The 45160-nt window shown below is 31.9% G+C and carries 44 protein-coding genes, 1 tRNA gene and 2 pseudogenes (1 of these 47 running past the window's edge); 36 read left to right on the forward strand and 11 right to left on the reverse strand.

What is annotated here, in order from left to right:
* Positions 1-91 carry the final stretch of a DUF2911 domain-containing protein gene (locus Z054_RS0104865; RefSeq protein WP_024768963.1) on the forward strand. The gene continues 443 nt to the left of window position 1, outside the view, so only the last 91 of its 534 coding nucleotides appear in the window; its start codon lies off the left edge, out of view; the stop codon is at positions 89-91.
* A gap of 1951 nt (positions 92-2042) precedes the next feature.
* On the opposite strand, the gene Z054_RS0104870 is transcribed toward Z054_RS0104865, so the two are convergent.
* Both Z054_RS0104870 and Z054_RS0104875 read right to left on the reverse strand, forming a co-directional pair.
* Entirely contained in the window at positions 2043-2672 is a 630-nt protein-coding gene (locus Z054_RS0104870) for a 7-carboxy-7-deazaguanine synthase QueE (protein WP_024768964.1), read from the reverse strand.
* A gap of 139 nt (positions 2673-2811) precedes the next feature.
* Positions 2812-3270 carry a RidA family protein gene (locus Z054_RS0104875; RefSeq protein ID WP_024768965.1) on the reverse strand — a complete coding sequence of 153 codons (459 nt, stop codon included), beginning with the start codon at positions 3268-3270 and terminating at the stop codon, positions 2812-2814.
* A gap of 111 nt (positions 3271-3381) precedes the next feature.
* On the opposite strand from Z054_RS0104875, the gene Z054_RS0104880 reads away from it, so the two are divergent.
* The 11 genes from Z054_RS0104880 (at position 3382) to Z054_RS0104935 (ending at position 13893) form a co-directional block, all read left to right on the forward strand.
* Positions 3382-4917 (forward strand): helicase HerA-like domain-containing protein, encoded by a 1536-nt coding sequence (locus tag Z054_RS0104880; protein WP_024768966.1) that lies wholly within the window; start codon positions 3382-3384, stop codon positions 4915-4917.
* A gap of 40 nt (positions 4918-4957) precedes the next feature.
* Positions 4958-5527 carry a hypothetical protein gene (locus Z054_RS0104885; RefSeq protein WP_024768967.1) on the forward strand — a complete coding sequence of 190 codons (570 nt, stop codon included), beginning with the start codon at positions 4958-4960 and terminating at the stop codon, positions 5525-5527.
* Positions 5528-5538: 11 nt separating this feature from the next.
* Entirely contained in the window at positions 5539-5907 is a 369-nt protein-coding gene (locus Z054_RS0104890) for a cupin domain-containing protein (protein ID WP_024768968.1), read from the forward strand.
* A complete protein-coding gene (locus tag Z054_RS0104895) occupies positions 5904-6743 on the forward strand; it encodes an alpha/beta hydrolase (protein WP_024768969.1) in 840 nt (279 codons plus the stop codon). The genes Z054_RS0104890 and Z054_RS0104895 overlap by 4 nt, the downstream gene beginning before the upstream one ends.
* Before the next feature lie 128 nt (positions 6744-6871).
* Positions 6872-7885, forward strand: a complete 1014-nt coding sequence (locus Z054_RS0104900) for an SIMPL domain-containing protein (RefSeq protein ID WP_024768970.1) — start codon at positions 6872-6874, stop codon at positions 7883-7885.
* Between the two features lie 65 nt (positions 7886-7950).
* Positions 7951-8820, forward strand: a complete 870-nt coding sequence (rluF, locus tag Z054_RS0104905; RefSeq protein WP_024768971.1) for a 23S rRNA pseudouridine(2604) synthase RluF — start codon at positions 7951-7953, stop codon at positions 8818-8820.
* A 98-nt stretch (positions 8821-8918) separates the two neighbouring features.
* The gene (locus Z054_RS31570; protein ID WP_161635243.1) at positions 8919-9875 is read left to right on the forward strand and encodes a YybH family protein; all 957 of its coding nucleotides are present in this window, start codon (positions 8919-8921) and stop codon (positions 9873-9875) included.
* A 21-nt stretch (positions 9876-9896) separates the two neighbouring features.
* On the forward strand, positions 9897-10322 hold the full coding sequence (locus Z054_RS0104920; RefSeq protein WP_024768972.1) for a VOC family protein: 426 nt from the start codon (positions 9897-9899) through the stop codon (positions 10320-10322).
* Between the two features lie 222 nt (positions 10323-10544).
* Positions 10545-11366 carry a hypothetical protein gene (locus Z054_RS0104925; RefSeq protein WP_152538471.1) on the forward strand — a complete coding sequence of 274 codons (822 nt, stop codon included), beginning with the start codon at positions 10545-10547 and terminating at the stop codon, positions 11364-11366.
* A 190-nt stretch (positions 11367-11556) separates the two neighbouring features.
* Positions 11557-12477 (forward strand): sterol desaturase family protein, encoded by a 921-nt coding sequence (locus Z054_RS27890; RefSeq protein ID WP_035090552.1) that lies wholly within the window; start codon positions 11557-11559, stop codon positions 12475-12477.
* 51 nt (positions 12478-12528) lie between these two features.
* On the forward strand, positions 12529-13893 hold the full coding sequence (locus tag Z054_RS0104935; protein ID WP_024768974.1) for an aldehyde dehydrogenase: 1365 nt from the start codon (positions 12529-12531) through the stop codon (positions 13891-13893).
* 57 nt (positions 13894-13950) lie between these two features.
* Here the strand turns inward: Z054_RS0104935 and Z054_RS27895 are convergent.
* Positions 13951-14750, reverse strand: a pseudogene (locus tag Z054_RS27895) (class I SAM-dependent methyltransferase).
* 144 nt (positions 14751-14894) lie between these two features.
* Here Z054_RS27895 and Z054_RS0104945 point away from each other — a divergent pair.
* The 18 genes from Z054_RS0104945 to Z054_RS0105040 all read left to right on the forward strand — a co-directional run bounded on the left by Z054_RS0104945 (position 14895) and on the right by Z054_RS0105040 (position 30125).
* Positions 14895-15716 carry an SMP-30/gluconolactonase/LRE family protein gene (locus Z054_RS0104945; RefSeq protein WP_024768975.1) on the forward strand — a complete coding sequence of 274 codons (822 nt, stop codon included), beginning with the start codon at positions 14895-14897 and terminating at the stop codon, positions 15714-15716.
* A gap of 282 nt (positions 15717-15998) precedes the next feature.
* Entirely contained in the window at positions 15999-16286 is a 288-nt protein-coding gene (locus Z054_RS0104950) for a hypothetical protein (RefSeq protein ID WP_024768976.1), read from the forward strand.
* A 199-nt stretch (positions 16287-16485) separates the two neighbouring features.
* Positions 16486-17334, forward strand: coding sequence for a helix-turn-helix domain-containing protein (locus Z054_RS0104960; protein ID WP_024768977.1), 849 nt, complete (start codon positions 16486-16488; stop codon positions 17332-17334).
* A gap of 108 nt (positions 17335-17442) precedes the next feature.
* Complete coding sequence (locus Z054_RS0104965; RefSeq protein ID WP_024768978.1) at positions 17443-17916, forward strand: hypothetical protein; 474 nt, start codon at positions 17443-17445, stop codon at positions 17914-17916.
* 41 nt (positions 17917-17957) lie between these two features.
* A complete protein-coding gene (locus Z054_RS0104970; protein WP_024768979.1) occupies positions 17958-18329 on the forward strand; it encodes a DoxX family membrane protein in 372 nt (123 codons plus the stop codon).
* 491 nt (positions 18330-18820) lie between these two features.
* Positions 18821-19369 (forward strand): carboxymuconolactone decarboxylase family protein, encoded by a 549-nt coding sequence (locus Z054_RS0104980; RefSeq protein WP_024768980.1) that lies wholly within the window; start codon positions 18821-18823, stop codon positions 19367-19369.
* Between the two features lie 104 nt (positions 19370-19473).
* Positions 19474-19842: a cupredoxin domain-containing protein gene (locus tag Z054_RS0104985; RefSeq protein WP_024768981.1), complete on the forward strand. Its 369-nt coding sequence runs from the start codon at positions 19474-19476 to the stop codon at positions 19840-19842.
* An 87-nt stretch (positions 19843-19929) separates the two neighbouring features.
* Positions 19930-20655, forward strand: coding sequence for a hypothetical protein (locus Z054_RS0104990; RefSeq protein ID WP_024768982.1), 726 nt, complete (start codon positions 19930-19932; stop codon positions 20653-20655).
* Between the two features lie 217 nt (positions 20656-20872).
* Positions 20873-22141 (forward strand): kynureninase, encoded by a 1269-nt coding sequence (kynU, locus tag Z054_RS0104995; RefSeq protein ID WP_024768983.1) that lies wholly within the window; start codon positions 20873-20875, stop codon positions 22139-22141.
* Positions 22141-23538, forward strand: a complete 1398-nt coding sequence (locus Z054_RS0105000; RefSeq protein ID WP_024768984.1) for an FAD-dependent oxidoreductase — start codon at positions 22141-22143, stop codon at positions 23536-23538. Before kynU ends, Z054_RS0105000 begins: the two co-directional genes overlap by 1 nt.
* A 98-nt stretch (positions 23539-23636) precedes the next feature.
* Complete coding sequence (locus tag Z054_RS0105005; protein ID WP_024768985.1) at positions 23637-24053, forward strand: RidA family protein; 417 nt, start codon at positions 23637-23639, stop codon at positions 24051-24053.
* A gap of 33 nt (positions 24054-24086) precedes the next feature.
* Positions 24087-24854, forward strand: coding sequence for an IclR family transcriptional regulator (locus Z054_RS0105010; protein ID WP_024768986.1), 768 nt, complete (start codon positions 24087-24089; stop codon positions 24852-24854).
* 18 nt (positions 24855-24872) lie between these two features.
* Positions 24873-26315, forward strand: a complete 1443-nt coding sequence (locus tag Z054_RS0105015; RefSeq protein WP_024768987.1) for an aldehyde dehydrogenase — start codon at positions 24873-24875, stop codon at positions 26313-26315.
* 31 nt (positions 26316-26346) lie between these two features.
* Positions 26347-27126 carry an SDR family oxidoreductase gene (locus Z054_RS0105020; RefSeq protein ID WP_024768988.1) on the forward strand — a complete coding sequence of 260 codons (780 nt, stop codon included), beginning with the start codon at positions 26347-26349 and terminating at the stop codon, positions 27124-27126.
* A gap of 132 nt (positions 27127-27258) precedes the next feature.
* Entirely contained in the window at positions 27259-27789 is a 531-nt protein-coding gene (locus Z054_RS0105025) for a 3-hydroxyanthranilate 3,4-dioxygenase (RefSeq protein WP_024768989.1), read from the forward strand.
* A gap of 45 nt (positions 27790-27834) precedes the next feature.
* On the forward strand, positions 27835-28917 hold the full coding sequence (locus Z054_RS0105030) for an amidohydrolase family protein (protein ID WP_084050098.1): 1083 nt from the start codon (positions 27835-27837) through the stop codon (positions 28915-28917).
* A 192-nt stretch (positions 28918-29109) separates the two neighbouring features.
* The gene (locus tag Z054_RS0105035) at positions 29110-29316 is read left to right on the forward strand and encodes a hypothetical protein (protein WP_024768991.1); all 207 of its coding nucleotides are present in this window, start codon (positions 29110-29112) and stop codon (positions 29314-29316) included.
* 167 nt (positions 29317-29483) lie between these two features.
* Complete coding sequence (locus tag Z054_RS0105040) at positions 29484-30125, forward strand: O-methyltransferase (protein WP_024768992.1); 642 nt, start codon at positions 29484-29486, stop codon at positions 30123-30125.
* Positions 30126-30189: 64 nt separating this feature from the next.
* On the opposite strand, the gene Z054_RS0105045 is transcribed toward Z054_RS0105040, so the two are convergent.
* The 7 genes from Z054_RS0105045 to Z054_RS0105075 all read right to left on the reverse strand — a co-directional run bounded on the left by Z054_RS0105045 (position 30190) and on the right by Z054_RS0105075 (position 37955).
* Positions 30190-31689, reverse strand: coding sequence for a S8 family peptidase (locus tag Z054_RS0105045; RefSeq protein WP_024768993.1), 1500 nt, complete (start codon positions 31687-31689; stop codon positions 30190-30192).
* Positions 31690-32035: 346 nt separating this feature from the next.
* Complete coding sequence (locus Z054_RS0105050) at positions 32036-32329, reverse strand: Sec-independent protein translocase subunit TatA/TatB (RefSeq protein ID WP_024768994.1); 294 nt, start codon at positions 32327-32329, stop codon at positions 32036-32038.
* An 89-nt stretch (positions 32330-32418) separates the two neighbouring features.
* Positions 32419-34728: a M1 family metallopeptidase gene (locus Z054_RS0105055; protein WP_024768995.1), complete on the reverse strand. Its 2310-nt coding sequence runs from the start codon at positions 34726-34728 to the stop codon at positions 32419-32421.
* A 64-nt stretch (positions 34729-34792) separates the two neighbouring features.
* Positions 34793-35305 (reverse strand): DUF6702 family protein, encoded by a 513-nt coding sequence (locus tag Z054_RS0105060; protein WP_241461387.1) that lies wholly within the window; start codon positions 35303-35305, stop codon positions 34793-34795.
* A 138-nt stretch (positions 35306-35443) separates the two neighbouring features.
* Positions 35444-36139 carry a peptidase associated/transthyretin-like domain-containing protein gene (locus Z054_RS0105065; protein ID WP_024768997.1) on the reverse strand — a complete coding sequence of 232 codons (696 nt, stop codon included), beginning with the start codon at positions 36137-36139 and terminating at the stop codon, positions 35444-35446.
* 170 nt (positions 36140-36309) lie between these two features.
* Positions 36310-37092 carry a peptidase associated/transthyretin-like domain-containing protein gene (locus Z054_RS0105070; protein ID WP_024768998.1) on the reverse strand — a complete coding sequence of 261 codons (783 nt, stop codon included), beginning with the start codon at positions 37090-37092 and terminating at the stop codon, positions 36310-36312.
* Between the two features lie 74 nt (positions 37093-37166).
* Positions 37167-37955 (reverse strand): hypothetical protein, encoded by a 789-nt coding sequence (locus tag Z054_RS0105075; protein WP_035090557.1) that lies wholly within the window; start codon positions 37953-37955, stop codon positions 37167-37169.
* Between the two features lie 103 nt (positions 37956-38058).
* Here Z054_RS0105075 and pepE point away from each other — a divergent pair, with 103 nt between their 5' ends.
* The 5 genes from pepE (at position 38059) to Z054_RS0105100 (ending at position 43768) form a co-directional block, all read left to right on the forward strand.
* Positions 38059-38766: a dipeptidase PepE gene (gene pepE, locus Z054_RS0105080; RefSeq protein ID WP_024769000.1), complete on the forward strand. Its 708-nt coding sequence runs from the start codon at positions 38059-38061 to the stop codon at positions 38764-38766.
* Between the two features lie 10 nt (positions 38767-38776).
* On the forward strand, positions 38777-39691 hold the full coding sequence (locus Z054_RS0105085) for a glutaminase (RefSeq protein WP_024769001.1): 915 nt from the start codon (positions 38777-38779) through the stop codon (positions 39689-39691).
* Between the two features lie 236 nt (positions 39692-39927).
* Complete coding sequence (locus Z054_RS0105090) at positions 39928-41892, forward strand: tetratricopeptide repeat protein (protein ID WP_024769002.1); 1965 nt, start codon at positions 39928-39930, stop codon at positions 41890-41892.
* A 25-nt stretch (positions 41893-41917) separates the two neighbouring features.
* Complete coding sequence (locus tag Z054_RS0105095) at positions 41918-43021, forward strand: glycosyltransferase family 2 protein (RefSeq protein ID WP_024769003.1); 1104 nt, start codon at positions 41918-41920, stop codon at positions 43019-43021.
* Positions 43022-43138: 117 nt separating this feature from the next.
* Complete coding sequence (locus Z054_RS0105100) at positions 43139-43768, forward strand: class I SAM-dependent methyltransferase (protein WP_024769004.1); 630 nt, start codon at positions 43139-43141, stop codon at positions 43766-43768.
* Between the two features lie 587 nt (positions 43769-44355).
* Here the strand turns inward: Z054_RS0105100 and Z054_RS0105105 are convergent.
* Positions 44356-44428, reverse strand: a tRNA-Gly gene (locus Z054_RS0105105).
* A 298-nt stretch (positions 44429-44726) separates the two neighbouring features.
* On the opposite strand from Z054_RS0105105, the pseudogene Z054_RS32080 reads away from it, so the two are divergent.
* Positions 44727-45160: pseudogene (locus Z054_RS32080) on the forward strand (hypothetical protein); the annotation flags it as partial.

Here is a 45160-nt window from a genome sequence, read left to right on the forward strand (position 1 = left end):
TTTTTCTATAGCTTTCAAAAAAGTAGACAAAGGATACCACATGGTACTTGGATGGGATACTACTCGTGTAGCCGTACCATTTAATTTATAATAACAATTTACTTCATAAAAAAATAGCTTGAAAATATATTTTCAAGCTATTTTTTTCCTCAACTATTGTGTTTGTTCTTATCCCCAACAGAGATAATTAGTTCTTTTGTTATCTGTGAATAGCATGACCAGATGCTCCAGGTAACTCTCTTAGAAAATCCATTACAATTCTAAAAGTTAATCTAAATTTTGTGTAAAATAGCCCCATATGTTACGTTTAAAAATTAATATAATTATTACTCAAATATAACACCGATATAACTCGATGTCAATAAATTTATATATATTTTAGATATAAATCAAGATTTTATCGACAATATGCACTAAAAACTCAATTCTAATAAATCTCCCCCTAATGCTTTGTCTTTTTATACAAGGAAAATAGGGTAATTTTCCCCGGTTCCTTAACATAAATTTTTAAAAGTTTATTCTTTTTCATTTCATTTAATTTTTAAAATTGTCCCTCAACAATTTCAAAAAAATCTTATCTATGGATTGCATTACTGCAAGCCGATGGTAATTGTCTTAAAAAGGTTTTTAAAGCCTTTATGTCAACAAAAAAAATACCGTAAAATAGCTTCATAATCTTTAGATTTAAAATTGTTATACAAAGATAATATCTATCTTACTTGGCCAATAAAAATTAACATCATCAAAACAAAATTTTAGACATAAAACATCTTAAGACGCTATAATATCAAAAATAGATTTAATCATGTTAATTTTTGAAGTTTTTTCTTACATAATAAAAGTGAAATTTAGGGGTTTTCTCCCCCTTTTTTATCTTTAAATCCATTCAGTTAAGTTTTCTTCAACATACAAAACAACAAAAAAGCATAATTACACCTATATACTATTCTAAAAACACGATTATTCTTTCCTTCTCATAAATGCAAAAAGCGATCATACCTAAATGATGTTAACCTCTATTTTATATTTTTTGAATATTTTTCCTTTCATTTAAATACCTCCGTAATGAGAAATTAAAGAAAGAAATGAAATCTAACAATTAAACTAATTATAGTGTATATGTGTTTAAAAACTCAAAATTAAGTTGGTCACTAAATGTAATGAGGTATTTCTAAGAAGTTATTAGTTTTACTAGGCAACTGAAGTGTTTGCGTTTATCCTAAGTTAAAAACAGTAATCTTTGAAAAGAGATATTTATATTAGATTAGGTATAGTCCTTTTCTTATACACTATATCATCCTTTTCTTACTTATAAAAATTAGTAAGAGAATGTTTCTCAAAACAATCTCTTACTAAGGATCCAAAAAATAAAACGACAGATAATAATAAACTACGATACCTATCATTATTTATTGATTGCATATTGAGATGCTTCAGGAAGATCTTTTAAAAAATTAATTACTACGTTAAAACTTAATCCGAAAATTGAGATAAAATATTTCATAACTGTTTGGTTTTTAATTACAGTTATAAATTTATACCATATTTACATTGGTAAGTTCAAAAAATCGTTAACCAACCTAAAAGAATAATTAAAACGACCTTTACATTCGATGAAAGGTAAATTTCGCGTTCATATCAAAAAGTATATATATTACCTTTATGTGATACTTATCTGCGCATAGCATATAGAGATGCCCCTGGTAATTCCTTTATAAAACTGATAAAAGTTCTAAAAGTTAATCCAAATGTAGTGTAAAAATTTTTCATAAGAAACTGATTTTAAATTGTTCACATAAATTTAAGCACTACTAAAATAAGTGGTAAAACAAAAATGATAATTTCGATATAAATACTTAAAGAGCTGGGTAAAAAGTATATGAAATATTGAAAAACCACAAAGTGGGTAGTCTTTTTCCTTCAAAACAAAAAATGAAATACGGGGAATTATCCCCAATATTATGGAAAAACCACAATGTATTAACGATTAAGTACTTGTATTTTTATTCAAAAAACCTTAAAAATCAAACTGATAGGTTCTTTTAAGGGATATTTAAGTATTTATGAGTTTGAAGAGAAACTTTCCATTTTGGATTTTTCATAACATAATCCACAATCAGAGGAATGATTTTTTCGCGAACACTCCACTCGGGTTGAAGATACAATACACAATTATCAGAAACTTTGTCTGCTTGTCCTTCTGCAAATTCAAAATCACTTTTGTTATAAACGATGCATTTTAATTCATCAGCTTTTTTATAAACTTCTTCTTTTGGAAGTTTTACTTTTTTGGGAGAAAGACAAATCCAGTCCCATTCTCCTGTTAGAGGGTAAGCGCCGGATGTTTCAATGTGGGTTTTAGCCCCTTTATCTTTAAGTCTCTGAGTTAGCAATGTCATATCCCAGGTAAGAGGCTCCCCTCCAGTAACTACAATTACATTACTATATTTTAAAGCATTTTCTACAATAACATTTGTATCTGTTGGAGGATGTAGATCTGCATTCCAGCTTTCTTTCACATCACACCAATGACACCCAACATCACAACCACCGATTCTAACAAAATATGCTGCCGTTCCTTTATGAAAACCTTCTCCCTGAATAGTATAAAATTCTTCCATCAAAGGAAGCATCTTGCCATCATTTACCAATTTTTGTATACTCTTTTGCATAAGGCTGCAAATGTAAATAATAATAAATTACGATTTCAGAATAATTACACCTTAAAAGATTCTTCTAATCAAAATTAAAAAATACTAATAAAAAAATAGCTTAATCCGTTATCTATAAAGGCATACTACACCATTAGCTCTATTCAGATTTAACAGCAATACATTCTATTTCGATCTTAGCACCAACTGCTAATCCTTTTGCTGCAAAGGTAGTTCGTGCTGGTTTTTGAGGGAAATAAGTTTTATACACTTCGTTAAAAGCAGAAAAATCTTCTATATCAGCCAGAATCACAGTACATTTCACTACATCCTCCATATTCATATCATGGTGTTCTAAAACTGCTTTGATATTTTCCAGAGTTTGTTTTGTTTCGGGTTGTATTCCTCCTGTCACCAATTTTCTTACACTATGATCCATTCCTACCTGACCAGACAGAAAATATAGATTTCCTACCTGTACGGCATCAGAAAAAGGAGCGGTTGATTTTTTGGGTTCGTGAGTTTTATGAAAAACCACCTCATCTACAGGCTTTATAACTTCTGTATTACAACTCATAAAAAAAGCAAAAAGGCAAATTATCAGTATTATTTTTTTCATGGATCTGGAATAATAAAAAATTAGTATTGTGATTTACTTTATATTAAAAGTAACTTATAATTTCTATAGAAAAGTTAAGATTCCTATTTTTATGCAAAATTATATTTAATTATGAGCGATAACCAGGCATTTCTTGAACATATTAACGAAGGTTATAAAACCAAAGGTGATTTCCTAACTATGGGAGCAGCCATGTACAATGGCGAAACAGTAACCGATGCTCATGTAAAAATCCCTTTAAAAACATTAAATCGCCACGGGTTAATTGCTGGCGCTACTGGTACAGGTAAAACCAAGACTCTACAGGTACTAGCAGAAAACTTAAGTGAGCAAGGAATACCTGTGCTTTTAATGGATATAAAAGGGGATCTTAGTGGGATTGCAGCTGCCAGTCCTGGTCATCCCAAAATTGATGAACGTCATGAAAAAATAGGTATCCCATTCGAAGCCAAAGATTTTCCTGTAGAGATTTTATCTCTTTCTGATCAGGATGGTGTTCGGCTTAGAGCTACAGTAAGTGAGTTTGGACCAGTTTTACTATCCAGAATTCTTGATGTCACTACAACACAAGCTGGAATTATCTCTATTATATTTAAATATTGTGATGATAATAAATTGCCACTATTAGATTTAAAAGATCTAAAGAAAGTCTTACAATTTTCCACTCAAGAAGGCAAAAAGGAATTAGAGAAGGACTATGGACGTATTTCTACTGCTTCTACTGGTTCAATTTTACGTAAAATAGTCGAATTAGAACAACAAGGAGCAGATCTCTTTTTTGGCGAAAAATCTTTCGAAGTTCAGGATTTATGCAGGATCGATGAAAATGGTAGAGGTATAATCAATATCATTAGGTTAACAGACATACAGGATAAGCCAAAGTTGTTTTCTACATTTATGCTTAGTCTTCTTGCCGAAATATATGGTACTTTTCCAGAACAGGGAGATAGCGGAAGACCAGAACTAGTCATCTTTCTTGATGAGGCTCATCTAATTTTTAAAGAAGCTTCTAACGCACTTATGGGCCAGATCGAGAGTATCGTAAAATTAATACGATCCAAAGGTGTAGGTCTTTATTTTGTAACTCAAAATCCAACTGATGTCCCTGATGGAGTTTTGAGTCAATTAGGGCTCAAAGTTCAGCATGCACTAAGAGCGTTTACTGCCAAGGATAGAAAAGCGATTAAACTTACTGCAGAGAATTATCCAATTTCAGAATATTATGACACTAAAGAAATACTTACTTCCTTAGGAATTGGTGAAGCTTTGGTATCTGCCCTTGATGAAAAGGGACGCCCTACTCCACTGGCAGCAACTATGCTACGCGCTCCTATGAGTCGAATGGATATACTAAATGATGGTGAACTAAAAGCTTTACTTAAAAAATCAAAGCTTATCCCTAAGTATAATGAAGAAATAGATAGAGAAAGTGCCTATGAGTTGTTAAATGAAAAAATTGAGAAAGCGGAAGCAAAAGAAGCAAAAGCTGCCGCCAAAAAAGAAAGAGAAAAGCTAAATAGAAGCTCATCCAGCTCTCGATCAAGAGGCAGAAGAACCAGTGCTACAGAAAAAGCAGTAATCAAAGTACTAACTAGTGCCACTTTTATTAGAGGGGCTTTAGGAGTGCTGAATAAGTTATTGAAATAATTTACGTTTATAGTTTAACAAATCATTTAATCATCTAGTTATGGCAAAGAGAATGTTGAAAATTCTTCTTATTTCACTATTAATGTATAGCTGTCAGAAAGAAAAAAAACAAAATCCTTTTGAGATTACCAATAATAGAATAGGGTTATTAACCAACGAAATACAAGTCAAAGAATTAGACTCTATCTATGCCAATGATTCTATTGCAAAGAGAGCTACAGGAGGTCAGTTTCTAAATAATGCAAATGAAATAGAGGTTTATGAAAAAGGAGGAGTGAAACTATTAGTTTTAGAAGCTCAAAAAGAATCAGACCCAACGTCTACTATAGAAAATATTCAAATTGTAGACCCTAGATACAAAACTGCTTCGGGCTTATCTTCTAATGGTATTTTTAAAGATATCAAAGACCATTACAAGATCTCAAAAATTAATAATACACTAAGTACAGCAGTGATATTTGTAGATAGTATCCAAGCTTATTTCACTATTGATAAAAAAGAATTATCAAAAAAGTTTCAATCTACTACAGATATAGAAATAACAGCTACAGATATACCAGATGCTGCAAAAATCAAACACTTCTGGATAAGTTGGGAGGCAGCGAATTAAAAAGTAAAAAAATGAGTAAAAAATATCATATCCAAAAATCCCCTTTTATCGTACCCACTACCGATGGAAAATTAATAGAAGAGCATTTTGGCATGGCTACTGATCAGAATTCCCAAATTAGCATAGCGCATATGATTGCCCCACCTCACTGGAGTGAGCCTTTTCAAACTCCAGAATTTGATGAATACACCTATATTATTAGAGGCAAAAAGCAATTTATTATAGACGGTGAAAAAATAATACTAGAATCGGGACAATCTATTAAAATCAAAAAAAACACAAGAATTCAATATACTAACCCTTTTAATAAAGAATGTGAGTATCTTGCCATTTGTCTCCCTGCATTTACTATGGAAGCAGTACATCGTGAAGGTGAATGAAAGAAAAATATAAAAAATACTTGCCTCATATAATTGGAAAATACATCCAGTTTCTTTTCTTTTTTTATCCAAAAAAGGCAATCAATAAAGCATACATCTTATTCTGCACCCCTAGAAAAGGTAAAATATTACCCGAACAAGAAGATTTTCTAGAAGAAGCAGAAGACGAAATGGTTCTTATTGATACTATTTATATACAGACCTATAGATGGTCAAGTATGGGGGAAACGATTTTATTAGTTCATGGATGGGAGAGCAATACGCATCGATGGAAGGTACTTATACAAAAATTACACAAAAAAGGATTTAATGTAATTGCTTTTGATGCACCGGCACATGGTAATTCTACAGGAAAAATACTAAACGTTCCTTTATACACTAAGTGCCTTCAAAAAATAGTTGAACTCTATCGGCCTAATCATATGATCGGGCATTCTGTAGGTGGTATGACAACTATATTTCATCAATATACCTACCCAAATAAAGAAATAGAGAAATTAATAGTACTGGCACCGCCTTCAGAATTATCCAGGATCATGAAAGGATATCAGGAAATATTAAAGCTTTCTCCAAAGTTCATGAAGGCATTAAATCAATATTTCAAAGAAAAACATGGTTTCTATTTTGAAGAATTTTCGATGACAAGTTTTGCTAAAAACCTAGCGCTTAACGGACTTTTAATTCATGATAAAAATGATGATATCGCTCCTTATAGCGAAGCCGAAGGTATTAGCAAAAATTGGAACAATGCCCAATTTATTACTACAGAAGATTATGGTCACTCCCTGTTTTTTGATGAAGTTGATAATATGATTATTGATTTTTTGAAAGCATAAGACATAAACAAATTCTAATAGCATCATTTTTTAGAAAAAAAAGCACTTCCCTCATTTAAAAGCACCGTTTACTCATTACTGTTTTCCTAAAACCCATCTTCAGCATAGATTTACGATAAATCTAAATCATGAAAAATTTAATATGCATCTTCTTAGTATTCTCTAATTCTTTCGCCTTTGCACAAATTAGAGGAAACGCAACAATTATTTCCAGACAAAATATAATTGCTCCTGCAGAATTGGCAAATGCTGATATTTATGGAAATCAAATACAACAATTCAGGCAAAAGGATTTAATACCAAATCCAGTAATAACAATCGACGCTAAAGTGTTAAACAATATTATTGCCGATTCGTATACCGCAATTTTTAATATCGTTCAAATTGGAAAAACATCTCAAGAAACCAATACACTAATGAAAGAGAGAGTAGCAAAGGTAAAAGATGGATTGCGTACTAAAGGTATTTTAGAGGGAGATATTGTTATAGATGTCATATCATTTGTTCCTGTATACGAAACTGTAGTAGAAAAAAAGTTATTTAGCAAAAAATACAATGAAGTTCCTAAAGGTTTTGAATTACAACAAAATATCCATGTAAAATTCACTAATGTAAATCAATTTGAAAAAATACTTGCTACCTGCGCAAATAACGAAATTTATAATCTTGTCAAAGTAGATTATTTTATAAACGATATACAAACCGTATACAAACAACTACGTACAGAAATATTGAAAACCCTAAAAGAGAAACAACAATTCTATACTGATTTAGGTTTTGACTTAACATCATATCGTCCAACAATTGCAGATACTAAATATTGTCATTTTCCAAAAGAATTTTATAAAAACTACCAGGCTTTTCATAGCACCTCTTTAGAAACTCTTAATAAAAAGCAAGGGATTGTAACTGCAAAAAAACAAACCACATATTATTATGATCCTATCACTTATAAAGATTATGATATGGTTATAAATACATCAATAGTTGAACCTGTAGTGCAGATAGGTATGGAAATAAAACTACAGTACACACCTATACCAAAAGAGCAAAAACCAATTGAAAAAGAAATTACAAATCCGAAATATTTCTTAATCTCACCAGATGGAAACATCGATATTAAAGAATTAAAATTAAACTAATACCATTTATCATTTTGTTATAACCGTTATCTTTAAATGTTATCTTTGTACACTATTTATATTTTATGCTTGAAAAAACTTTCACAAGACTTAATAAATATCTAAGCGAAGTTGGCTATTGCTCACGTCGTGAAGCAGATAAATTAATTGATCAGGGACGTGTAACCATTAATGGTAAAGTACCAGAAATGGGAACCAAAGTTACTCCCGATGATATTGTTCGGGTAGATGGTGAATTAATAAATAAACCTAAAGAAAAACACGTATATCTTGCTTTTAATAAACCTGTAGGCATTGTTTGCACAACAGCACAAAATGAAAAGGATAATATTGTTGATTACATTAATTATCCTAAACGTATTTTTCCTATTGGTCGGTTAGACAAACCTAGTGAAGGGCTTATTTTTTTAACTAGTGATGGAGATATAGTTAATAAAATTCTTAGAGCAAGAAATAATCACGAAAAAGAATATGTAGTAACAGTAAATAAATTGATTAGTCCATTATTTATAAAACGAATGAGTAATGGAGTACCTATTCTCGATACTATAACCCGTAAATGCGAAGTAGAACAAATTAGCAAATATGATTTTAGAATCGTGTTAACCCAGGGGCTTAATCGCCAAATTCGTAGAATGTGCGAATACCTCGGGTATGAAGTGGTAAAGCTAAAGCGAATTAGAATCATGAACGTCCCTCTTGATGTTCCTACAGGAGAATGGAGATATTTAACAGAAAAAGAATTAGGAGTTCTTAATGCTGATGTTGGAGATTCGAGTAAAACAGAAGAAGCTTCTGTACTTGAAGATACCAAGCCCAAAAAAAACACAAATAACTCGAGACGGTTTACCACTAAAAACGATAAAAAGGGAAATTCTGACAAAAGAAATTCTCGTACATCAAGAGATAAAAAACGAAGAGATCGAAGAAACTAACCATTTTCTCGCTGTTAATTATATCTTAATTTCCCCTTTCCAAAGTTTTTTCCTTTTTTAAAATACCTAAATTGTCTTACTAATCAATTCTCAATCCCATGACCCGAATACTGTTTTCTTTATTTTTTTTGGTAAGCATTATAACCTGGAGTCAGTCAGAATATGAACCTTCAGAAGCACATCCTTTTGGGCAACCAAATCCCAAAGCACCAAAAGAAATTCTGGATTTTGCACCTCTAATAGGAAAATGTAATTGTATCTCACAAACCAGAAATCCGGATCGTACCTGGGGAGAACCGAATAAAATGACCTGGGAATTTAAGTATATTATGAACGGAATGGCCATTCAAGATCAAACATTAAAAGCAGATGGCCGACACTCTGGTAGCATAAGACAATTTAATGCAGATAGTAGTCAATGGTATGTACATTATTATTCATCAACAAGAGCCACTCCTCTACTTTCTTCCTGGAAAGGAAATAAAAAAGAAGGAAAAGTTATTTTATATCGTAAACAAAAAGCTCCTAATGGTATGGATGGTTTTTCTAAACTTAATTTTTATGATATTAATGACAATGGATTTAAATGGCTTGGCGAATGGGTAGATACAAATGAGACCATTTCTTTTCCGACCTGGAAAATCGAATGCGTTAGACAAGAAAACACAGAACAACTCTTTGATGAAGAACTAATAAGAGCTGAGGCAAAAGCATTTTCTGATGCTTACCTAAGGCAAGATTATGAAGCTATTGCGAAAGCATATACTGATAATGCAAAAATATTTCCAACCAATGCACCAATTATTAAAGGATATGAAGCTATTAAAAAAAGGTGGTCAGGATCTAGCGGCTATACTCCGATTGAACATGAAATTATTCCTGAAGAAATTGTAATTCTTGGAGATACAGCTCATGATTATGGAATATATAAAGGAAAAAACAAAAATGATGATGGAACAGAAATAACATATGAAGGAAAATATGTGGTTATCTGGAAAAAAGTTGACAATCAATGGAAAATGTATCTGGACATCTGGAATAGAATAAAAAAATAACCATAATAATTACATTAGAAAATGAATATTTTATCTCCTTTCCATCTGGCGATTCCTGTTCATAACTTAGAAAGTGCCAGAAATTTTTATAAAAATATTCTGGAGCTTGAAGAAGGTAGAAGTAGTGACCACTGGGTTGATTTTAATTTCTTTGGTCATCAATTGGTCATCCATTACAAACCAAAAACAGGTTTAGAAAATAATCATAACAATTTGGTAGATGGTAAAGATGTTCCTGTTCCTCATTTTGGAATTATTCTAGAATGGAGTACCTGGCAAAATTTTGCAAAAAAACTATCTGATAAAAATATTCAATTCGTTATTGAACCATATATCAGATTTAAGGGGGAAATTGGGGAACAAGCTACTATGTTCTTTTATGACCCTAGCGGTAATGCACTAGAGTTTAAGTCATTTAAAGATGCATCTCAAATTTTTGCAAAATAGAAAATCCCTATATCCCCAGTAAGAGGTTAAAAAATAATATTCTACAAATGAATGTAAGTATATTCCTACTCAAGCCTTAAGATTTAAGTATAAATTACGTATTATAAAGGATTTTCATTATATTAGGGCTAAAACCAACTTTTTTATTGTTTTTTAACACATTTAACATAAATATAATTTTGTTTTAAACAATTAGTAACCATAATTTCAAAAAGTTTAGTAATGAGAAGAATTATACTTTTTAATATTTTAATGACTTTAATTCTAGTTAGCTGCGGTATTCCTCAGGCTGATTTTGATAAATTAAAGGAAGAAAATGATAAATTAAAAAAAGAAATTGCAGAATGCCAGCTAACTCCTACTCAAATTCTTGAGCAAGCTCATGAATTCTATGACGCCTTAGATTATATCAGAAGTAAAGAACGACTTGAAGTTCTAGTCGATAAATACCCTAATTCTAGTGAGACTAAGAAAGGAAAAAGCTTATTAAAAAAGGTCAAGAAAGAGATTCTTCAAGCTGAAAAAGCACTAAATAAAGATAAATTAACCGAAGAAAGTAATCCTGAGGATTATAAAAAAGCATTTGCAAAAATGCGGAAGAAGTATGATGCTGTTAATGAAGTAACCTGGTATTCAGATAAATCTTCTATACAGGTAAATACTAAAAGTTATTTTCAGACTTATATTGGTAAAAAAGATAGTCGTAAACCATGGTTAGGGTTTTCTATAAACTATTTCACTAAAAAAGATTGGTTATTTATTCAAAGAATCGAAATAGATGTAGATGGTAAAATCTATGATATAGAAGAAGATACACCTGGAGAATTTAATTCGAAAGAAGAATCCGGAGGAAAAAGAGAATGGATTGATCGTGTTGTAAAACAACTTGAGATGCCTATGATAAAAGCGATTGCTTCTGGGAAAAAAGTTAAAATAACATTTTTCGGAAAAGAAAATGTTGATTCGAGAACCGTAAGTAAAGCAGAAAAGAAGGCTATGAAAAATGTTTTGGTAGCTTTTGATGTACTTAGAGAGCTTAAATAAATTATAAAATAACCTAAAGTAAACGGTTTGAAAAGTAGATTGATAACATATTCATTTGCTTTTCAAACCGTTTATTTTATGCAAACTAATACTAAAATAAGGTTCGTAATCGAATACTTCAGTTTTGTGAATGATATCCTAAAAATTCTCCCTATATTCCGCCCCTATTGAATAAAATAGAAAAAGAAAAATGGAATTTATTAAACCCTTGACCTATGGAGTGCCTCTTTTTTTGGCACTAATTTTATTAGAGCTCACCTACAGCAAAACTCATAATCAAAAGGATCTATATAATTGGAAAGACTTAACTGCCAGTTTAACTATGGGTATAGGATCAGCGATCTTAGGGCCATTAATCAAGACTATTTTTTCTATTGTACTCTTTCATTTTGTTTATGAACTTTTTAATCCTGAAATTAATGGGATTCGAACTAATATAATGGGCTGGAAATCCTTTGGATTTGCATGGTATGTTTGGCTTTTATGTCAACTCGCAGATGACTATACCTATTATTGGTTTCATAGACAAAATCATATGGTAAGAGCTTTGTGGGCTGCACATATTGTACATCATTCTTCGGATAATTTTAACTTGGGTACTGCAGTAAGAAATGGGTGGTTTACTCTTCTTTACAAACCATTGTTTTATATGTGGTTACCCGCAATAGGATTCCCTCCAGGGATGGTAATAGTTTGCCTGGGTATTGAAGCCCTATGGCAATTTCAACTCCACTCGGTATATATTCCTAAAATGGGAATAATTGAAAAAATATTTAATACGCATACTATGCATCAGGTACATCACGCCAAAAACATAGAGTACATGGATAAAAATCATGGAGGATTTCTCAATATTTTTGATAAAATATTTGGCACCTGGAAAGAACTAGACGAAGATATAGAAATAAAATATGGTGTTACACATGCTCCTAATTCATATAATCCATGGGTGATCCTCACTCATGAATACAAGGACATATGGAATGACACCAAAAAATCAAAAAACTGGTATCATAAATTCATGTATATTTTTGGCCCTCCCGGATGGAGTCATGACGGTAGTACTTTGACCGTAAAACAGATGCAACGAGAACTTAAGCTTAAAAAGTAAAAAACTTGACAAAAATCCTTATTTTTAAGATTCTTAAGAATATTTATCATTATGGATTATCAAGGTGTCATAGATCAACAACGTTTATTTTTTAATACAAATACGACGAAAGACACCTCTTTTAGAATTAAAGAACTAAAGAAGCTAAAAAATATATTACAAAAAAATGAGAAGCTACTTTACGAGTCTATCTATGCCGATTTTAAGAAATCCGAATTCGAAACTTATGTTACAGAGTTATCCATAATTTATCATGAAATTGATCTTGCTCTAGTAAACATTAAAAAATGGGCTCGTAAAAGAAAAGCCTCTACAGGATTAGCTAACCTTCCTGGAAGAAGTTACATTATCCCAGAACCATATGGGAATATTCTTGTAATCGGAGCGTGGAATTATCCATATCAATTATCACTTTGCCCAGCGATAGCAGCAATTGCTGCAGGATGCACTGTTATTCTTAAACCAAGCGAGATGCCATCTCATACCTCTGCGACAATGGCTTCACTTATTAATCAAAATTTTGATCCTGCTTTTTTTAAAGTGATTGAAGGCGGAGTAAAGGAAACATCTGATCTTTTAAAAGTTAAATTCGATAAAATATTTTTCACAGGTAGTGTATCGGTAGGAAAAATCATTTACCAGGCAGCTGCAAAATACCTTACTCCGGTTACTCTCGAATTAGGAGGTAAAAGTCCTGCTATAATTACTAAAGACGTACATATAAATATGGCTGCCAAAAGATTGGTTTGGGCCAAATTTCTTAATGCTGGACAAACTTGTATTGCTCCCGATTATGTTTTAGTAGAATCCTCAATATACGATCAATTTTTATCGGCGATGAAAGATCATATTAATAAAGCTGATTATGAAGTAGCTCATCATAACTACACGCAGATCATTAATGATAAGAATTTTGATAGACTCAATAATTTAATAGATCCCAACAAAATATATATAGGCGGCTTAGGTAATCCAGAAGAGCGAGTAATACCTCCTACAATTCTAAAAGATGTATCTTTTTCTGACAAAGTAATGCAAGAAGAAATATTTGGTCCTATTTTGCCTGTACTTTCATTCGATTCTATCGAAGAAGCTATCACAAAAATTAAAACACTATCCAAACCTCTTTCTTGTTATGTTTTTACCAAAAATAAAGCTGTAAAAAACAAAATTCTAAATGAAATATCCTTTGGAGGTGGTGCTATAAATGATGCTGTAATGCATTTTGCAGAACAATCTCTCCCTTTTGGAGGTGTTGGTGATAGTGGCATCGGAAATTATCATGGAAAATATGGATTTGATACTTTTTCTCACTTTAAGGGTATTCTTCAAAAACCATTTTGGATAGAACTTAATTTAAAGTATGCTCCATATAGTGCAAAAAAATTGAAATGGTTAAAACGAATTATCGGGTAAATACACCTTAATTAGTCTGAATGATTTTCAACAATTTGATAAAAAAAGCAATTAAGCCTATCGTCGGGCTTTGATCGCAAAGACTAGTGGGTATAATTTCTCTTTTGTAGCAAACATCTTGTTTTCATCCTTAATTAAATCAGGAAAAACCTCATAAGGCGATCCGTCATATTCATTTAAGTATTCTATAGTTAATCCGGCTTCTGTAAGAGAAGATACTACTTCTCCTAATCCATGATTCCATCCATACTCTTTACTAATCATATTAGATTCTGGATTAGCATATGTTCCCTTATATTCTTCATAGATGACATCTTTTTGATGATATCCATATTTCATTATAGGCTTCTCTTTTAAATAATCAAACATCCATACTATAGGGTGAAACTCAACTATATAAAAAACACCGCCAGGTTTTAGTCGTTCAGCAATCATTTTGCCCCAGGGTTTTAGATCAGGTAACCATCCAATAACTCCATAACTAGTAAAAACAATATCAAACTTATTTTTAATGTATTCTGAAGTATCCAACACATTACAACATACAAATTTTGCACCCAGATCCAGCTCTGCATTTAAACTTTTGGCCAATTCGATTCCTTTTTCTGATAGATCAACACCAGTACATTTTGCTCCTAACCTACTCCAGCTTAAAGTATCCTGCCCAAAGTGACACTGAAGATGTAATAATACTTACCAGACACATCTCCTAGCGCTTCTAGTTCATATTGTTTCAATGAAGTTTTTCCTTTTTTAAAAGCTTCTATATCATAAAAATCACTTCTGGCATGAATATCAACTTTTTTATTCCAGGTCTGTTTATTGGTTTCAAAATAATTGTGTAGTTCTTTAGACATTATGAGATTAATTTAACCAAGTATATTTATTTTTCATAAATATAATAAAGTCAATTTTATTAAAATATATGATAAAAAAACAATGGCATGTATTAAACAAATACAAAACCGTAACTTTGAAAAATCAGTTTTCAACCTATTACTATGAATAATTTCTCTACTACATTTTTTGTTTTTTTTGTATGTATTTCATTTTCGGTAAAATCACAATCTTTTGATACTCCAGAAAGTATAACATTTGATGAAGCAACAGATTCTTATTATATTTCAAATATTGGTAGTGGAGAAATCCTTAAAATAGATAAAACAGGTAAAAAAACATCTTTTGTCTCGGGATACACTTCATTTCTGGGTGTAAAACTACACGACGGAGTTATTTATAGTGCAGAAGACAATAAATCCGGAGATGACTTTATTCGAGGATTTGATGTATCGACAGGGAAGTTAGTATTTTCATTAAGCATACCAAACACTAAACAGCTTAATGATATCGAATTTGATAATAAAGAAAATTTATATGTTTCAGATCGTGAAGGGCATATAATCTATAAAGTATCTATTAGTGATGCCTCTTATGAAACTCTTGATGATACTATTAACACTCCAAATGGGCTTTATTTTGACAACAAAAAGAATAGATTATTAGTCTGTAATACGATTGATAAAAGTGTAGTATATGCAATAGATATAGAAAGTAAAAAAACTACACTAGTTGTTAAAACCAATTATCCACATTTAGACGGAATCACAATGGATAAAGATGGATTACTTTATCTTACTAGTTGGTCAATTGATTGGAAAAATAGCATCCTTTTAAAATATGAGGGCAAAGAATTTACAGAAATTGCAACTAATAGCAATGGGATGGCTGATATAGAATATAATCAAAAAACAAATGCTATAGATATCGCACAATTATTTGACAACTCGATATTACATTTTAATCTTTTGAATAAAAAAAAGTAGTATCGTACATACATAAAAATCTAATCTATTTCCCTAGTCATAAAACAAGCAAAAAAACCCATAAAACATAGGGTTACGTGTGACACAAGAGTTATTTACACTTATAATTCAATTCAAAAAAAACTTATTTTTTTCTATTTTTTTTCATAGGTTGAGGTTTCCCGTAAGAATTCTAAAAAAATCTGTACTAAATTAGTAATAGAGAAAAAATAATAAAAAATACACTTCTCATTATACGTCAGTTTACCGATCAATAATTGCTTATACTTACTATAACTAACTATGAATGACTTAATTTTAAAAGACACAAATATGAGTTTAAATAGAATAGCTAGAAAAAGTGGTGTAACATTAAACACACTTAGAGATCTTACTCAAGGAAATGTAAGATCTGGCATAGCAAATAAGCTTGGGGTTGCAACTTCTTCATTACAAACATTTGTAGATGGAGGTACTAGTAATGCACTTGCTACTAAAATAGAAACAACCTCAACAAGTTTACAAGAACTTAGAAACATGATTGGACAAAGAGGTGCAATTGGATTAATCGTTAGATTATTATTAGTTTAAACACTAGTTATCCTAGTTCATCATAATCGATTTCATAACAAGAATATCGATCACCTGCATATACTTTCCCCGTTTCGATAGAATCACATTCTACAGATATCCAATACATCAAAAGAACTTACCAATGAGGTATAAATTATAGACTTAAGTCTTTTACATTGATTTGTAATAAAATCGCATAAAAAACGACCTATCATATATGATAAAAGAATTTGAAGAATTTTCGACCGGTGCTGTATTAAAAATTGCTAACGAAGAACTATTGCAGACCTACACTACATCAAGACTTATAGAATTATATACTTTTATCTGGGTTAGAGATACCAATATTAATGTAGAGATTGATGGAATTTCTACAACAGTAAAAAAGAACAAAATTATAGTGTTAACTCCAAATCAATATTTTAAATTTATTGATGGGTCAAATGCCTTGGTATATCAGTTTAACAGGGAGTTTTATTGTATCAAAGATCATGATAAAGAAGTAAGCTGTGTTGGAGTACTTTTTTACGGTAACACCACTATCTCTATTGTAAATTTAAATATAAAAGAACAAAATAAATTAGATCAATTACATAAAGTTTTTCTGGATGAATTAGATACTGTAGATACTATACAGGCAGAAATGTTACGCATGCTAATGGCCAGGTTTATAATAACGACTACACGTCTTATCAAACAACAAAGCAACTATAATAATCTTGGAGACCAAGTAGATTTGATCAGAAATTTCAACATCCTGGTTGATACTCATTTTAGAAAAGAGCATGCAGTTGGTTTTTATGCTCAAAAACTATTTAAATCCCCTAAAACGTTATCAAATAATTTTGCAAAATTTGAGAAAAGCCCTCTACAGATTATTCATGATCGAATAATTTTAGAAGCCAAACGCCTACTTATCTATACTGATAAATCTGCCAAAGAGATTGCTTATGAAATCGGTTTTGAAGATGCATCTCATCTTAGCAGAATGTTTAAGAGACATACATCTCTTTCTCCTTCAGAGTTTAAAAAACAATTAAAACCAGAACCCGAAGGGAAATATTGACAAGTATATGGGAAAAAAATCCATATATTAGTATTCGTTTTTGCCCCAACTTTGTATCCTAAAAGTAAAACAACTTACCGAAGTGTTTTCGGATAAAGTATATTAGATATGAAAAGTTTAATTCACACAATCAAAACAGCAATATTTAGCATTTTATTTCTCTCTCTCTCGATAAGTAATGCTCAAATAATATATGAAGATCAATTAGAAACCATATATCTAAATAAAAATGCAGAAGAAGTAGTATATACAAATAGCTTCAGCAATTTTAACAATGATCTTATTGCTACAAACAAAATTAATTTCAAGAGTCAAATTCAAAAAGCCAACCAAAACAATGATCGTTTGTTGTTCTTATCAGAAAGGAGTAATCTGCAAATTCTAACCGTAACTTACTTAAGAACTATACGTAGAGGAGCCAACCAAAGTAACAATCCTGAGTCTTTTAAAGCTTTTATTAACAATAAATTACCAGAGCTAATTAATCAATTTAAAAAAGATAATAATCTAGAAGAATTGTATATTATCTCAAGAAAGAATACTTTTAATGGGAAAATCGATGCTTTACCCAGTGTTTTGTAACGTGTTTACCACACTAAAAAGCTAACAAACAACAACCTAACATGAAAAAGATTCTACCCCTATTGTTACGAATCATCGTAGCATTGATCTTAATTCAAACACTAAGATTTAAATTTACCGCTCATCCAGACAGTGTGTATATATTCACAAAAGTTGGATTAGAACCTTATGGGCGAATAGGAACGGGAATAACCGAACTAATCGCAGGAGTTTTATTATTAATACCAAAAACAGCGTGGATTGGTGCAATGTTAACTCTTGGTATTATAGGAGGAGCTATCATGATGCACCTGACTAAACTAGGTATTGAAATTAATAATGATGGCGGAATTCTCTTCATCACTGCAGTAGTGACTTTTGTATTAAGTGCAGTTATTCTTTGGATTAGAAGAAAAGAAGTCAAGTTTTTTTAATCCTAATTCGGTTAGATACTAATACATAGTATTTAAAAAAAGTATTCAAACACTTCTTTATAATAGAGGTGTTTTTTTATATTCGGGAAAAATCGACAAGTCTCAGGGAAAAACTACCATTTCTTTCCCCTCTTCTATGGCGCATCTTTGTACTGTTAATTTAAAACTATATAAAAATGACAGTACAACATAAATCGATTTTCAATTTAATTGAAATTTTTAGTAAAGGAAGAAAAAAAATAGCCGCCTCTATTCATCCAAAAACACATTGTGAACAAAAAGGCATTCACGATTTTTATTGTGATACCAAAAAATCTTTTGTCCAAAGATAAATCTTAAAAATAGATCGGGAAAATTTGACAAGCAATCGGGAAAAACGACTATTCTATCCCGCCTATTTCCACACGATCTTTGCCTCGTTAATTTAAAACAAAATAACAGAAATCTGAAAAGGTTTCAATTTCAATAAAATAACTAAAAATAATTATATTATGAGCACATTTAATGTACCAACAAGAGAAGAAGTAAACGCTAATAATCAAGCGATATTTGACAACCTAAATAAAGCATTAGGATTCGTACCAAATCTATACGCAACCTATGCACATAGTGAAACAGCACTAGAAAATTACCTAAACCTTTCAAATGCAAAAACATCACTTTCTGCTAAAGAAAAAGAAGTAGTGAATTTAGCAGTAAGCCAGGTAAATGATTGTATCTACTGTTTATCTGCTCATACAGCAATAGGAAAAATGAACGGGTTTAACGATGAGCAAATTTTAGAACTTAGAGCTGGTCGTGCTTCTTTCGACACTAAACTTAATGCATTAGCAGGATTAGCCAAAAACATCACAGAAAACAGAGGTAAAGCTAATCAGGATGTTGTAGACAACTTTCTTACTGCAGGATATTCTAAAGGAAACTTAATAGACACTATCGTATTAGTAGGAGATAAAACTATTTCTAATTATTTACATAGCACAACTCAAGTTCCTGTAGATTTTCCGGTTGCACAACCACTAGAAGCTACAGAAGTCTAATTACCCCGATTGAACCTCACAGACTAATATCATACTCGATCTGGTATTTCTGTGAGGTTTTAAAAAATAATTTCAAAAACAATTTAAATATAAAAATCAAAATCATGAAAAAGTTAATTACCGTATTCTCATTTATTTTAGCAATCACATTTAGCGCTCAAGCACAAAAAGTAAAAAATGTTTCTTTAGAGCAAACTAAAGGAGAATTCACTCAAAAAGAAATAAAACTATCAGAAGGAAGCTACGTATTCAATATTACCAACAACAATGCGGGAACAGATGTTGGATTTGTATTAGTTCCAGAAGGAAAGGATGCTTCTAATGCCGAAAATCACATCAAAACAGCATATGTAACTAAAGTAGTAGCCGAAGGAAAAACCGAAAGCTCACAAACAGTTGCATTACAAAAAGGAACCTATAAATATTTTTGTCCTTTAAATAAAACCCCTCAATATACTTTAGTTGTAGAATAGTTCTCTATATCTTTTTAAAACCTAAAACCTTGTTAATCTCGATTAGCAAGGTTTTTCTTTTTATATTTTAGCCAAAAATAACCCACAATGAAAAAAGTCTTAGTAGTACTATCATTCATCTTATTATGTGTCGCATGTAACACCAGTACTAAAAAAGAAAATAAATACGAAGAGGATATAGAAGTAAGAGACCCAAAGCCTGTGGTAGACAACAATCAAAAGAAAATACCAACAACAGCAGAAGCAATTGCTAATGCAAACGGATTACAGCATTGGGACAAGGTAAAAGAAATTAAATTTACCTTTAATGTTGATCGAGACAGCACTCATTATGATAGATCATGGAGTTGGAAACCAAAAAATGATATGGTAACCCTAACCTCTGAGCAAGATACTATAACCTACAACAGAACTCAATTAGATAGTATTTCTATTAAAGCAGACCAAAGGTTCATTAATGACAAATATTGGTTATTAGCTCCTTTCAATCTTGTTTGGGATACCGCAAGTTTTACTTCAAAACATGAAGTAAAAGCCATCGCTCCTATAAGTAATATCGAAATGCAAAAATTAACCATCGTGTATAAAAACAATGGAGGATATACTCCCGGAGACGCTTATGACTTTTATTTTGAAGGAGATTTTAGCATCAAAGAATGGGTGTTTAGAAAAAGTAATCAATCAGAACCTTCTATGATTACTTCCTGGGAAGATTATCAGAATTTTAATGGTATTAAAATTGCCAAAACCCATAAACTACGCGAAGGAAACCGAAAGCTTTATTTCACGGGGATTGAAGTAATTACCGAGTAAAACTGTAAGCAAGCACCATAGACCTTTAAAACCATTTATATTACTTTCTTATACATCTTCTCAAGATTTATTTAGAATGTAACTAATGCTATTGTATTAACACATATTATTTCTTCTAATTTGATCTTCTAAATATCAAAATTTAGTTTATTGCTTCTAGTGTCATTTTATTTTTGTAAATTAGTGAAACACTGTTTCAATTATTAAAACACTTAAAATGACCATAGCATCAAAAGCTAGTTTAGAATACGCAAAAGAGCTTGATCAAAAAGACAAAATAGCACAGTACAGAGATCAATTTCATATTCCAAAAGATGATAACGGAAAAGATTGGATATACATGTGCGGTAATTCTTTGGGGTTGCAACCAAAAACTACGCAAAAATACATTCAGCAAGAACTTGAGGATTGGGCAAATTTTGGTGTAGAAGGTCATTTTGAAGCCAAAAATCCTTGGATGCCTTATCACGAGTTTTTAACAGATACCATGGCAAAAGTGGTCGGTGCAAAACCTCTTGAAGTAGTTATCATGAATACGTTAACTACCAATTTACATTTGTTAATGGTATCTTTTTATCAACCTGATAAAACTAAATATAAAATTGTAATAGAAAGTGATGCATTTCCTTCAGATCGTTATGCTGTAGAGTCTCAATTACGATTTCATGGTTTTGATCCTAAAGAAGGACTAATAGAATGGAAACCACGTTCTGGGGAAGAATTACTGAGATTAGAGGATTTAGAAACTATTCTCGATCAACAAGGTGACGAAATTGCTTTATTATTAATTGGAGGCGTAAATTATTATACTGGTCAATATTTGGACCTCAAGAAAATTGCTGATCTAGGACATGCCAAAAACTGTATGGTTGGTATTGATCTGGCACATGGTGTTGGTAATATTCAACCAGAGTTACATGATTCTGGAGTCGATTTTGCTGCATGGTGCACTTACAAATATTTAAACTCTGGCCCTGGCAGTTTGGGAGGATTATTTGTTCATGAAAAGCATGCATATAATAAAGACTTAAAACGTTTTGCTGGCTGGTGGAGTCACAATAAAAACACTCGTTTCAACATGCGTCAGGAATTTGATGTTATGCCCGGTGCAGAAGGTTATCAATTAAGCAACCCTCCTATTTTATCTATGGCAGCGATTAAAGCCTCTCTAGATATTTTTAATGAGGTAGGAATGGTTGCTTTAAGAGAAAAGTCTAAAGCACTAACAGCATATTTCGAATTTTTAATTAATGAGATGGATACCGATAGAATCAAAATCATTACTCCTGCCAATCCAGAAGAAAGGGGATGTCAATTATCTATACAGGTTAAGAATGCAGATAAAAGCCTACATCAAAAACTTACAGATCATCATATTATTACAGATTGGCGAGAACCTGATGTTATTCGTTGCGCTCCAACGCCACTATACAATAGCTTTGAAGATGTATACAGGATGACCGAAATATTAAAAACATTAGTATGATGCAAAAAGAAGAAAACATACTTATTATCGGTGCAGGCCTATGTGGTTCTCTCCTGGCATTAAGAATGGCACAAAGAGGATATCATGTAACTGTTTATGAAAGCAGACCTGATTTAAGAACTACCGATATATCTGCAGGTCGTTCTATCAACCTCGCATTATCCGATCGAGGGTTAAAAGCCATGAAAATGGTTGGTATTGAAGATAAAGTAACTCCGTTTTGCATTCCTATGTATGGTAGATTAATTCACGATATTGAAGGAAATACATTTGCCTCTAACTATTCTGGAAGAAAAGGAAAATACATCAATTCTATTTCTAGAGGAGGTTTAAACGGGTTGCTGCTAACTGAAGCAGAAAAATACGAGAATGTAACTATACATTTTAACAAAAAATGCACTGGTGTCGACATCGAAAATACAGTTGCAAAATTTAAATGTTACACTACCAAAGAAAAATTTGAAGTACATGCAGATATTATCTTTGGTGCAGATGGTGCAGGTTCTGCTCTTAGAAAGAGTTATTATCTCGAGAAAAAGTTTCTGTTTAGCTACTCTCAGAATTACCTGACACATGGATATAAAGAATTAGAAATTCCTGCAGGTAAAATCGGGAATCATCAAATAAGCAAAGATCATTTACATATCTGGCCCCGTGGCGAATATATGCTTATTGCCTTACCAAATTTAGATGGTAGTTTCACAGTTACATTATTCTTGTCTTACGATGAAGGGGAGTACAATTTCAATAATTTAACGAGTATTGAAAAGGTGACAGAGTTTTTTAAAGTACAATTCCCAGATGCTCTAGACTTAATTCCAGATATTGATCAAGAGTTTTTTAACAACCCTACAGGAGCGCTAGGTACTGTAAAATGCTCCCCATGGTACTATAAAGGAAAAACATTACTAATTGGAGATGCCGCTCATGCAATTGTACCATTTTATGGTCAGGGTATGAATGCTTCTTTTGAAGACGTAGTCGTTTTTGATGAAATTTTGGAACAACACAAAGGAGACTGGGATGCTACTTTTAAAACATATCAGAAAGCAAGAAAAGAAGATACAGATGCCATTGCAGATTTAGCAATCGATAATTATTTCGAGATGCGTGATCATGTAGCTAATCCCCTATTTAAAGAAAAAAGAAAACTGGAAATGGATTTAGAGAAAACATTTCCAGATACATATTTCTCAAAATATTCTATGGTCACTTTTGATAAAAACATAGGATACGCCAGAGCTATGAAAATTGGCAGAGCGCAGGATAAAGCTTTACTAAATCTAATTGCAGATAGTGAAATTGATATATCAAAAGATTTAAAAAACATATTTGATCAGGTACAACAAGAAACCAGTGAAATACTTGAAGAAGATAAAATTGCTGGATTAAAATAGATAAGAAAACCTAAGATTTCTAAATTAAAAATGAATACGTAATAAATGAAAATTATAGATTCTCAATACTCAATACTAACATTTCAACGCTATTAACCATGAACAAAGGAAAATTAATACAAGGTAAAGCCACTCCTAGAGGCAAGTTTCCGCATGTAAAACGTGTTGGTGATTTTATATTTGTTTCAGGGACAAGTTCCAGAAGACCTGACAATTCCTTCGAAGGCGTAGAAGTAGATGAGTTTGGAACGACAAATCTAAATATCAAAGTACAAACAAAAGCTGTTCTTGAAAATATTAATGATATTTTAAAAGAAGAAGGTGCTAATCTAAAAGATATTGTTGATGTCACTTCTTTTTTAGTCAATATGAACGATTTTGGAGGTTATAATGAGGTCTATGCTCAATATTTTGATTATGACGGGCCAACAAGAACAACCGTAGCTGTGCATCAATTGCCGCATCCTCATTTATTGATAGAAATAAAGGTAGTTGCCTATAAAAAACAAAACTAAATAGTTTGTAATCTCAAAAAAATCAAGGTAATCATGAGTAATGCCATAGATAAAAAAATTCTAAATACTTCTGTTGAAAAAGCGTTCAATATTCTAGACTGCTTTTCAACAGATACAATAGAATTGGGTGTTACCGAAATTGCTAAGCTAATGCACACCAATAAAAGTGCAGTATACAGGATGTTAGCAACTATGGAAGCCCTTAATGTAATTCAACAGAATACAGAAAATGGAAAGTATAGATTGGGGCTTAAATTATTCGAATTAGGGCAAAAAGTAAGCATCAATAAAAATTTTATATCCAAGGCAAGGCCATTCATGGAAGAATTAGTAAAGCGTGCTGGCGAGACCGCTCATTTAGCTATTCATAAAAATCAAAAAGTATATTTCTTAGATAAAGTTGTAGGAAGACACGATTTACAAATCAACTCACAAATTGGCACAGAAAGGCCACTGCATTGTACTGGATTAGGAAAAATTATGCTCGCGTTTGTAGAGCACGATTATAAAAAAATCATTAAAAATCTTGATTTAGAATCAGTCACTAAAAACACAATAACGGATAAACAAAAATTAATCACCGAAGTGGAAAACATTAAAAGTAATGGTTTTGCTTTGGACCTGGAAGAAAATGAAATAGGATTAGTATGTGTCGCCGTTCCTGTTTTTAATACTAAAGGAAAGTTTATTGCCGCAATAAGTACTTCTGGTCCTTCGGCTAGATTTAATGAAAATGAAATTCAAACCTATACAGGAGATTTAAAACAAACGGCTGAGCAGTTAAAGTACATTTTCAGTTAATTAAAAAATTGAGAACGCATGAAAAAAATTAAAAACTATATCAATGGGGAGTTCAAAGCTCCTATACAAGACCAATGGCTAGATAATTACAATCCATCTACTGGTGATATATATAGTTTAATTCCTAACTCTTCGGCTGCAGATGTACAGCTCGCTTATGAAGCTGCCGCACAAGCATTTCCTACTTGGTCAGAAACCCCATTACAACAACGCAGCGAAACCTTAGCCAGGATAGCCTCGTTGATAACAGAAAATTTGGATCAACTTGCCCAAGCAGAAGCTATAGATAATGGTAAACCTTTAAGTCTATCTACCAGTGTAGATATCCCAAGAGCATCTTCAAACTTTCAATTTTTTGCTAATGCAATTACTCAATTTGCAAGTGAAGCGCATGAGAGCACAGGTTTAAATGCTATTAATTTTACCCTAAGACAATCTATAGGTGTAGTTAGTTGTATTTCTCCATGGAATTTACCGCTCTATTTATTTACCTGGAAAATTGCTCCTGCCCTAGCTGCTGGTAATACGGTAGTAGCCAAACCTAGTGAAATCACACCAATGACAGCCTATTTACTAGGTGACATTTGTACTAAAGCCGGACTACCAAATGGTGTTTTAAACATTGTTCATGGTTTAGGAAATACTACAGGACAGGCTATAATAGAACATCCAAACATTAAAGCTATATCATTTACCGGAGGAACAGCAACAGGTGCACATATTGCCAGAACCGCCGCTCCTATGTTTAAAAAACTATCCCTGGAATTAGGAGGTAAAAATCCAAATTTGATTTTTGCAGACTGTGACTATGACAAAATGCTTAGTACAACAATAAGATCATCATTTGCCAATCAAGGACAAATATGCCTCTGCGGTTCTCGAATATTTATTGAACGAACTATTTATGATAAGTTTAAAACAGATTTTATAGCAAAAACCAAAGCATTAAAAGTTGGCGCTCCACTTGATCCCGAAACGAACTTAGGGGCATTAGTTTCAAAATCACATCTGGAAAAAGTAAAATCATATATCGATATCGCAAAAGAAGAAGGAGGCACTATTCTTTGTGGCGGTAATTATGTAACGGTAAATGGTTATGAAAAAGGGTACTATTTACAACCCACTATTATCGAAGTCAACTCTACAGATTGCAGATTGGCTCAAGAAGAAATTTTTGGACCTGTTGTTACAATCATGCCATTTGACACCGATGATGAAGCTCTGGCCATGGCAAATGATATACGCTACGGATTATCCTGTACAATTTGGACAAATAACTTAAACAGAAGTATGCATTTGGCAAAACATATACAAGCTGGTATTGTTTGGATAAATACATGGATGATGCGTGATTTACGTACTGCATTTGGAGGTACTAAAGACTCTGGTGTTGGTAGAGAAGGCGGATTTGAGGCCTTAAGGTTTTTTACCGAACCTAAAAACGTTTGTATACAATATTAAAGAATAATATAAATTTTAAAAAACATCCATAATGAATCTAGGTCTAACTCATAAAAACGCATTAGTTTGTGGGAGTACTCAAGGTATAGGAAAAGCATCTGCTAAACAATTAGCCGAATTAGGAGCTAATATTACCTTAGTTGCCAGAAATGAGGAAAAGCTTCAAAACGTTCTAACAGAATTAGCAACAGATCAGGGGCAATCGCATAATTATATCGTAGCAGATTTTCAGAATCCTGAAAGCTTACAACAAAAAATTTCTGCTACAGAACAGGTTTTTCATATTTTAGTAAATAACACTGGCGGGCCGGCTGGAGGACCAGTATTTAATGCCTCTATAGAAGAATTTGAGCGCGCCTTTACCCAGCATCTAAAATGCAATCATATCTTGGCACAAACCGTAGTGCCAGGAATGAAAAAAGAAGGATATGGAAGAATAATTAACATTATTTCAACCTCTGTAAAACAACCATTGAATGGATTGGGTGTTTCTAATACTATTCGCGGTGCAGTTGCAAACTGGTCTAAAACATTAGCAAATGAACTAGGTGTATTTGGAATTACGGTAAATAACGTATTACCCGGTGCTACAGCAACAGAACGACTAAATGAAATTATTAATAACAAAGCAACAAAATTAGGTAAATCAATAGAAGAAGCTTCTAATAGCATGAAGAATGAAATACCAGCAAAACGATTTGCCAAACCACAAGAAATAGCATATGCCATAGCATTCTTGGCATCTGAAGCTGCATCTTATATCAACGGAATAAACCTTCCTGTTGATGGAGGGAGGACAAAGTCCTTATAGTTAACTATTTGTTATTACTAAATACCGATCATAATAATTAAATTTAATACAAAATACTAATCAACAGTGTGGATTGTAATGATAGTATTAGCCCTATTGAGTAAAACAACACATATAAATTAAAACAAGCATATGAGCAATCTAGTTTCACCGTTAAATTTTAAAGCCTGGATAGACGAACATCGCCATTTACTAAAACCTCCTGTTGGCAATAAATGTGTATGGAAAGATGGAGATTTTATTGTAATGGTTGTTGGAGGGCCAAATAATAGAAAAGATTATCATTATAATGAGACGCCAGAGTTTTTCTACCAAGTAGAAGGAGATATGGTGTTAAAAATAATAGATAATGGTGAACCTAAAGATGTTCATATCAAAGAAGGTGATATTTATCTATTACCTCCCAAAGTTCCGCATTCTCCACAACGAGGAGCAAACACAGTAGGTTTGGTAATTGAATATCCTCGAGAAGAAAAAATGATGGATGCTCTGGAGTGGTATTGTGAAAATTGCAACACACAACTATATAGAGAAAAATTTGCATTGGATAATATAGAAACTGATATGCCTGTAATTTTTGATAAATATTATAGTGATAAAACAAAATGCACTTGTTCTAATTGCGGAAGTGTAATGGATGCTCCAAAAAAGAAAAAACAATAATCGATTAAAAAGATCCCTGTATAAATAACAGGAATAACATCTATAATGAAAAGAAAACTTCGCATAAACGGTCATTCACATTTACTTCCATACCCAGAAGAGATTCCTCAGTTCATGAAAGACAAAGAGATCTTTTGGGTAGATGACGAACGTAAGTACATGTTACAAAAAGGATGGAAACGCCCGGTTACTCATTCTAGTTTTTTCTTAAATGAAAAATTAGAATGGATGGAGCAAAATAAAATTGATCATGCAGTAGTATTAAACCTTTCTCAATTATATGGTAACGGTTTACGTCTAGAAGAAATGAAGCATGCATTACGGTTTCAAAATGATTTTAATGCTCACGTACAGAGCGATCATCCAGATAAGTTCTCCTGTGGTTTTGTAATACATCCCGGGTTCATTAACGGAGCACTATGGGAAATGGAGCGTTGTGTAGAAGAATTAGGAATGCATGTACTATGTCTACCAACCCACTTTATGGATTCTATTGGGCAGTGGCGATGTATTTTTGATGAAGAAAATGATCCGATTTTTGAGCTAGCAGATAAGTATAAATTGGCTATAGAAGTTCACCCCTATGATGGTGATAAAATGATTAAATTAGAAAATGTTTCCTGGCGTTTTCATTTAGTATGGATGCTTGCACAATGTGGTGACGCTTATCATTTTTATACTCTTAACGGAATGCAAAGTCGTTATCCCAACATAAGAACTTGCTTCGCACATGGAGGGCAATTAGCACAAATGAATCTAGGAAGACGTATTCAAGGATTTGACGGAAGACCAGACTTGTTTGAAGGGAAACAACATCCTCGAAAAGCTGTGGGACATCCTAACATATATTTTGACACTCTAGTACATGACACAGATTCATTAAAACTAACTGTAGACCGACAAGGTAGTAATCAAGTAATTATGGGGTTAGACGATCCTTATCCATTGGGAGAAATGGAAAGTGCACCTCAATCATCCTACCCTGGGAAAATACTGGATTTAGCACTGGATCGTAATATTATAACTCCACAAGAATATGATGACATCTGGGAAGATAATGTCCTACGTTGGTTATTTGGTGATAATGAAAAAGCAAAACAAGATTTAATTGATAAAATTTTGAAATAAAGTTATTCAAAAAACACATCATTTGCATTTTGTAACAACAAAGTGAAAAATAAACATTAAATACTGTAAATCTGATTGTTACACAGGTTCTGGTATACTAATTTTAGAAAAATACCGTTATTTTCATGAAGTAAAGACATAAGCCTTGAATGTCTATAATAGCTCAAGGAAAAAATCTTAAAACCTTTTCACATGAAAAAAGAACTTTTAAAATTAGCAGGAGCAAAACAATTAGCTAAAGAAACTCAAAAAACTATTCTTGGAGGTAAACCAAAACCAGCTTCAGATTGTGGAGGTCGCGGCGATATCGAATGTTGTGGTGATGGACCAGGGCAATGCGGATCAGACCCTCACTGTAGTGGAGGTATGTTAAGTGGTGGTCGTTGCGTTTGCTTCTAAACTAATTAGTAATACCATATACATAAGGCAAAACAATTTGTTAAAACATACAAATTGTTTTGCCTTTCGTGTATAACTAGTATTTAAGTAATCAAATAAATACTAGCTTTTTCAATTTAACAAGAGATCTCATCTTAATTTTCTAGATTTGCAAAAAAGCGAATCATATGCATTTTATTCCCGAAGAACTGGATACTTACGTAGTAGATCATACTCAAAAAGAACCAGAATTACTACAACAACTAAATCGTGAAACGTATCAAAAAATATTACAGCCCAGAATGCTTAGTGGTCCCTATCAAGGACGTGTTCTGAGTATGTTATCCAAACTTATTCACCCAAAAAACATATTAGAAATAGGAACGTATACAGGGTATTCTGCTATATGTCTGGCTGAAGGAATTCAAAAAGATGGAGAATTACACACCATTGACATTAATGAGGAATTAGAAGATTTTCAAAGAAAATATTTTGATCTTTCTGATCATGGAAAACAAATTCATCAACATATTGGTGATGCTACTGAAATTATTCCAAATCTGGATATGAAATTTGATCTGGTATTTATAGATGCCGATAAACCTAATTATCCTACTTATTTTGAATTGATTATTAATAAAATGAATTCTGGTGGTGTAATTTTATCTGACAATGTATTGTGGAATGGTAAAGTAATCGAAAAAGTTGATGATGAAGATATTTCGACAAAAGCACTTTTAAAATACAATACCCTTTTAATTGAAGATAAACGAATAGAAACTGTATTATTACCCATTCGAGATGGGTTAACGATTAGCAGAGTGTTATAATTTTAAATAAAACAAAGTGGAAAATAAATAATTTCCACTTTGTTTTATTTAAAATTTATTTATGTTATTGAACTGCTTTTAAGGCATCAATATTACCGTATCCAAATTTACTATTCCGATTAGGGTAAAATTCTCCCGCTCTCTTTAACTTATCAAGCACTTGAGCTCTAGTCATATTAGGATTACGTGCCCATACTAAAGCAGCAATTCCTGCTGTGGTAGCTGTCGCTACAGAAGATCCTCCTACATAAGTTTGTGTTCCTGTATTAAATCCTATAACAGGCACATTTCTACTTGCATCTCCAGCTCTTTCCATTACAATGGTAAAATCAATTTTACTTCCATCATGGCAGATATTACAACGATTATATCCATTATCCTTTATTCCAGTAACAGCTACTGTTTCAGACATGCTTGCGGGAAAAATAACTCCGTACCAATTTGTAAACGTAGTAGATGTTCCGCCTGCAGCAACAATCATTTTACCCTTGCCGTAAGCATACCTTACAGCATCTTTTACATTACCAATAGACCAGGGATATCCAACAGACATAGAAATAATCTTAACATCTCCCCTATTTCCTAACGCTTTTAAAGCATTACTAACTCCTTTTCGTTCATGATAATCATTTAATACTACATCTTCTGTCCCTCTATAGGCAACCAGATTACAGTTATATGCTACACCTACAGGCATAAAATCATTGTTACGTGGTGATGCTATTGCTGATGCCATTGAAGTACCATGCCCACATTTATCATTTGGGCCATCCAGATTATTAGACCACCACCATGGAGAATCGATAAAAGTACCATATCGTTGTACAAACCTTCCATTAGAGGCTCCATCATTAAATCCACCACCAAGTAAATTTTGACTTGCAGAAATTCCTGTATCAATCAAACCAACAGTTATACCTGCCCCCGTACTATAATTCCAGGCCTGTGGTACTTTATGAATATCAAAATTCCAAGGTAATCGTGCATTGGGTGAAATTACTCTATAATCCCCGCTATTTATAGATTGTCCACTTTTACTACATCCTGCAGATTTCTGTTGGTTTGAATTATCTTCTTGTAGGTAAAAGCCATAACCAATTGGGTCTAAGTAACGAATTTGATCTGCCTTTTGTAAAGCTTTTATGGTCTCTAAACTAGTAACTTTCACATCGGTTACATTAAGTATTTCATCGGCTGATATTACAGAGCTAGATTTACTCGCTCCTTCTTTAGACTGTATAATATTATATACATTTTCCCTAGCTTCATTTAATCTTGGTGATCTTTGGATAGAGAAGCTTTCATCTTTTTCTCCAAAACCAACACTTAAAACTTCTCCGCCATGCACTACAGCGCTCCAAAGTACAGCCGAGGGTGCTTTCATCCAGTTTACATCGCCATTTTGTTTTAATTCGCCTTCGATGTACGAATTAACTTCTGGTACAGAAAGTAATTTTTGAGATTCAGAAACTTCTGAATTTGGTTCTACAATTTCATTAGGATTTTCTTTAGAGCAAGAAAATGCAAGAATTAGTCCTAAAGCTAGAAGAGTAATCTTTTTCATTTTTAGAATAAGTTTTAAGAGTTTGTGTGTAAAAAGTTGATAGATGACAATTTTGTAAAAATTACAAATAATTATCATTTTAATAATTTCAAAGCTAATGTATTAAATTATATTTAAATATTTAGCAATTAAATTATCATATAATCAGAAAAAAGATCAATATTATGCTTGCATAAGACTAAAAAAAGCTACTAAAGCCTTGTAACAAGTCAGTGTTCACGGGGAGTTTAATCGTTTGCTATTAAAAATAAAAATGTTTTAAAAAAATATTCACTTTTTTGAATATTAATTAGAATTTACAAGGAGAAATAAACAAAAAAATACATTTATGAAAGGATATCGCAATTTAGAATTTGCGTTTTATTGGACCAGTAACTTTATCAATATCATCTTTTACCTGGTCGATCTCCTTTTTTATATCAGACGTAATAGAAGTAGGAATATCGGTATCAATACCATGCTTTTCTGCACTTTTGGTAATCTCGGTTTTGATATCATTGGTAGCGTCTTTAACTATGCGCATTCCTTTACCTAATCCCCGTGCAATCTCAGGAATCTTATCTGCACCAAAAACCATTACCAATATAAAAACAATAAAGGCTATCTCGGTTCCGCTAATAAATAAAGGTAAGGTTGTCATAACACTGCAAATATAATCAATATTGTGTAAAAAAGCCATCCCAAAAAGATTTCGGGACGGCTTTTATTTATCTTTTGTAAAAGAACGGATTACTGCCCTTTTACTTTATTTTTGAATTGCTCAAATTTCCCTAGCTTCTTTTTTTGAGGCCAACTATTATTAGAGGTATCAATATCTGCCGTCTCTTGTTTAGGGTCAACCACTATCTTAGAAATCGCTTTCTCAGAAGCCACTGCTCTTTTTACCTCAACATCATTTTTTCTCCAAATTTCTGCAGGATATGTTATTGTTTCTTTTGTTCCATCTTCGTATGTATATTCTACGATCAATGGCATTACAAGTCCACCTGGCTTCTCAAAGGTTATCTCATAGAAAAATTTAGGCTGCTTAAGTTTTTCACGTTCTTTAATAGAAAAATTATCCATTAGATATGCCTTTAATGTTTTAGCATCACTAATAATATTTCCATTCTTTTTAATCGTTTCATATTCTTCGCTTCCCTCTTTAACCATATATACAAGTGGTCCTAGGTCTTCTACTTTAGCACCTACCGATGCTGCATATTCTTTTACCTTTTCATTTGGTTCTTTAGAAACTACATATTTCTTCACTTCTCTCACCCCGATATCGGTATAGTCTGTAGTATAGAACCATCCTCTCCAAAACCAATCTAAATCAACAGCAGAGGCATCTTCCATAGTTCTAAAAAAGTCTTCTGGTGTTGGGTGTTTAAACATCCATCGCTGAGAATACGTTCTAAATGAATAATCAAAAAGATCTCTCCCCATTACGGTTTCTCTTAGAATATTTAGACCCGTTGCTGGTTTTGAGTAAGCATTAGGACCAAATTGATGAATATTATTAGATTGAGACATAATTGGAGATAGGAAATTTTGATTTCCACTCATGTAAGGCACAATCTTTTTTGCTGGTCCACGACGAGATGGATATTTTTTGTCTTTTCCTAATGCTTTTGGATACCATTCTCCAAAATCTTGTTCGGCAACATATTGTACAAAAGTATTAAGACCTTCATCCATCCAAGTCCATTGACGTTCATCACTATTAACAATCATCGGAAAAAAGTTATGGCCAACTTCGTGAATAATCACACTCATCATTCCATATTTTACACGATCGCTATAGCTACCATCAGGTTTTGGTCTTCCGTAATTCCAGCAAATCATAGGATATTCCATACCTTGATTTTTTGCATGTACAGAGATTGCCTTGTGATAAGGATAATCAAAAGTCATTCGGCTATAAGATTTCAATGTACTGGCAACCACTTTTGTAGACCAATCTTCCCAAAGAGGGTTTCCTTCTTTAGGGTACATCGATACTGCCATTATATCTCTTCCTCCAATTTTAACTGCCATCATATCCCAAATAAACCTCCTGGAAGTAGCAAACCCAAAATCACGAACATTTTCGGCTTTTAGTTTCCATGTTTTCTTATTTTCAGAAAATGTTTTTTCTTTTGCTATAGCTTCTTTTTGAGTTACAATAACAACTGGCTTATTGTATGATTTCTTTGCTGCTTCATAGCGGCTCATCATATCTTTTGTAAATACTTCTTTTCTATTTACTAATACTCCGGTTCCATCTAAAATATGATCTGCAGGAACGGTAATATTCACATCGAAGTTACCAAATGGTAATGCAAACTCTCCTCTACCCCAAAACTGGTGGTTTTGCCATCCTTCTACATCATTATATACTGCCATACGAGGATAAAACTGAGCGATAACATATGCTCTGTTTCCATCTTCGAATTCTTCATATCCAGATCTACCTCTACCATTTACGTGATCATTAATATTATACCACCAATCAATTGAGAACACAAATTTCTCACCAGATGCCAAATCTTTAGGCATCTCTACACGCATCATAGTTCTATTGATTGTATATTTAAGTGGGTTTCCATTACTATCTTTTACGGCTGTAATATTAAATCCACCATCAAAAGGCTCTGCAAGATATTTTGTTAAAAAACCACCTGGTGTGGTTGCTGGATCAACTCCATTTGCCTGAATTAAAGGAGTTTTAGAGTCCTTAGCTCTCATATTCTGGTCTAATTGCACCCAAAGAAATTCTAAATTATCAGGTGAATTATTAGTATATGTAATGGTTTCTTTTCCAGAAAGTTTTTTGTTTTTATCATCAAGTTCAATATCCATTTTATAATCAGCTTGTTGCTGATAATATGCCGGACCTGGAGCTCCAGAACCTGTTCTGTACATATTCGGAGTTGCAAACTCGTCGTACATTTGTTTGAATTTGTTCTGATTAGTATGTCCTAATTCACGAACATTTTTAGCCTCTTCTTGATTTTGAGCATATGAAATACCTGATATCAAAAAAGTCACCGAAAGGACTAAAAGTATCTTTTTCATCGTAATGGTTTTGATTTTAGTGTTATGATTTCGCAAAGTAATTGTTTTTTAAAAGTTTACTGATTTATTCACTAAACTTTAACATCCCTAAGTCTTTTTCTTTTTCAAGGATAAGGCTTTTACGTTGATTTCCTTTTTTAACATGAACAATATTCTGTTGTTCTTCAAAAAGATCCATCAAAACTTGATTTGTGATTTCTATAGTATGTAAAGAAGTAACATTTTCTATTTCCAGATAGCAAATGATAAGATCGTCCTCATATTCTTTTCCCAAAAATGTAAAAGAGACTTTTTCCCCATTCACTACAAATTGTAGTTTCTGATTAAGATATATCGTTAAATTTTTATCTACTCCGGGGCTTTCTTCATCTTTATCCAGATTAGTAGATTCATCGTATCGTACTTTTAGAAGTTCTTCTATATCATCAACAAAAACTCTGGAAACAATCTGCAATGACTGTTGTTTTTCATTGTAATCCACCTGTGTTACACTTACATAAAATTTATGTGCTGTTTTAAAAGAACTTAACGAAACAGACATCACAAAAAGAAAGAGCAGTAAGATTTTATTCATCATCTAAAATTTGTAAAGCGTTAAATGTAATTAATTTTAATGTTATGCATTAAAAAATTATGCCAAACTTCGAATCATTAGAAATAAAGAGTTAAAATCTGTTCTCATATTAGTAAAACTTAGTTATCTCCAGAAATATGTTCATTGTTTGTTCACCACAAATTCTTTTCGCTTATCCGAGAATATCCTTAATACAACATTGTGATTTTCTTTACTAAATTCATATTGAATAGCACTCGTCTGAATACAGAATAATAAAAAATCATATATTTTCTCTTTGGGAAGTTTGTATACCGAGGATAAAAATTGTTTTCCATAAAAATCCTGAATAACCTCTAAGCTATTATTTTCTTTATCTAATTTTCTTGTTGTTTTTAAGGTTTTATAATATCCAGATAGATTTTTATAAGTTGCTTCAATATCTAGTCGAAATCCTATACCATAAAACATAATAGCTTTATTCATTGGTATAATTTCCTCCATCTGAATTCCGTCATAAACCGGTATTCCAACATCCTCAGGACTAAACAATTCTTCGGTCTTTATATCGTTAATATCGACATTCAAATTACCTGATAATTGTACTCCTACAATTACTTCATCTAATTCATTAAGGTTTTCTTTTAGCGTAAAACTAAATTCTTTATTGTCATACATATTTTTATTTACTACAATAACCTTTAGATCATATTGAACAGATGAAATAACAAATACATCTCCAATAGCTCCTTCTATAAAGAAAACTCCTTCTTTGTTTGTAATAGTAAATAGATTGGCTGTTTTATTAATTATATGAATTCCTTCTGAACTATCATTTCCTATTACCCCCTTTATCATTTTTCTTTGGCAGAAAACAGAAAGAAAGAAGAAATGAAATAAAATTATAGTTAAATATTTTTTCTGCACTTATAGTTGTTAAAATTCACTATTAAAGACAAACTATATCCAATCATGTTGCATTCATATAATTTTTTAGAAATCAAACTTTAGGCCATAACAAAAAGTAACTAATCCAGCTCTTTGTGTTCTTTATAAGATTTTGCCTTTGTCTGAAAAAACTCTAACAGTGTTAACCTTTTAGAGTTCTCAAGAAGGTTTTTAAAATATTCATCTTTTGCGCAGTAATACATAAAATCTGTTATTAAATCTTCTGGTAATTGTAGTGCTTCTACAAAGAAGGTAGTATTAAAAGTCGTTTCTCCTCTTTGTACTACTGCATCAAGATCTTCTAATGCTTTGATTCTCTTTAGTTTTTTTAATTTTCCGCTTAGATAATTAATGGGCCTATCAATTATCCCACTTCTTGCTGTATAGATTCTTCTTTCGGCTTTTGTTGGCTGTGGTTTATCGCTAAATGGAAGACCTAATGTTCTATTATCTACAAAAGGTTGTAATTCTACAACACCTACATCTTTATCGAGGTTACCAGAAAGCTCTGTAGTACTTATCTTCACTTGTTCTAATTGTTGCACTATAGGGTATAATACAATTGTAATCTTTTTGTCCTCAAGCTGATCCTGCTTAACTATAATTGATTGTATTTGATATTGAACAGAAGAAAAAACAATCGAATCTCCAGGACTTGCAGGTATTTCAAAAAATCCCTGCTCATCATTTGTTGCACCAATTTCTTTAGTAAAATTTACAATATTAATGGCGTACCCTTGTAGGGAATCGGCAACGATTTTTCCTTGAAGTTTTTCAGATTGACCAAAAGTTTGCAATGAAATAATAAAGAGTAGAAATGGTATAAGTTTTATCATATAAATATCATCAGGAATGATCTTCATTATCCCATATAAAGATCTTCTCTACCAAAGACGATATAACTACAATAAAATTACAAAAGCCTATTTAGCCTCACCTATTTCTTATGATAAAGCTTACTTTGATATGCTAAAAATTGCAAAAGATCCAGTTCCTTTCCTGATTCAAAGTACTTTGTGTTTAAGCCATTTTCTTCAGCAAAAAAGATAAAATCATTAATTTGATCTATTTCTACTGCTAGATAATCTTTAAAAAACTCATCATTATATAAATCTCTAACCTTAACATCAATATCGGAAGAGTGCTTTTTCTTTTTGGAGGTTTTCTTAGTATTATAAACCAACTTAAAAAGGTTAACAAAATTTAACCCATTAATCATTCTATCTTCTAAGAACACTTTATTTTCTAATGGAGATAACTCATCTGGTCTAAAATCATAATCGGTATCATTAATCCTCGAAGACGTCTCTTCTGCTACATCTCCTATCCCACTTTGACTAAATCCTATTTTTTTTACATCTACAGATACATTTCCTACTAAGTCATAAGGGGTTACCACAACTTCTTCCAATTGGTTTACAGATTCGTTAAGAAAAACATTTAATCTTTTAGTATCTACAATCCCTTTATCTACCAGTATCACAAAATTCTGATATTGCATAGCTACAACTTCTATGCGATCATTAATTCCTGCCCCTATTTTAAATTTTCCATCTTTGGTCGTAATAGTACCTTTATTGGTACTGCGATTATAAACTACTACACCTTCTACATCATCTCCAATGGGCGCACTAATTTTTCCATTGATCATAACTCTTGAGGTAATTTGGGCAATAGAGGTACTAATTATAAAACAAACAAAAAGAACAGATAACTTTATCTTCATAACAAACGAGGTTAATTTTATTTTTTAAGATACTACATTTTTTTATTTTCACAGAAGATTTCTAGATAAGAAAACGTTAAACTACTTTTATAAAAAAAATCTAATGACAAACTGTATAATTGCAAGTACATCTACACTTCACGGAAGTGAAGCTTTGGCATATTTACAAGACACCTTACTAGACTTATACTCAGGTATTGAGGAAATTCTTTTTATACCATATGCTCGTCCGGGAGGAATTTCTCACGATGAATATACTATCGGTATTAATAATATTTTTAAAAAAATAAATAAGAGAATAGTTAGCATACACATGTTCCCTAATCCTAAAGAAGCTATAAAAAATGCTAAAGGTATCTATACCGGAGGCGGAAATACATTTCTATTGGTGGATCAATTATACCGAAATGGAGTTATAGAACCATTAAAAGAAGCTGTTCTTTCTGGAGTACCTTATTTAGGAACAAGTGCAGGAAGTAACATTTGTGGTCTTAATATGAAAACTACAAATGATATGCCTATTGTTTACCCTCCAAACTTTGCCACATTAGGTATTGTACCATTTAATATTAATCCACATTATCTTGATCCTGATCCTAATTCGACACATAAAGGAGAAACCCGAGAAACTCGAATCAAAGAGTTTCATAATTTAAACCCACAACCTGTAGTGGGCATACGAGAAGGAAGTTGGCTGAAAGTCTATAACAATAAAATAACTCTGGAAGGTAGTTTAAGCGCTAGAATTTTTGAAAAAGGTAAAGAGCCTTACGAAATAGAAACAGGCAGCTCATTATCTGGATTAAACTAATAATCATACTGTGGATTACCAACAAATACTTAACGAAATAAGATCCGAGCTATCGTCTATTTCTTATACAGGAAAAGTAGCTTCATACATTCCTGAATTAGCAAAAATTAAACCTGATAAATTTGGGATGCATCTGCATTGCATTAATTCTGGTCATTATAACTTTGGAGATCATAATGAACGATTTTCTATTCAAAGTATATCAAAAGTATTTGCTTTAACTATGGCCATGTCATTATTAGATGATGAATTATTTAAACGTGTGGATGTCGAGCCTTCTGGAGATCCGTTTAATTCTTTAGTGCAATTAGAATATGAAAATGGGGTTCCCAGGAACCCATTCATTAATGCAGGCGCTCTTGTGATATGTGATGTTTTAATATCGTTATTAAAGGATCCAAAAAAAGATTTTCTCAATTTTATACATAAGATCACAGGCAATGCTGATATTGATATCAATCCAAAAGTTTTTCAATCCGAAAAAAAACATAGTTACCGTAATGCAGCAGTATTAAATCTAATGAAATCTTTTGGCAATATTAAAAATGATATCGAAACCGTCCTTGATTTCTATATCTACCAGTGTTCTATAGAAATGTCTTGTAAAGAGCTATCTACTGCATTTATGATATACGCCAACGGCGGAAAACGATTATTCGACAATGAACAAATCTTATCATCCAGAAAGGTTAAACGTATTAATGCGATAATGCAGACTTGTGGTTTTTATGATGAAGCCGGTGAGTTTAGTTATAGAGTAGGTTTACCTGGAAAAAGTGGTGTTGGCGGAGGAATTGTAGCAGTACACCCCGGGCAGTATACCGTAACGGTATGGAGTCCCCCATTAAACCCCAAAGGAAACTCAGAACTGGGGATGCATACCTTAGAACGATTAACTACTTTGACAGGGTTGTCTATTTTTTAAGAAAAATACTCATCTAAAATTATAGAAATGCTTTATTCTCTAATACTGGATTTAAATATTAATGTCATTACGTTGAATATCAAGATGCTCAAAAATAATTAGGTTCGTTTATATCAAAATAATATAAAACTATTATATTTAGTCCTAATTCCTTAAATTATATTAGCATTAATGAATTTAAGAGTACTGATACTAAAATAATTGCACCATAATTCTATATAATTCAAAAAAGGTACATGTTTGAAAATTTTACTTCAAAAAACTTTGAGTTCAAATCTTTAGCCATCATACTAATTGTCACTCTCTTGGTATACCTCAATCATTTTGACAATCCTTTTTTTTTCGATGACTATCATACAATTACCGAAAATGAATCTATACGCAACTTAGACAACTGGACAAGTTTTTTCTCAAATGCTGATACTTTTAGTTCTCTTCCTGCCAATAGATCATATAGACCTGTAATTACATTAATGAATGCAATTGACTATTCATTGGCAAATGGATTAAACCCGAAATATTATCACTACCATATCTTTTTTTGGTTTTTGGTTCTAATTATTTTAATGTTTCAGCTAACTAAACATATTTACGTAAAATCCATGGAAAAATATCGATGGATTGGAGTCACAGCACTTTTTGCAACTGCTTGGTTTGCGCTTCATACAGCAAATGCAGAAACCATAAACTATATTTGTGCACGTTCTGACTCTTTTTCTACGCTTTGTGTGGTGGCATCTCTACTCTTATACATACACCCTATAGGGAAGAAATGGCATCTATATTTATTAACCATGATTATTGGCATATGGACAAAACAAACAGGAGTAATATTTCTCCCTATACTTTTTGTGTATGTCCTTTTATTTGAAGAATACTCCCTAATTGACGAATTCAAAACTAAAACAAAAGAGAAAATTTTTAGAGCCTTAAAAAAAATCGCACCTACAGCAATTATTGGGACTTCTCTTTTTTTATTCAATCAATATTATTTAACACCAGAAGGCACAGTTTCAACGAACTATACAGTAACAAGATTTGAATACATTAGTACGCAATGTTATGTAATTATACACTATCTAGGCAATTTTATTCTTCCCATTAACCTTAGTGCAGATCCTGATATCACTATTATAAAACCTTGGTATGACATCAAAATACTTGCAGGGATATTGATCATTTTGGGGACGCTATTTTTAATGATAAAAACTAGTTTCAAAAAAGAGCTTAGGCCCATTTCCTTTGGTATTGCCTGGTTTTTTATTGCCTTATTGCCAACTTCATTAAACCCTCTATTTCAGACTGCAAACGACCATCGTATGTTCTTTCCTTTTATCGGTCTCTTTATTGCTGTCCCATGGGGAATATTAATCATTTTAAAAAAATATAATGTATTTGAAAAAGGCAAAAACTATATTATCGGCATAGCATCTATATTATTAATACTCCTTATTGGTCATACATATGGTACATTTCATAGGAATAAAATATGGAATTCTGAAGAATCATTGTGGTTAGATGTCACTATGAAAAGTCCAAAAAATGGAAGAGGACAAATGAATTATGGTTTAACTCAAATGGAAAAAGGCAAATTTGATGTTGCATTAGAATATTTTAACAAAGCAGACAAATTAATCCCCAAGTATTATATTTTGTATATCAATTTAGGTGTTGCACATGGAGCAAAAAAAGAGTACTCCACGGCAGAACATTATTTTAAGTCAGCAATACATCTAAATTCCAGCTCTCCAGCTCCAGAATATTATTATGGAAGATATCTTTCTGAACAAAAAAAATATAATGAAGCCGAAATATATTTAAAAAAGGCATTAATTAAAAGTCCAAATCATATTCTATCCAAGCAATTACTAAAACATATCGCAAATAAAGTTGTAACCTCTGAAAAAGAGATAAAACCCTTATTAGAAAAAATAAAAACAAATCCTGACATTGAATCTTATATTAATCTAAGTCTTATATATTATAGAAATGAAAAATATGAATTGGTAATTTCAACTTGCAAAGAAGTATTAAAAATAGATCCTAATAATGTCGCCGCCTACAACAATATCTGCTCTGCTTATAATCAAATGAAACAATGGAAACTTGGAGCCGAAGCATGTAAAAAAGCTTTAGAAATAGATCCAAAGCATCAATTAGCAAAAAACAATCTTAAGTGGGCAACAGATAATATCAACTAATTATCAGAATTAAAAAAAACAGACAATGCTAAACAACAAAACAATTGCTGTAGTAATTCCTTGCTACAATGAAGGGACACAAATATCAATGGTTATTGATAGCATGCCTGATTTTGTAGATCGTATTATAGTAATTGATGATGTCTCCAAAGACAATACTGTTGGGGTTGTTTTAGAATATTTAAAAAAGGATAACACCTCTCCTCTCAAACTGACCTCAAACTTAAAAAAAACGATTCTTCCAACCATATATAATCAAGCAGATAGAGAAGTACATCATAAAAATATAGAAGAAGCAAAAAAGTTTACTCCCATTGAAATTTTGAATGAGAATCCTGATGAGGAAAAAATCATTCTTATAAAACATATGAAAAACGGAGGTGTTGGAGCGTCTGTAGCAACTGGATATAAATGGTGTAAAGATCATGATATTGATTGTACTGTAGTTATGAATGGCGATGGACAGATGGACCCTAATGAACTTGAATCTATTTGTAATCCTGTTATTAATGAAGATATAGATTATGTAAAAGGAAATCGGTTAATTCATAAAAGTGCGTGGGTTATCATTCCCAGAATTCGATTCTTTGGAAACTCAATTCTAAGCATACTTACAAAAATTGTTTCGGGATATTGGGGAATATCAGATACCCAAAGTGGATATACCGCAATGTCTAATAGTGCTATAAATTCTATTCCATTATATAACATTTATAAAAGATACGGAATGCCAAATGATGTCTTGGTAAAACTTAATATAGCATTCTGTACCATAAGAGAGGTCAAAATAAAACCAGTATATGGAGTAGGTGAACAATCCAAGCTTAGCGTTATCAAAGTTACTTTTCCTATTTTGTTTCTATTGATAAGGTCTTTTTTTAAGAGACTAACAGTAAAATATTTATACAGAAGTTTCCATCCACTATTTTTATTATATTGGATAGCAATTATTATTGGAATAATCAATATGTATTTCCTATATCATTTATTAACAAACTTTTTCATTCCAGAGTCTAAAACTCCAACTGATTATTTAATCATTTTTATTTTCCTTACTATTTCAGGTTTCCAGTCGTTTTTATTCGCCATGTGGATGGATATTCAGGATAATGAACGACTATCTAAGTAGTTTGCTTTTTCGAACATTTTTTAATGAAATTTGTATAAATTAGATTCTATCCTATTCTAAGGAGATACAACGTATAAATTTTATTAACTACATTTAAATCTCAAAAAAAGAATAATTTTGAAAAAAATTGACCACTCAAAACTTAAAGCCACACCAGAAGCTGAAGATTTTTCAGGGAAATATGAAGACACAAACTTTATATCAAGGTATTTAGTTAATAGTTACTTCAATTCAGTTAAAAGGCTTTTAAAAAAATCAGAAGATATAAATTCAGCTCATGAAATTGGATGCGGAGAGGGAAGATCAACGATTAAACTAAACAAAATGATCTCTAATCTTACTGCCTCAGAATACGTAGATAATCTAATTGTAAAAGCAAAAAACAACAACCCTGATTTAAACATTTTTCAAGAAAGTGTTTATGAACTTACATACGATAACTCTAGTGTAGATATAGTTTTTTTGTTAGAAGTATTAGAACATCTGGATTATCCAGAAGCTGCACTGGACGAAATAAAAAGAATATCAAAAAAATATTTAATCTTAGGAGTTCCAAGAGAACCTTTGTGGTGTTTTTTAAACATCTGTAGATTCAAATACTGGAAAAGTTTTGGGAATACTCCGGGACATTTAAATCATTGGTCAAAAAAATCCATAATTAAATTAGTTGAAAAAAAATTCGGAAAAGTTATCGCTATAGAATCTCCCATTCCATGGACAATAGTTTTGGCTGAAAAATCAAATTAATAAAAAACACTCCAGAATTTTCTATAAAAATGTTTAAGATTGGCAGAATATTAAGCAAGAAAAATAAAGCATTAACTATCAGGTATATCTTTATTAGTCTATTAAGTTATGGTTTTGTTTTTTCAGGATTGATACTTCTGGTCAATTTTCTAAAAGTAAACAAGACTAAAGCATTTATAATAGTTTATGGAATTAATTATATATTTCTATACATAGTCCAATTAAGGTATTTATTTAAAACTAATCATAATACATATAAATTAATTCGATTTATTAGTTTCATTCTCTTTTTTTATTTATGTGCAAATTTCATGTACAATGTAGGGTTGAACTTAAATTTAAATTATTTAGTTTCCACTGCTTTCACTATTATTATTTTAATGCCCTTTAGAATAATCGTGTCAAAATTGTTTGTTTTCAAGAATTATTAAGTCAAACGTATTTTGTCGTATTTTCCAAACATATCTTATTAGAAATTCAATTCTCTAGCTAATACAACTTCATATATAGAAACAATGAAGTGAAAAAAGTTCATTCATAATATACTTAAACAAAAAAACCTTATCATAAATTACAGATAAGGTTAGAGCGGGAGACCAGGTTCGAACTGGCGACATTCAGCTTGGAAGGCTGACGCTCTACCAACTGAGCTACTCCCGCCTTACGCGGCGACAAATGTATTAGATTTCTTCTAAACTAAAAAACAAATAAATATTTTTTTTATGATAATTTCACGTTAAAATTTAACAAAAGTCAGTTGTAAATATTTTTTCGTGTGTATTTTGGCGATAAAAATTGTTTTTTGTCGAAAAAATCATATATTTGCCTAATTGATAACATTTTAAGATATTATCAATTTATATTTATGCCAAAAAAGAATAAAAGCTGTTTTAACCATATATAGATTACGGTTAAAGCGTAATTTATTTAAGCTTTAATTGTAAATAAAACGTAAAATATGAAGATAAAATCACCCCTCATAATCTTATTTTTATCTTTAGCAACTGCTCAGGCTCAGGTCAAAGTTGGTGATAACCCCAATCAAATAGATTCTTTTTCTATTTTAGAATTGGAAAGTACTAATAAGACATTCGTTCTCTCTAGAGTTACTACAACTCAAATGAATGCAATGACTCCTTTAAATGGAGGATTAGTCTATAATACAACTGTCAATTGCGTCTTTCAATATAACAATAATAGCTGGTCAAGTCTATGTACCGGCAATGATGATCAACAACTATCCTTTAATCCCACGACAAACATTTTAAGTTTGGAAGATGGAGGATCTGTTGATTTATCTTCTCTAATATCCGCAGGTCCCGTAGGACCGACTGGAGCAACCGGAGCGCAAGGAACAACAGGTGCTACTGGAGCAACTGGTGCGCAAGGAAC

Source organism: Aquimarina macrocephali JAMB N27 (assembly GCF_000520995.1).
Lineage (GTDB): Bacteria > Bacteroidota > Bacteroidia > Flavobacteriales > Flavobacteriaceae > Aquimarina > Aquimarina macrocephali.

What these genes read in the sequence shown, in the direction of transcription:
- Z054_RS0104960 (WP_024768977.1), top strand. Translation starts at nt 16,486, where the DNA reads ATGATAAAAGAATTTGAAGAATTTTCGACCGGTGCTGTATTAAAAATT.
- kynU (WP_024768983.1), top strand. Translation starts at nt 20,873, where the DNA reads ATGACCATAGCATCAAAAGCTAGTTTAGAATACGCAAAAGAGCTTGAT.
- Z054_RS31570 (WP_161635243.1), top strand. Translation starts at nt 8,919, where the DNA reads ATGACCCGAATACTGTTTTCTTTATTTTTTTTGGTAAGCATTATAACC.
- Z054_RS0104870 (WP_024768964.1), bottom strand. Translation starts at nt 2,672, where the DNA reads ATGCAAAAGAGTATACAAAAATTGGTAAATGATGGCAAGATGCTTCCT.
- Z054_RS0104900 (WP_024768970.1), top strand. Translation starts at nt 6,872, where the DNA reads ATGAAAAATTTAATATGCATCTTCTTAGTATTCTCTAATTCTTTCGCC.
- Z054_RS0104890 (WP_024768968.1), top strand. Translation starts at nt 5,539, where the DNA reads ATGAGTAAAAAATATCATATCCAAAAATCCCCTTTTATCGTACCCACT.
- Z054_RS0104985 (WP_024768981.1), top strand. Translation starts at nt 19,474, where the DNA reads ATGAAAAAGTTAATTACCGTATTCTCATTTATTTTAGCAATCACATTT.
- rluF (WP_024768971.1), top strand. Translation starts at nt 7,951, where the DNA reads ATGCTTGAAAAAACTTTCACAAGACTTAATAAATATCTAAGCGAAGTT.
- Z054_RS0105090 (WP_024769002.1), top strand. Translation starts at nt 39,928, where the DNA reads ATGTTTGAAAATTTTACTTCAAAAAACTTTGAGTTCAAATCTTTAGCC.
- pepE (WP_024769000.1), top strand. Translation starts at nt 38,059, where the DNA reads ATGACAAACTGTATAATTGCAAGTACATCTACACTTCACGGAAGTGAA.
- Z054_RS0105065 (WP_024768997.1), bottom strand. Translation starts at nt 36,139, where the DNA reads ATGATAAAGGGGGTAATAGGAAATGATAGTTCAGAAGGAATTCATATA.
- Z054_RS0104970 (WP_024768979.1), top strand. Translation starts at nt 17,958, where the DNA reads ATGAAAAAGATTCTACCCCTATTGTTACGAATCATCGTAGCATTGATC.
- Z054_RS0105040 (WP_024768992.1), top strand. Translation starts at nt 29,484, where the DNA reads ATGCATTTTATTCCCGAAGAACTGGATACTTACGTAGTAGATCATACT.
- Z054_RS0104895 (WP_024768969.1), top strand. Translation starts at nt 5,904, where the DNA reads ATGAAAGAAAAATATAAAAAATACTTGCCTCATATAATTGGAAAATAC.
- Z054_RS0105010 (WP_024768986.1), top strand. Translation starts at nt 24,087, where the DNA reads ATGAGTAATGCCATAGATAAAAAAATTCTAAATACTTCTGTTGAAAAA.
- Z054_RS0104990 (WP_024768982.1), top strand. Translation starts at nt 19,930, where the DNA reads ATGAAAAAAGTCTTAGTAGTACTATCATTCATCTTATTATGTGTCGCA.
- Z054_RS0104980 (WP_024768980.1), top strand. Translation starts at nt 18,821, where the DNA reads ATGAGCACATTTAATGTACCAACAAGAGAAGAAGTAAACGCTAATAAT.
- Z054_RS0105050 (WP_024768994.1), bottom strand. Translation starts at nt 32,329, where the DNA reads ATGACAACCTTACCTTTATTTATTAGCGGAACCGAGATAGCCTTTATT.
- Z054_RS0105025 (WP_024768989.1), top strand. Translation starts at nt 27,259, where the DNA reads ATGAGCAATCTAGTTTCACCGTTAAATTTTAAAGCCTGGATAGACGAA.
- Z054_RS0104965 (WP_024768978.1), top strand. Translation starts at nt 17,443, where the DNA reads ATGAAAAGTTTAATTCACACAATCAAAACAGCAATATTTAGCATTTTA.
- Z054_RS0105035 (WP_024768991.1), top strand. Translation starts at nt 29,110, where the DNA reads ATGAAAAAAGAACTTTTAAAATTAGCAGGAGCAAAACAATTAGCTAAA.
- Z054_RS0105045 (WP_024768993.1), bottom strand. Translation starts at nt 31,689, where the DNA reads ATGAAAAAGATTACTCTTCTAGCTTTAGGACTAATTCTTGCATTTTCT.
- Z054_RS0105095 (WP_024769003.1), top strand. Translation starts at nt 41,918, where the DNA reads ATGCTAAACAACAAAACAATTGCTGTAGTAATTCCTTGCTACAATGAA.
- Z054_RS0105075 (WP_035090557.1), bottom strand. Translation starts at nt 37,955, where the DNA reads ATGAAGATAAAGTTATCTGTTCTTTTTGTTTGTTTTATAATTAGTACC.
- Z054_RS0104920 (WP_024768972.1), top strand. Translation starts at nt 9,897, where the DNA reads ATGAATATTTTATCTCCTTTCCATCTGGCGATTCCTGTTCATAACTTA.
- Z054_RS0104875 (WP_024768965.1), bottom strand. Translation starts at nt 3,270, where the DNA reads ATGAAAAAAATAATACTGATAATTTGCCTTTTTGCTTTTTTTATGAGT.
- Z054_RS0105030 (WP_084050098.1), top strand. Translation starts at nt 27,835, where the DNA reads ATGAAAAGAAAACTTCGCATAAACGGTCATTCACATTTACTTCCATAC.
- Z054_RS0105015 (WP_024768987.1), top strand. Translation starts at nt 24,873, where the DNA reads ATGAAAAAAATTAAAAACTATATCAATGGGGAGTTCAAAGCTCCTATA.
- Z054_RS0104885 (WP_024768967.1), top strand. Translation starts at nt 4,958, where the DNA reads ATGGCAAAGAGAATGTTGAAAATTCTTCTTATTTCACTATTAATGTAT.
- Z054_RS0105070 (WP_024768998.1), bottom strand. Translation starts at nt 37,092, where the DNA reads ATGAAGATCATTCCTGATGATATTTATATGATAAAACTTATACCATTT.
- Z054_RS0104945 (WP_024768975.1), top strand. Translation starts at nt 14,895, where the DNA reads ATGAATAATTTCTCTACTACATTTTTTGTTTTTTTTGTATGTATTTCA.
- Z054_RS0105000 (WP_024768984.1), top strand. Translation starts at nt 22,141, where the DNA reads ATGCAAAAAGAAGAAAACATACTTATTATCGGTGCAGGCCTATGTGGT.
- Z054_RS0104935 (WP_024768974.1), top strand. Translation starts at nt 12,529, where the DNA reads ATGGATTATCAAGGTGTCATAGATCAACAACGTTTATTTTTTAATACA.
- Z054_RS0104950 (WP_024768976.1), top strand. Translation starts at nt 15,999, where the DNA reads ATGAATGACTTAATTTTAAAAGACACAAATATGAGTTTAAATAGAATA.
- Z054_RS0105055 (WP_024768995.1), bottom strand. Translation starts at nt 34,728, where the DNA reads ATGAAAAAGATACTTTTAGTCCTTTCGGTGACTTTTTTGATATCAGGT.
- Z054_RS0104880 (WP_024768966.1), top strand. Translation starts at nt 3,382, where the DNA reads ATGAGCGATAACCAGGCATTTCTTGAACATATTAACGAAGGTTATAAA.
- Z054_RS0105060 (WP_241461387.1), bottom strand. Translation starts at nt 35,305, where the DNA reads ATGATGAATAAAATCTTACTGCTCTTTCTTTTTGTGATGTCTGTTTCG.
- Z054_RS0104925 (WP_152538471.1), top strand. Translation starts at nt 10,545, where the DNA reads ATGAGAAGAATTATACTTTTTAATATTTTAATGACTTTAATTCTAGTT.
- Z054_RS27890 (WP_035090552.1), top strand. Translation starts at nt 11,557, where the DNA reads ATGGAATTTATTAAACCCTTGACCTATGGAGTGCCTCTTTTTTTGGCA.
- Z054_RS0105005 (WP_024768985.1), top strand. Translation starts at nt 23,637, where the DNA reads ATGAACAAAGGAAAATTAATACAAGGTAAAGCCACTCCTAGAGGCAAG.
- Z054_RS0105020 (WP_024768988.1), top strand. Translation starts at nt 26,347, where the DNA reads ATGAATCTAGGTCTAACTCATAAAAACGCATTAGTTTGTGGGAGTACT.